The sequence below is a fragment of the Rahnella ecdela genome (assembly GCF_019049625.1).
Lineage (GTDB): Bacteria > Pseudomonadota > Gammaproteobacteria > Enterobacterales > Enterobacteriaceae > Rahnella > Rahnella ecdela.
In genome coordinates this window covers 57672-115342 of record NZ_JAFMOY010000131.1, presented here as the reverse complement: position 1 = coordinate 115342, position 57671 = coordinate 57672, and the positions used below count along the sequence as shown (strand labels likewise).

Genomic DNA, 57671 nt, shown 5'->3' with positions numbered 1-57671 from the left:
GCGACCGCAGCCGGTTCAGCCGCGGCCGTCTCAGACTCTGTCACTAGAGAAACAGGGGCAGAAGGTGCCTGCGCCACAGGTTGATCATTCACAGAAGGTGCAGAGAACAGAACGTCATCGTCATCGGTTTCTGCAGCCAGTGCGGAAGCAGGTATCGCAGTTGTTGCCGCTGCACCCGCGACTGCCGGAGCCACTTTAGCCACCGGTTTCGCTTCTTCGTCTTCCAGTAACGGATCATCCTGCTCGTCGTACTCATAATCATCGTCACGGCGGGAACGGTTCGTCACGATATTAGTGACACCGAGCACCGCACCACCAATTTTCTCAGCAATCGTCAGCCATGACCAGCCGGTAAACAGCGTCAGTCCGGCGGCCCATACGCACAACAACACCAGCGTGGCGCCGACATTGTTGAAATACGGTGTCATTGCTGTACTTAACAAACTGCCGATCACACCACCGGATGCGAAGTAGTAAAGGTCATCGATGTTGACTGACGCCAGACCACAAGACGTGACGATGAGCGCCAGCGTCCCGATAAGGCGCAGCGAAAGAGCAAAGTAATCGACGAAATCCTGTTTATCCCGCTGACGGAAAGCCGCCCAGCAGAGACACAGAATAATAGGTGGAATAGCGTAACCAAATACGCCAAAAATGAAGAACAGCGTGTCCGCCATCCAGGCACCCACACCACCGCCCCAGTTGTGAATTGGCCCATGCCATGCGGTCTGAGACCAGCTTGGATCAGAGGGGTTAAAACTTACCAATGCCGCCATTAAATAAGCAGCAAAAATCGCTACCACTACCAGCAAAGCCTCCAGAAGACGGCGACCATTGCTCAGCTTTTTAAGGGTAACTTCTTTATCTTCTGTATATTCCTGGCTCAAGAAAGGCTCTCCAGGTTCCTGTGAACTGAGAAAAAGCAACAGCGCCGAGAGTCCCCGGCGCCATAGCTGTATAGATACACAGGAGTGTAGCTAAAATTACAAGGTTTTGCACCTGAACAATTACCGGGTTTTGATGACCAGGCGATTTGTTTGTTTTACTTCTTCCATGACCACATAGGTACGGGTGTCGTTAACACCTGGAAGACGAAGTAAAGTCTCACCTAACAGCTTACGGTAGGCGGACATATCAGGTACGCGGGTTTTCAACAAGTAGTCGAAGTCCCCTGAAACCAAGTGACACTCCTGAATATCTTCGAGTTTTTGTACTGCCGCGTTAAATTGCTCAAACACATCCGGCGCGCCACGGTTGAGGGTAATCTCAACAAACACCAGCAACGAGGCATCCAGATAATGCGGGTTAAGCAATGCGGTATAACCATTGATGAAGCCCTGACGTTCCAGACGACGAACGCGCTCCAGACATGGAGTTGGAGATAATCCCACACGTTTGGAAAGCTCGACGTTTGAAATCCGGCCATCCTTTTGCAATTCGTTGAGGATGTTACGGTCAATACGGTCGAGATCTTTTCCCGGACGTTTTTTGTTGTCTACCATTATTATTGTCTCTCTGCTGTCCTTCCCTGCACCTGCCATACCCCAGCCAACTTCAATGTCTAAGGGTTGTCCCAAGCGAAGACCCGATTATTAAGGTTTACGCATCCAAAAGCCGCGTTGATCCCCTGTCAAAAGGAACACGACCATAAAACGGATACTCAAAAGAAATAACCCTGTGAAATTAATAGATTGGATACAGCCAACCTGATCCACTAAATCCTGTCGCAACAAAAACGCAAAAAAGCAACACCAGAACGGGTCCGGTAGCAGCCAATTGCATAAATTCAAGTCGCTGACAGGCAGTTAATTTCTTCTTCCCCTGATGTTTTCGCAAATGCACAGCGGATTGTCAAAGTAAAAGAAGCAAAATCAGAAGAACGTGCCAACCTCAAAAGCTGATACCCCCTTTTTAGCTGTCTTTTCTCTTTGGACAATAACAACTCAGCGCGTGAAATATTTCAGCCAAAACTCCACAACCTGCCGTGAATTGTGACTAAAACACCGCACTCTGTTAAACAACCTTCACAGCGGATAACTTCCCAGCTGTTGTTTTTCAACCCTGCTTATAAAACAGTTAAGTGTCTGATAATCAGGGACGGAAACCTTTTTACCCGTCTTTCACTGTAAAAACTATCAGACAAATCGTTAACAACATCTGAGTTTGCTTTTTTTACTGCGCCGTTTTCCCTACAATCGGTTTATCGCTTGTCGCTACCGCGGAGATGAATTACGCATGAGTACGGTTAAACACAGTAAATTATTGATTTTAGGTTCTGGTCCGGCGGGTTATACCGCAGCAGTTTATGCAGCACGCGCCAACCTTAATCCGGTTTTGATAACCGGGGTGGAAAAAGGCGGTCAGCTGACCACAACCACCGAAGTCGAAAACTGGCCGGGCGATCCGGAAGGTCTGACCGGTCCGGCTCTGATGGAACGTATGCACGAACATGCGACCAAATTTAATACCGAGATTATTTTCGACCATATCAACAAAGTCGATTTGCAGAACCGTCCGTTCCGTCTCACCGGTGACAGCGGCGAATACACCTGTGACGCGCTGATCATCGCCACCGGCGCATCCGCACGTTATATCGGTCTGCCTTCTGAAGAAGCGTTTAAAGGTCGTGGCGTTTCAGCCTGCGCTACCTGTGACGGTTTCTTCTACCGTAATCAGAAAGTCGCGGTCGTTGGCGGCGGGAATACCGCAGTTGAAGAGGCGCTTTATCTCGCTAACATTGCCTCGGAAGTGCATCTGATACACCGTCGCGACAGTTTCCGTGCGGAAAAAATTCTGGTTGATCGTCTGAATGACAAAGTGGCCAGCGGCAATATTGTTCTGCATACCCACAAAACACTGAACGAAGTGGTTGGTGATCAGATGGGTGTCACCGGTGCCAGCCTGCTTGATGTCCGTACTGACGAGAAATCTCAGGTGGATGTGGCGGGTGTATTTATCGCTATCGGTCATAGCCCGAACACCGGCATTTTCGAAGGTCAGCTGGAACTGAAAGACGGCTACATCAAAGTGCAGTCCGGTTCCCACGGCAATGCGACACAAACCAGCATTCCGGGCGTCTTCGCTGCGGGCGACGTGATGGATCACATCTACCGTCAGGCGATCACCTCCGCCGGAACCGGTTGTATGGCCGCGCTGGATGCCGAACGCTATCTGGACGGTTTATCGCAAGCTCCGGATCTATAATTACTCTCACGGGTAACTTTCCGGACTAAGAGTCCATACAAAGAGTAACGAATAAGGCGGCTTAATTGCCGCCTTATTGTTTTCAGTGTTGTGCCAAGCATGTAACATGAGCGCCCTCCCATCCGGATTGCTGCACAGACTGAAGCCTGATGAATAAAACACGACAACAAGAACTTACCCGCTGGTTAAAACAACAAAGCTCCCGAGCTAAAGGCTGGATCCGTCTGTCTATGATGCTGGGTCTGCTTTCGGGTTTGCTGATCCTCGCTCAGGCCTGGCTGATGGCCGGATTACTGCACAGCCTGATCATCGAACACACCTCGCGTGATGCCCTGCTGCAAAGCTTCCTGTTAATGGCACTGACATTTGTGCTGCGTGCTGTTGTCACCTGGCTGCGTGAACAGGTAGGTTTTATCTGCGGGCGGGTTATCCGTCAGGAAATGCGTAAACTGGTGCTGGATCGTCTGGAAAAACTCGGGCCCGCGTGGATCCAGGGCAAACCGGCGGGCAGCTGGGCCAGTATCATTCTCGAGCAAATCGAGGATATGCAGGATTATTATTCCCGCTATCTGCCGCAAATCGCACTGGCAGGTATTATTCCCCTGCTGATTCTGGTCAGCGTCTTCCCAATTAACTGGGCGGCCGGAATGATTTTACTGGTCACAGCCCCGCTTATCCCGTTGTTCATGGCGCTGGTCGGCATGGGTGCGGCAGATGCTAACCGTCGTAACTTTGTAGCGCTGGCGCGTCTTAGCGGTAATTTCCTCGACAGTCTGCGTGGTCTGGATACGCTTCGTCTGTTTCATCGCGGCACGGCGGAAATCGATCAGATTAAGCGCTCAACGGAACATTTTCGCGCCCGCACGATGGACGTCCTGCGACTGGCCTTTTTATCTTCTGCAGTACTGGAATTCTTCGCCTCTATTTCCATCGCAGTTGTCGCGGTTTACTTTGGTTTTTCCTATCTGGGCGAACTCAATTTCGGCAGCTACGGCATGCCTGTGACACTGTTTGCCGGCTTTCTGGTGCTGATACTGGCTCCGGAGTTTTTCCAGCCTCTGCGTGATCTGGGCGCGTTTTATCACGCCAAAGCGCAGGCCGTCGGCGCAGCTGAAAGTCTGGTGACGTTCCTGAGCGCTGAAAGTACAGAGATGGGTGAAGGGGATCAGAACTTCCCGGCAGGCAAAGCTGTTGATCTTAACGCCCGCGACCTGATAATTCAGTCGCCACAAGGCAAAACGCTGGCCGGCCCGCTGACCTTCAGTATTCAGGCCGGACATCGTATCGCCATTGTCGGCCTGAGCGGTGCAGGTAAAAGCTCGTTACTGAACGTCCTGCTGGGTTTCCTGCCATATCAGGGCTCCGTTACCGTCAGCGGAACGGAACTGAAATCATTACGCAATGACCAATGGCGTCAGCACCTGAGCTGGGTCGGACAGAATCCACATTTACCGGAACAAACCCTTCGCGCCAATATCCTGCTTAATCAGCCGGATGTCAGCGATGAACAACTCCAGTCCGCCATCGACCGTGCATATGTGAATGAATTCCTGCCGCTGTTACCGTTAGGGCTTGAAACCGAACTCGGCGACAGCGCCGCGCGCTTATCCATCGGTCAGGCTCAACGCGTCGCCGTGGCCCGCGCCCTGCTTTCACCGTGCAGTTTATTACTGCTCGATGAACCGACCGCCAGCCTCGATGCGCACAGCGAAAAACGGGTGATGAGTGCACTGAACGACGCGTCTCAAGCGCAGACATCTCTGCTGGTGACGCACCAGCTGGAAGACACCCGGGACTACGACGAAATCTGGGTGATGGAGAAAGGCCTGATCGCCGAGCGCGGAACCTTCGCACAACTGGTGGCGCAGAATGGCCTGTTCGCCAGCCTGCTTTCTCAGCGGAATAAGGAGCTGTAATTATGAAAACTCTTCTACCTTTTCTCGCCCTGTACCGCCGTCACTGGTTCCGCCTGTCCCTCGGTGTCATTCTGGCTATCGTCACTTTACTGGCGAGCATCGGTCTGCTGACGCTTTCCGGCTGGTTCCTGGCGGCTTCTGCCGTAGCGGGTGTCGCCGGTTTATACAGTTTCAACTACATGCTTCCTGCCGCCGGTGTACGCGGAGCGGCGATATTTCGAACCGCAGGCCGTTATGCCGAGCGTCTGGTCAGCCACGACGCCACATTCCGTGTGCTGGCGCATCTGCGTGTATTCACTTTCACCAAAATCATGCCCCTCTCGCCGGGTGGTATTGCGCGTTTTCGTCAGGCCGATTTGCTAAACCGGCTGGTGGCCGATGTCGATACGCTGGACCATTTGTATCTGCGGGTGATTTCTCCGCTGGTAAGTGCACTGGTAGTGATCCTGCTGGTGACGTATGGCCTGAGTTTCCTTGATATGAAACTGGCGCTGACACTCGGTGCAATCATGCTGGTACTGATGTTGCTTCTGCCGGTGGTTTTCTACCGCGCGGGTAAACCGGCTGGCCGGGAACTGACGGCGCTGCGCAGTGATTACCGCATGCAGCTGACCTCCTGGTTACAAGGTCAGTCCGAGCTGGCGGTCTTTGGCGCTCAGCCGAGATTCCGCCAGCAACTAAACGATATCGAACGCCGCTGGTTGTTGCGTCAGCAGCAGCAGGCGAAACTGACCGGGTTGTCACAGGCGATGGTGATTGCCGCCGCCGGTCTGACCGTTACGCTCATGCTGTGGCTGGCCGCTGGCGGGATCGGTAACATCGCTCAGCCTGGCGCGCTGATTGCTTTATTCGTGTTTACTCCGCTGGCCGCCTTCGAAGCGCTGGGCCCGGTCGCTGCGGCATTCCAGCATCTGGGGCAGGTTATTGCGTCTGCTCAGCGCGTCAGCCAGATAATCGACCAGCCTGCCGACGTGACATTCCCGGTGCAGGGGCCGGTTGCCGCTGAACACATTAACCTGTCGCTGCAAAATGTGAATTTCACCTATCCGGGTCAGCCGTTGCCGGTGCTGAAAAACATCACACTGGATGTGCGCGCCGGTGAGCATATCGCCCTGCTCGGCCAGACCGGTTGTGGCAAATCCACCCTGCTGCAATTGCTGACCCGCGGCTGGGATATCAGCAGTGGCACGCTGGTAATCAACGGCCATGCGATTGGCGATTACGATGAAGCGACACTGCGCAAGATGATCACAGTCGTCAGTCAGCGTGCGCACGTCTTTAACACCACGCTGCGCGAAAATTTGCGCATAGCCTCACCGCAATGCACCGATGAACAAATCGCCGATGCACTGAGACAAGTGGATTTACATGTGTTGCTGGAAAACGAAGGCCTGAATGCCTGGCTCGGTGAAGGCGGACGTCAGCTTTCCGGTGGCGAACAGCGCCGTATCGGGCTGGCGCGTGCTTTGCTGCATGACGCGCCACTGTGGTTACTCGATGAACCGACGGAAGGACTGGATGCCGAAACGGAACAACATATTTTGGCACTGCTGCACAAGCATTGTCAGAATAAGACGCTACTCTTAGTGACGCACCGCCTGCACGGTCTGGAAACTTTCGACAGAATTTGCGTCATGGAAGAAGGTCAGATTGTGGAGCAAGGTGGTCATCCGTCGTTAATTGCTGCACAGGGCCGGTACGCGCGGTTTTTGTCACGAACCTGACGTCGTAGTTGCCAGTTTAGCGGCGGCCCTTAAGCCGCCGGATAAGGAGATCTATGCGGTTAGTAAAGCTTGAGGCCAATTCAGTCAATTTTCCTGATCCTGAAACTGCATTGCAGGATCCGAATGGCCTGCTGGCTATCGGGGGGGACCTTACCGCTCCTCGCCTGCTTTCCGCGTATCAGTACGGCGTTTTTCCCTGGTTTGAACCGGGGGAGATAATCCTCTGGTGGTCGCCAGATCCCCGCGCCATTTTAGTTCCCGGTGAACGTCATGTCAGCCGGAGTCTGAAGCGTTTTATGCGCAAAATGCCTTTTCATTTCACGCTTAATCAACAGTTTGAAAAAGTCATACGTGCGTGTGCGATGCAGCGTGAAGACGGCACCTGGATCGGCCCGCTGGTACAGCGGGGTTATCAGGAATTGCACGAAGCCGGACGGGCGCATTCAGTTGAAGTCTGGGAAGGAAATGAACTGGTTGGCGGATTATACGGCGTTTCAGTTGGCGGGTTATTTTGCGGCGAGTCGATGTTCAGTCGTCGTGAAAACGCCTCAAAAGCCGCGCTGATGGTTTTTTGCCAACATTTTTCCCGCAATGGTGGAGAACTGATTGACTGTCAGGTGCTCAACCCTCACACTGCGTCGCTGGGTGCGAGAGAGATCCCCCGCCGCCAATTTTTGCAGCAGTTATCCGAACTTTCGCATCGCGCGTTAGCGCCGGATTGCTGGTTGCCACAAGACTTATCCCCACATGATGAAGACCTGCCGGTGTTCCCGAAGGATAGGGAATAGGTGCGGTCATGGACCATACTTCTTTACATAATGTGGGTTTTTCGGCATTATCTTGCCGGTTAAAAACTATGGTAGTTAGACCTAGAGGATTCGATGGCCAAAGAAGACAACATTGAAATGCAAGGCACCGTACTTGATACGCTGCCAAACACTATGTTCCGCGTAGAATTAGAAAACGGACACGTAGTTACCGCTCACATCTCCGGTAAAATGCGTAAGAACTACATCCGCATCCTGACGGGCGACAAAGTCACTGTAGAGCTGACCCCGTACGACCTGAGCAAAGGCCGCATTGTCTTCCGTAGCCGTTAATAAGCGGCTCACTCATCGCTGAGTTTCTGGCGATACCTGAGGATACCCTCTTCGCCCTTCCTGCTGTTGCAAGGGCGTTTTGTGGTATCCGCAATCCGGCATTTTGTTCTATTATCCTTTCTGAAAGCCCTCACTAATTACTGCAATTAAATAAAGAATTTCAGAAAGAAAAAAGGCGATGTTTTCACATCGCCTTTTGTTTTTTCATCACTGATGAAAATTAATGCACCGCACCTTCCGGTTTTTTCTTCTGTGCACTCATGAAGTGATAAGTAAGCTTGTCAGCGGCCTTATCCAGCGCTACAGAGACGGAACCGCCATCCACCAGTGAACCAAACAGCAGTTCGTTGGCGAGAGGTTTTTTCAGGTTTTCCTGAACGGTACGTGTCATCGGACGCGCACCCATCGCACGGTCGTAGCCTTTCACGGTCAGCCAGTCACGAGCTTCATCGCTGACTTCCAGTGAGACGCCTTTCGCATCCAGCTGCGCCTGCAGTTCAACGATAAACTTATCAACAACCTGCTGGATAACTTCCGTAGACAGATGGTTGAACCAGATAACGTTGTCCAGACGGTTACGGAATTCCGGCGTAAAGGTACGTTTGATCTCTTCCATCGCATCAGGGCTGTTATCCTGATGAACCAGACCAATCGATTTACGTTCCGTTTCACGCACACCGGCGTTGGTGGTCATCACCAAAATTACGTTGCGGAAATCTGCTTTGCGTCCGTTGTTATCAGTCAGCGTGCCGTTGTCCATTACCTGCAACAGCAGGTTGAAGACATCCGGATGCGCCTTCTCGATTTCATCGAGCAGCACCACGGCGTGAGGATGTTTGATTACCGCATCCGTCAGCAAGCCGCCCTGATCAAAGCCGACATATCCCGGAGGCGCACCGATCAGACGACTGACCGTATGACGCTCCATGTATTCCGACATATCAAAGCGCAGCAGTTCGATATCCAGCGCTTTCGCCAGCTGAACCGTGACTTCGGTTTTCCCCACACCGGTCGGACCGGCGAACAGGAATGAACCGACAGGCTTGTGATCCTGACCCAGACCGGCGCGGCTCATTTTGATCGCCTCGGTCAGTGCTTCAATCGCAGGATCCTGTCCGAAGACCAGCATTTTCAGACGATCGCCCAGATTTTTCAGCACATCGCGGTCAGTCGCAGACACGGTTTTTTCCGGAATGCGGGCAATACGCGCCACAACGCTTTCGATGTCGCTAACGTTAACGGTTTTCTTGCGTTTACTGACCGGCATTAACCGGCTGCGCGCGCCCGCTTCGTCGATGACGTCGATGGCTTTGTCCGGCAGATGACGGTCGTTGATATATTTGACCGACAGCTCAACCGCCGCACGTACCGCTTTCGCGGTGTAACGCACATCATGATGCGCTTCGTATTTGGTTTTCAGGCCATTGATGATTTGAACGGTTTCTTCCACGCTTGGCTCAGTAATATCAATTTTTTGGAAACGACGCGCCAGGGCACGATCCTTCTCAAAGATATTGCTGAATTCCTGATACGTGGTGGAGCCGATCACGCGGATTTTCCCGCTCGACAGCAGCGGTTTGATCAGGTTTGCCGCATCCACCTGACCACCCGATGCCGCACCGGCACCAATGATCGTGTGGATTTCATCAATAAACAGGATGCTGTTCTTATCCTGCTCCAGCTGTTTGAGCAGAGATTTGAAACGTTTTTCGAAATCGCCACGGTATTTAGTGCCCGCCAGCAACGAACCGATATCCAGAGAATACAGGGTGCAGTCGGCCATCACTTCCGGCACATCGCCCTGCTCGATTCGCCATGCCAGACCTTCGGCAATCGCAGTTTTACCTACGCCGGATTCGCCCACCAGCAGCGGGTTATTTTTACGACGACGGCAGAGCACCTGAATGGCGCGCTCCAGTTCTTTGTCACGGCCAATCAGCGGATCGATACCACCCACACGCGCTAACTGGTTAAGATTAGTGGTGAAGTTCTCCATACGATCTTCCCCCGCCGACTGCTCTTCGTTAACTGGGTTTTCCGCATTGTTTTGCGCCTGACTGCCCGATTCATCTTTACGGGTGCCGTGCGAAATAAAGTTCACCACATCAAGGCGGCTGACATCATGTTTGCGCAGGAGATAGGCTGCCTGAGATTCCTGTTCGCTGAAAATCGCGACCAGAACGTTGGCGCCGGACACTTCGCTGCGGCCAGAAGATTGCACGTGGAATACCGCACGTTGCAGAACGCGCTGGAAACTCAGCGTAGGCTGGGTGTCACGCTCCTCTTCACTGGCAGGTAAGGTGGGTGTGGTTTGCTCGATGAAGGCTTCCAGCTCCTGGCGTAATGCCACCAGATCGACTGTACAGGCTTCAAGCGCTTCACGGGCAGCAGGGTTGCTGAGCAACGCCAGCAACAGGTGCTCCACGGTCATAAACTCATGCCGGTGCTCACGGGCTCTTGCGAAAGCCATGTTGAGACTGAGTTCAAGTTCTTGATTGAGCATAGGCACCTCCCAAATAGATTGCCTTAATCAGGCTTTTTCCAGCGTACACAGCAACGGATGCTCATTCTCCTTGGCGTACTCATTTACGTGTGCGACCTTGGTTTCCGCGACTTCGGCTGTATAAACACCGCATATCGCTTTGCCTCTGTAGTGCACCTGGAGCATCAGTTGCGTTGCACGTTCAATATCATAAGAAAAGAACTTTTGCAGAACGTCAATCACAAATTCCATTGGAGTGTAATCGTCGTTGTTTAATATAACTTTATACATAGATGGCGGTTTTACCTCATCCTTTTGCTTATCCGCCGCCAAATGTTCAAAATTTAGCCAGTCTTGATTATTGCCCATTGCCTGTTCATCACCTGTGAAGATCGTATCGGAAGCCAAATACATAAGCATGAAGACTTTCTGCAGAGCCTCACGCCGTTATTACCGTATTTTACCATCTCTGGCCTCACCTTGCCGCTGCACAAAATGTCTTACGTGCAACAGATAACGCGAGTGAAAATTTAACAAAATATGTCAATAGCGTTACCTGCTTCAAACTTTGGTTATCTGCTCCCTTAGGACAAATGCCGTTTCCTTGACGTCTAACTCTATTCCACTAGAGTGTAAATTCGTGAGCTGAACGGAATTTATACTGGCCTGAACAGGCGCTTACCCGCTGCGTTCCGGCCTTCGTGCTCACTCAACTGGCTTTATCTATTTACTACCAGACTAGTCATGAGAGGGATGTAGAAGCATGCAGACGGGTACTGTTAAATGGTTCAATAATGCTAAAGGCTTTGGCTTCATTTGCCCGCAAAATGGCGGTGAAGACATCTTCGCTCACTACTCCACAATACAGATGGAGGGTTACCGGACATTAAAAGCCGGCCAGCAGGTCAATTTCGACGTTCATGAAGGCCCAAAGGGGAATCATGCCAGCCTCATTATTCCAGTGGAAAGTGAAGCGGTCGCCTGACCGGTTCAGCATCACATATCAAATAACACATCTACTGCAAATGCCGGTCACTCACTGACTGGCATTTTTATTTATGGGGGAGAATGACTCAGGCTTCAAGCCCTCTTTACGAAAATAAAGTACATTTTTTAGACACCGATTGCTAAGACACGACATAAATAAAATCAAATCTAAACACAATCTCAACAAATCACGTTCAATTTCTCCCTATTTTTCCCCGTTGCACAGTCGTTTATCCATCTCCTGTTGAAATGTCGGTAACAAAACCCCGGCAGTCAATAACAGGTAAAGACCATGACGACTCTCCATTACCCTGGCGTAGAAAAAGCCCCGCTTTCAGGCTTACAGTTGATGAAGGCACTGCTCACCAACCGCATCACGCCGGGACCGTCGTGGAAATTACCGCGCTATCGCCTTAAATTCTTTTTCCGCACCCTGAGGCAACCGCGCAGAACGTTCGCGCTGCTCGATTATCTGGCGCAGCACCCGCAGCGTGATGAAATTTTGTATGCCATGCCCGCCCTGCCGGCTAAATTACACCGCACCTATCAGGCGGCAAATATCACGCAGGCCCAGGCCCTGAAACGGATAACAGATCATTACGATATGATTCAGGATTGCCTGCCAGACGCCATTAATCACGGCTATCTGAATAAAAAGCCGATGGCGATTGCCACCCTGACAGGTAAAGAAGAACAGCGTTACGCGATTACCCTGAACGCCGTCAGTCGTCTGGATAAAGAAGGCGAAGCGACACTGTCGTTCAACAACACGCAGGGTGAACCGATTGCTATCGTGACGTTCTCTTTTATTGAATATCAGGGAAAACCGACGCTGTTTATCGGGGCGTTGCAGGGGCCGCGCGCGCATGTTGATCATCAGGAAATTCAGACTGCCACCAAAGCCTGCCACGGCTTGTTCCCGAAACGTCTGGTGATTGAAGCGCTGACCACGCTGGCGGATGTGACCGGTATGACGCAACTGGTTGCCGTGGGTAATCACACCCATATTTATGAGGATCCGCGTTATAAAAAACGCAAAGGAATGGTGTTTGCCGATTACGACAGCTTCTGGGAAACGCTGGATGCAAAACAGGGTGAGGACGGTTACTTCCATCTGCCGCGCCAGATTGCTCACCGTCCGCTGGAAGAAATTGCCAGTAAACGCCGTTCCGAGTACCGTCGCCGCTATCTGCTGTTAGACGACCTGGAAAGCCAGATCCGCCAGACATTTACCAGCGGACATGGCAATCCTGTGACTATCACCCAGACTCAGGCCGCTTAATCGGCTCTCCCGCGTGCCAGCCAGGCCACGCGGGAAAACATCTGCCGCAGCAACGGTGGAATCGACGAGGTTCCCCGCAAAGATGCCGCCATTGCCACGTCAATCGCCAGATCGGGTTTCGAACTGCGGTGAATGGCTTTATCAATAATGCGCCTTGGCGACATCGGCACGTTTTCCGGTATCGCCGCATTCTTGCGATAAACATCTTCAAAACCATCACGATACAAGAAGTATTCAATGTCCTGCGCAGGTAGCGCGGTCAGCCGGTAACGCAGCGTATCGTCGTGGCTTTCCACATTGGCCATCACCGTCGCCGCATATTTGCGGCCTGCCTCATCGCCATCGACCAGTGCATGCCATTCAATGCCCATTTGCCGGGCAAAACGCAGCAACGGTTTTAGCCCGCATTGGGCAAATTCAATCACCTTGATGCCTTCAGATTCAAAATGATAACCACATTGTCGCGCCAGCTGATTCAGTAACCAGACTTCCGTTTCCCCTTCCACCAGCAACCAGCAACGGGCGAACAAAGATGAAGGCCGGTTGAAGCGGATATGAAACGCAATGCGGCGGCTGTCTTCCAGACTCAGCCCTTCCGGGCCAATGCCGTAAGCCGCTACGCGACCGGATTCACGCACCAGACGGCAAATTTGTTCGACCGGAACCAGAGAAAGCAGATCGCCGGAATTGGTGGTGGTGATCCGCTGTAACGGCAACTGATCGAGCAATCCCCACGCCACCGACAGCATAATCGGATGTAAGCGCGTTTCGGGGTCTTCAATAAGCAGCAGCGGTCGGGCATCGGGATGCAGCACCACGGAGCCTTTGGCCTGCAATAATGTCGAGAACATGCCAAGCAGCATCACCCGCATACTGCGGCTGTTCGGTTCGGCAATCATGCGATTGATGTTATCCAGAGAACGCCATGCGCGGCGGCTTTCTGCGCGCCCATGACGTTTCTGCTGCCACGGCGCGCTGTTCGAGGTGCCCTGCTCGGCAAAATAGTGTTCCAGCAATTGCTGCATGGCTGAAAGGCCGCTGCGCAGCTCACTGTTTTTCAACGTCTGCGGACTGTGAACCAGTTCCCGCGTCAGTTCATCGAGTTGCTTTGCCAGTTCTTCATTATTCGCCGCCAGCCGCGGTGCAAGCGTTTCACTGCGCAGGCGACGGATAAAACGCGCATCGCGTAAACGCAGGACCGGGCTGAGACGGATCAGCGCCTGCGCCAGCGGATCAATCGTCGTCAGATTTAAAGGCTGACCACTGGATGACAAGAAACTGCGCAGCGTCATCACGCTGCCATCGTCGTCGAGTTCGCCTTCCAGCCGGTAATAAATCCGGTTCAGCTTGTCAGCACATTTCACCCAAAGCGGTGAGAGCGAATTAAAGCGTGGCGACATATGATGTCCGGCCTGGTTCTCGCAAAACGTAAACACCACGTGCAGATACTGGGATTTGGATTCCTCTTCGCCGGCCGGGAAATAGAAATCCTCTTCTTTAAAGCAGTACAGTTTGGGTTCAGGTGAAAGCAGCAGAGTTAATGCGTCGAGCAGGCTGGATTTACCCCAGGCGTTCTCTCCGATGAGAACGGTGTTGGTCAGAACGGACTCCCCCTGCCCCTGACGGGAGGAACCGGTAATTGATGCGCCACGTTGTGCGGGCTGCGTCAGCGTCAAAGACAGGCGGTTAATCCCGCGAAAACCGACAATATCAACACGTTCCAGATACATCAGACGCCTCCTGTGCGCTCAAAACTTTCCTGAGCATGGCGTTAAAAAATGGTTCAGGTCAAGCGGTCAAAGATATCTCTGTGTGCCGAAGCTGCTTTACAGTCAGATAACTTTTCGTTAGCGTGGCGGGCGGCCTTTTCTGCGCCGCGTTCCACTCTTGGGATTTCACTTTTCAGGGACTTTTGCATCATGTATTCCGGGCTGTTAATTATTCTCCTGCCGCTGATTGCCGGCTACCTTATTCCGCTCAAAAACCGGCCCCTGTTGCATATTGTTAATCAGTTACTCAGCTGGATGGTTTACGTCATTCTTTTCATTATGGGCATCAGTCTGGCGTTTCTCGACAATCTGAGCGCAAATTTACTGCTGATTTTCAAATATGCTTCCGTCTGTTTCCTGTGCATTTTTGTGATGAACTACACCGCGCTGTGGCTGCTTGAACGCCGCCGTCCGTGGAAATCAGAACATAAGCAGGAAAAACTGCCCTCGCGTATTCACATGGCGCTGGAGTCATTAAAATTATGCGGCGTGGTCATCGGCGGTTTCGCACTCGGTCTGACCCAATGGCACTGGCTGACCTTCGCCTCACAGGCCAGCGAGATCGCATTGTTATTCCTGCTGGCACTGGTCGGTATACAGCTTCGCAACAGCAGCATGACGCTGCGCCAGATAATCCTAAACCGCCGCGGAATGATGGTCGGAATGGTGGTCGCAGTCAGCGCATTAGCCGGTGGCGCCATCGCCGCGTTATTGCTCGGTCTGCCGCTGAAAACCGGTCTGGCGCTCGCCTCCGGATACGGCTGGTATTCGCTTTCGGGCATTGTTCTCACCGATTCATTCGGGCCGGTGATTGGCAGCGCAGCGTTCTTTAACGATCTGGCACGCGAACTGTGCGCCATCATGCTGATCCCGACGCTGGTGCGCACCAGCCGTTCGACAGCACTTGGTCTGTGTGGTGCAACATCGATGGACTTCACCCTGCCGGTTTTACAGCGCAGTGGCGGCCTGGATATGGTTCCTCCCGCCGTGGTTCACGGGTTCGTGTTAAGCCTGATAGCGCCTGTGCTGATGGCCTTCTTCTCCGCCTGATAACTTTTTACCCGCTGCTTTCCGGCAGCGGGCACTTCCCTGCAAAACTTGCGATAAATCAACTCCGCATCACTTATCTCAAAAAGCCCTTCATTTCTTTCCCTGCCAGTTTTAGGCTTGCTTTAAAACAAGCATTTCAAATGCAACTTTAAAAAGGACCTCATTATGTTTTGTGTGCAATGTGAACAAACAGTCCGTACCCCGGCGGGCAATGGCTGCGCTTACGCGCAGGGAATGTGTGGTAAAACGGCAGAAACCTCCGATTTACAAGACTTACTGGTCGCTGTGCTGGAAGGCTTATCAGCCTGGGCACTGACCGCACGCGGCTACGGCATTATTGATGAAGATATCGACAGCTTCGCACCCCGCGCCTTTTTCTCCACGCTGACCAATGTGAACTTCGATTCAGACCGCATCGTCGGCTATGCCCGTGAAGCCATTATCCACCGTGAATCTTTGGCCGTGCGCTGCCGACTGATGGACTCGCAAATCACCGTCAGCCATCCGCTGGCCGCGCTGGAACTGGTCAGCGATAACCTCGGTGAGCTACAGCAGCAGGCACAGCAGTTTGCACTTAACGGGGATAAAGCGCAGATCGGTGATGACATTCACGGCCTTCGTATGCTGTGTTTGTATGGCCTGAAAGGGGCGGCGGCGTATATGGAACACGCGCATGTTCTGGGTCAGTCGGATACTGCTATTTACGCCGAATATCATCGTCTGATGGCGTGGCTCGGCACGCAGCCTGCCGACATGGGCGAGCTACTCGAAAACGCAATGGCGATTGGCAAAATGAACTTTGGCGTGATGGCGATCCTCGATAAAGGCGAAACCGATGCCTATGGACATCCGCAGCCGACTAACGTCAATGTCCGCCCACTGGCGGGTAAAGCGATTCTGATTTCCGGTCACGACCTGAAAGATTTGCAGATGTTGCTCGAGCAAACTGCCGGTACCGGCATCAACATTTATACCCACGGCGAAATGCTGCCTGCACACGGTTATCCGCAGCTGAAGAAATTCACGCATCTGGCCGGTAACTACGGCAGCGGCTGGCAGAATCAGCAGGTCGAATTCGCCAAATTCCCGGGACCGGTAGTAATGACGTCCAACTGCATCATTGACCCGAATGTCGGCAACTACGGCGACCGCATCTGGACGCGCAGCATCGTCGGCTGGCCGGGCGTGCAGCATCTGGAAGGCGAAGATTTTGCGCCGGTCATTGCGCAGGCGATGCAGCTTGCGGGCTTTCCATACAGCGAAATTGAACAAGAAATTACGGTCGGATTTGGTCGCCAGACGTTGCTCGGCGCGGCGGACACCGTGATTGATCTCGTCGCCGCTAAAAAACTGCGCCACATCTTCCTGATCGGCGGCTGTGACGGCAGTCGCGGCGAGCGCAGCTACTTCACCGATCTGGCGCGCAGCGTGCCGCAGGATTGCCTGATCCTGACACTGGCCTGTGGTAAATACCGCTTCAATAAACTGGATTTCGGTACGATCGAAGGCCTGCCGCGCCTGCTCGACGTCGGTCAGTGTAACGACGCCTATTCCGCCATTATCCTTGCAGTCAATCTTGCCGAGAAATTAGGCTGCGGAGTGAATGATTTGCCGCTGAGCCTGGTGCTTTCGTGGTTCGAACAGAAAGCCATTGTGATCCTGCTGACCCTGTTGTCGCTCGGTGTGAAAAACATTGCCACCGGCCCGACAGCACCGGCCTTCCTGACAGATAACCTGCTGGCCATCCTGAATGAAAAATTTGGCCTGCGTGCAATCACGTCGGTTGAGCAGGATCTGAAAACCATGCTGCCGGAGTAAGCTGAAATGAATTTTCCTTTATTTCCCGATCAGCCGACGGCGTTATGCCAGAACCGTATGCAGGTATATTCCGTCATTCAGGAAACACCTGATGTCCGCACGCTGTCACTGATTCATCACGACGTGTATCCGTATCGTCCCGGCCAGTTTGCGCTGCTCAATATCGGCCAGAGCGGCGAGGTGCAACGTGCGTATACGTTATCTTCCACGCCGGGACAAAGCCGTTTTATCCAGCTGACTGTGCGCCGCATCAACGGTGGTACGGGTTCAGAATGGCTGACGGAGCAGGTCAAACCCGGTGATTATCTCTGGCTGAGCGACGCGCAGGGCGAATTTACCTGCGAAACCGCACAGCCTTTGTTATTGCTGGCGGCAGGTTGTGGCGTGACGCCGGTGATGTCCATCACACGCGATAGTCTGGCGAATCATCCGGCGCAAAACGTGCAGGTGTTTTACAGCGTGCGCAGCCCGCAGGACATTATCTTTGCCAGCGAATGGCAGCAACTGGCGGCGCAATATCCGCAGCTAAATCTGACCCTTCTGGCTGAATATGATGCGCAGCCCGGGCAAATCACCGGTCGCCTGAGTCAGGATTTGCTGCAAAGCCGGGTGCCGGATATCCGCGAACGTCGGGTGATGATTTGCGGCCCTGCGCAGTATATGCAACTGGCGGCCGACTGGGCGAAAGAACTCGGTGTGGAGGCGGATAACATCGTCAAAGAGCAGTTTCAGGCGACTGAAAATGTGGTGTCAGCCGACCAGCAACTGACGCTGAGCCGCCTGACGCCCTTGCAGAATTACCGCGTGCCGGTGGGTTCGACCCTGCTTGCCGCGATGGAACAGCACAAGTTACCGGTCACCGCTGCCTGCCGTGCAGGCGTCTGTGGCAGTTGTAAAACCCGGATACTTTCCGGCGATTACCAGACCACCAGCCGTATGACACTGACCGATGAAGAAGTCGCGCAGGGCTATGTACTGGCCTGCAGCTGTCAGCTTCAGGGCGACGTCACACTCGCCTGATCCTCGCGTTAACTCCCTGCCCTCACATGACTTTTTACAGTCTGCGCGGGCAGATTTACAAATCTTCACCTCCCTCCTCCGCATAATTTTGTATGGTTTAAGGCTGAACATTCAAGGATGTAATCAGTGGACTATGCTTAACGCAGTTATTTTTTCAGCATCTACCGGAGGGATTCAATAATGAAACAAAGTGTAGCGTCATACCTGGCGAAAACCCTTGAAGCCGCAGGCGTTAAAAGGATCTGGGGCGTCACCGGCGACTCCCTGAACGGGCTGAGTGACAGCCTGAACCGCATGGGCACCATCGAATGGCTGGGCACGCGCCATGAAGAAGTGGCAGCCTTTGCCGCCGGAGCCGAAGCGCAAATCACAGGAGAACTGGCGGTGTGCGCCGGTTCCTGCGGGCCCGGCAACCTGCACCTGATTAACGGCCTTTTCGACTGCCACCGCAATCACGTTCCGGTTGTCGCGATTGCCGCGCATATTCCGTCGAGCGAAATCGGCAGCGGCTATTTTCAGGAAACCCATCCGACCGAATTATTCCGCGAATGCAGCCACTACTGCGAGATGATCAGTAATCCTGAACAACTTCCGCAAGTGCTCGCCATCGCCATGCGCAAAGCCATTCTCAACCGTGGCGTTTCTGTGATTGTTCTGCCAGGCGACGTGGCGCTCAAGCCTGCGCCGGAAGACGCCAAAGTTAGCTGGTATCCGCCGGTATTGCCTAAAGTAACGCCACAACCGACAGAACTGCAAAAGCTGGCGGAGCTGCTTAACGGTTCGACCAACATTACGATGATGTGTGGCAGCGGTTGTGCGGGTGCGCATGATGAAGTGATTAAACTGGCTGAAACCCTGAAAGCACCGGTGGTGCATGCGCTGCGCGGTAAAGAACATATCGAATGGGATAATCCGTACAGCGTCGGCATGACCGGGCTGATTGGTTTTTCTTCCGGTTATCACGCCATGCTTAATGCCGACACGCTAATCCTGCTCGGCACGCAATTCCCGTATCGCGCGTTTTATCCGACCGATGCCAAAATCATTCAGATTGATATCAATCCGGGCAGCATCGGTGCGCATTGTCATGTGGATATGGCGCTTGTCGGCGATATTAAATCGACCCTGACCGCCCTTCTGCCACAGTTGCAGGTGAAGAACGAACGCAAGTTCCTCGACAAAGCCCTGAAGCATTATGAAGAAGCGCGTAAAGATCTCGACGGGCTGGCGACCCCCAACGATAAACAGGCCATTCATCCGCAATATCTGGCGCAACAAATCAGCCGCTTTGCGGCCGCTGATGCTATTTTCACCTGTGACGTCGGCACGCCGACCGTGTGGGCGTGTCGTTATTTGCAAATGAACGGGCAGCGCCGTTTGCTCGGTTCCTTCAACCACGGCTCGATGGCGAACGCCATGCCACAGGCGATCGGTGCGCAGGCTATCGACCGTTCACGCCAGGTAGTGGCGCTGTGCGGCGACGGCGGTTTCGCCATGCTGATGGGCGATTTCCTGACGCTGGCACAGCAAAAGCTGCCGGTGAAAATCATCATTTTCAACAACAGCGTGCTGGGCTTTGTGGCGATGGAAATGAAGTCCGGCGGTTATCTGACCGACGGCACCGAGCTGAAAAACCCGGATTTCGCCGCCATTGCTGAAGCCGCAGGCATTAAAGGGATCCGCGTCGAGAAAGCGTCTGATATCGACACAGCCCTGCAGGATGCCTTTGCCTACGAGGGGCCGGTGCTGATTGATGTGATCACCGCCACCGAAGAACTGGCCATGCCGCCGCAGATCAAATTCGAGCAGGCCAAGGGCTTCAGCCTTTACATGCTTCGCGCGGTGATCAGCGGGCGCGGCGACGAAGTGGTCGATCTGGCAAAAACCAACTGGCTGCGATAACCCCGACAGGGCTATAGTGCATGATTAGACTGCTTATACTGTCTAATCATGCATTCACAACTACAACCCGAGAAGAGGAAGCCACGTTGATCGACTTACGCAGTGATACCGTAACCCGCCCCAGTGAAGCCATGCGTCAGGCTATGGCCAGCGCTGAAGTCGGCGATGATGTCTACGGCGATGACCCAACGGTAAATGCTTTACAGGACATGGCGGCAAAACTGTGCGGCAAAGAAGCGGCGTTGTTTTTACCGACCGGTACGCAGGCCAATCTGGTGGCGTTACTGACGCATTGCCAGCGTGGCGAAGAATATATTGTCGGCCAGAAAGCCCACAACTATATGTATGAAGCGGGCGGCGCAGCGGTTCTCGGCAGCATTCAGCCGCAGCCTCTGGACATGGACGCCGACGGTTCCATTCCACTGGATAAAGTGGCCGCAGCCATCAAACCCGATGATATCCATTTCGCCCGCACCCGCCTGCTGAGCCTGGAAAACACCCACAGCGGCAAAGTGCTTCCGCTGGATTATCTGCAAAAGGCCTACGCGTTCACCCGCGAAAAAGGGCTGGCATTGCATATCGACGGTGCGCGCATTATGAATGCGGCCGTGGCGCAGAACGTTGAGCTGCGTGAAATTACGCAGTATTGCGACACGCTGACGATTTGCCTGTCGAAAGGGCTGGGTGCGCCGATTGGCTCTCTGCTGGTCGGCAGTAAAGAGTATATCCACCGCGCTAACCGCTGGCGCAAAATGACCGGCGGCGGTATGCGTCAGTCGGGCATTCTGGCGGCAGCGGCAATTTATGCGCTGGAAAACAACGTCGCACGTCTGAAAGATGACCATGACAATGCGCAGTGGCTGGCAGAAGAACTGAGCAAAATCGGCGTGGAAATCGCAGAGCCCGGCGCACAGACCAATGTGCTCTACATCAAGCAGAGCGCGGAACTGGCAGCGAAAATGGGACCGTGGATGCGCGAACGTGGCGTGATCATCAGTGCCGGGCCAGTGACCCGCGTGCTGACACACATCAACATCAGCCGCGAAGATCTGCAAAAAGTTGTCGCGCTGTGGCAGGAATTCCTGCACCAGCACGCCTGATAGTCCGTTACGTCTGCGGCGCTAACCTGCGGGTTATCGCCGTACTTCCCGGATCCTCCCCCTACACTGACTGAGCAAATGGAAATGCCAATCTCGACACAAACTGGCCGGGTCGTCATTCTCGGTGCCAGCGGATATATCGGACAACATCTTACCGCCCATCTGAGCCGCAATGGTTTTCAGGTCACGGCTGCCGCGCGCCGGATAGAGTGGCTGCAACAGCAAAAATGGCCGCATGTGCGCTGCTGCTTTGCCGATGTCTATCAGAGCAAAACGCTGGCTGCCGCCTTTGAAGGCGCGGACGTGCTGGTGTATCTGGTGCACGCCATGACCGAAGACGATGATCTGCTGGAGAAAGAGCGGCAGGCCGCCCAGCACACCCTGCTGGCGCTGAAGGACTCACCGATAAAACACATCATTTATCTCGGATCGATGCAGCCGGAAGACAATCATTCCCCGCATTTACAGGCCAGAAAGCTGACCGGTGATTTGCTGCGCATGAGCAATATTCCGGTGACTGAACTGCGCACCGGTATTGTTATTGGCGCAGGATCAGCGGCTTTCGAAGTGATGCGGGACATGGTGTATAACCTGCCGGTGCTGACTCCACCGCGCTGGGTACGTTCGAAATCCTCGCCGGTTGCGCTGGAAAATCTGCTCAATTACTTACAGGGGCTGGTGACCTTACCGGCCACTGAGAACCGTATTCTGGAAGCTGCCGGACCGGAGTACATCAGTTATCAGACGCTGTTTGAGCGCTTTATCGCTATGAGCGGAAAACGCCGCTGGCTGATCCCTATACCCCTGCCGACGTCGTTTGTTTCGGTGTATTTTCTCAGCCTGATCACGTCGGTACCGACGTCGCTGGCCAAAGCCCTGATTCAGGGGCTGAATCATGACCTGCCCGCTGACAGTGCGGAACTGCAAAGATTAATTCCGCAGAACCTGATTTCGATTGATGACGCGATCCGCACCACGCTGGCGCAGGAACAACAACAGGTGATGGATTCGCCGGACTGGGGATATGACCCGGATGCCCGTGCACGCTGGCGTCCCGGTTATGGTTATTACCCGAAGCAGGCAGGTTTCACGCTGGAAACGTCTGCATCAAAAGCCTCACTATGGAAAGTCGTGCAGCAACTTGGCGGTCAGGAAGGCTATTTTTATGCCAATGGATTATGGAAAACCCGGGCACGCATGGACGATTTACTCGGCGGTGGCGTGAAATACGGCCGTCCGGATCGGGACTTCCTGAAAATTGGCGATAAAATTGATGGCTGGAAGGTCATTGGCCTCAAACCTCAGCGTGAACTGGCGTTACTGTTCGGCATGAAAGCGCCAGGTTTAGGGCGTCTCACGTTCACCATCACCGATAACGGTGAGAGCCGCCGTCTGGATGTACGCGCCTGGTGGCACCCCGCCGGATTCAGTGGTTTGCTGTACTGGTTCAGTATGATGCCCGCTCATCAGTTTATTTTTCGTGGCATGGCAAAGCGTATCGCCAGCCTGGCACGTCAGAAAGACCGTTGCGGACGCTAAAGGGGGTTAATTAATCCGCTTTCGCACACAGCTTGCACCCTTTCTCATTGCAACCCGCACAATTTCACGAAAGAATGGCACCCTTATTGCTCAGGGGTGCCAGACCTGGGACGCTGAAAACATTTTTTCTCTATTTATGAAGGCATTGGCCTGTATATGAAGGTTTTGGTTACCGGCGCGAGCAGCGGTTTAGGTCGTAACGCCGTCGAGTTTCTGCGAAATAAAGGCATTAAAGTCAGGGCGACAGGTCGTAATGCCGCTATGGGCTCACTTTTGCAGAAAATGGGTGCAGAATTTATTCATGCCGATCTCACCACGCTTATCTCCTCGCAGGCAAAAGCGCTGCTGGCCGATATCGACACCGTCTGGCACTGCTCGGGACTGATGTCGCCGTGGGGCAGCGAGCAGGAATTCGAACTGGCAAATGTGCGCGCGACAAGGCGGCTGGGTGAATGGTCTGCTGCCTATGGCGTGGAAAACTTCGTCCATATTTCATCGCCAGCCATCTATTTCGATTTTCATCATCACCGCGATATACAGGAAGATTTCCGCCCGCACCGTTTCGCAAACTCTTTTGCGCGCAGCAAAGCCGCCGGTGAGCAGGTGATCCACACGCTGGCACTGTCCAATCCGCAAACCCATTTCACCATTTTGCGACCGCAGGGTATTTTCGGTCCTCACGATAACGTGCTGTTGCCGCGTCTGATGCAAATGCTGAAATACGGCGGAACGCTGATGCTGCCACGCGGCGGTGAAGCGCTGGTGGACATGACCTATGTCGAGAATGCTGTCCATGCGATGTGGCTGGCAACGCAGTCGCTGGCAACCGAATCTGGCCGCGCATTCAATATCACCAATCAGCAACCGCGCCCGCTGCGCACGCTGGTCAAGCAGCTGATGGAAAATCTGGATATCAAATACCGTATCCGTTCGGTGCCCTATCCGCTGCTGGATATGATGGCACGGGGCATGGAGCGCATCAGCAAAAGTTCGCATAAAGAACCGGTGCTGACGCATTACAGCGTAGCGAAACTGAATTTTGACCTGACGCTGGATACCCAACGCGCGCAGAAAGAACTCGGTTATGTGCCGGTGATTTCGCTCGATCAGGGGATTATCCGCACCGCCGACTGGCTGCGCGATCACGGTAAACTTCAGGGGTTGCACGGTATCGGTCCAAAACGCGACTGACCGGAAAGATCAGCCGCGTTGTCCAGCCGGTGCTATTAGCGGGTTGAATCCGGGAATTGCTGCAACAGCGCCCGGACAATCGCTTCAGTCTGGGCATCCGCATTGCCGCGATAATCACTCTGCCTGAAATGCATCTGGAACGCCGCAATCACCCGCTTTTGTTGTTGCGGTGTCATATTATCGTCCACCGAATATCCGTACGCTTTCAGCAACGTCAATAACCGCGCCTGATCAACCGGCTCCTGCGGATTGCGTCCCGCCAGATACTGTTTCACTACATTCACATCCGGCCACGCACCCACGCCGCGCTCCGCCATTTCCTGCCACGGGAATAACGGCCCCGGATCGTCCTTGCGCTGCGGCGCAATATCGCTGTGTCCCACCACATTACGCGGCTCAATCTGGTAACGCGCCACAATCTGTTTGCTCAGACTGGCCAGTAAATCAATTTGCGCAGGAGGGAATGGATAGAACTTTTTGCCGAGCAAATAATTGCTATAGCCTTTGTTTTCCAACTCGATGCCCACCGACGTATCATTGAGATTGGTGCGACCGCGCCAGCCGCTGGCGCCCGCGTGCCACGCCCGCATGTTTTCCGGCACCAGTTGCCACGCCACCGGTTTACCTTCTTCCAGCGGTGGTTTTGCCGGGATCAGGTAATGCGCGCTGACGTGTTCATCAGTTAACGTATTTAATGCATTGTGGAAATCTTCAGCGGTGTAGTGAATGACCAGAAAACGGATCCGCTGATCTGCCCCCTGCGCCTGACGCGTTGTTTCTAAGCGAAAAGCGGAATCTGCGGCCTGATGACTGACACCCTGACATCCCGCCAGCAGCAATAATGCAGCGGTTAACAGGACGCGTCTCACCGGCTGGCAGATCATTTGCGATGCACGATGACAGCCGTGCCGGACACGCTCACCATCAGCATGCTGCTGTCTTTGCCCACGGTTTCATAATCGATATCAATACCGACAACGGCGTTCGCACCGCGCTCTTTGGCCTGTTCTTCCAGTTCACGGAAGGCAATTTCGCGCGCCTTGCGCAGCTCTTTTTCATACGCGCCTGAGCGCCCGCCGACGATATCGCGCACACCGGCAAAGAAATCACGGAAAATATTCGCGCCTAAAATCGCTTCGCCTGTCACTACGCCACAATATTCAGCGATAGTGAAACCTTCGAGGGTCGGAGTGGTTGAAACTTGCATGAGTATTCCTTATCAGTTGTCGTCCAGAGCCTGGCAATCATTTCATTTACAGCATAAACCATGCGTGCGGGATCAAGGTATCAGCCGGTGACTGATTTTCTCTTCGCCATGCATTAAGCCAAATCGGTTTTATACTGTATGGTAAAGAAAGTCATGGTGAAAATGTTCAATCTTTCAGTAAGGAATACGATGAAAAAGAAAACTCTTATCGCCGCAATCCCGTTGGTATTCTTGTTAAATGCCTGCACCACGGTCGAACCTGCATACAAGGACATTGGCAGCCGTACCGCGCCCTGCGTTGACGGCGGCCCGGACAGCGTGGCTCAGCAATTCTATGATTTCCGCATCAAGCAAGGCGGCAGCGGTTTACCAAACTCGAGCCAGCTTGCCGCTTACCGGCCTTACCTGAGCACCGCTTTATATAATGCGTTACTCAAAGCGCAGTCTCAGCCTAAAGTCGACATCGCCGCCACGCCGAATGAAAAAACCGGAACAGGCGCAGGCGACGGCGACGGCGACATTTTCTCCAGCCTGTTTGATGGCCCGACGTCCGCTTCCGTGGACAGCGCCTCCTCCATTCCAAACACGGATGCCCGCAACATTCCTCTGCGCGTGACGTTCACGCATGAGAAAGACAAAGGCGCGTCCACCAGCTGGAAAGATGAAGTGTTAATGGTACGCGAAGGCAAATGCTGGACTGTCGATGACGTCCGCTACATGGCCAATCTCGATTTCGCTTCCAGCGGCACATTACGCCAGGTTTTAGAAAACCAGTAACCCGCTCAGCGTTCTAAAAAAACTTCGTAAAAATGTTGGTCAGTGATGAATAACGTCATTGACCAACACCCCCGTCACAGATAGTTAACAATATGTTGTGCTAAACTTTAGCCTTCCTGCGGCAACACATAATTTTTAAGCCGCGATCGTTGCATAACTATGCTGTGGAAGTTACCATCTGCGGCATCAATGGCTATTCACTATTTGCGCATGAGTATTCAACTTAATAGCATCAACTGCTTCTACGGCGTGCATCAGGCGCTTTTTGACATTCAGCTTAACTGCCCCGCCGGTGAGACTTTGGTTTTGCTCGGGCCAAGTGGTGCAGGTAAAAGCTCCCTGTTACGTGTTCTGAACCTGCTGGAAATGCCGCGTTCAGGCACGTTGCAAATCGCCGGTAATACCTTCGATTTCACCCGCAAACCGGACGAAAAAGCTGTTCGCGAACTGCGTCAGAACGTCGGAATGGTCTTCCAGCAATACAATCTGTGGCCGCACCGCACCGTGCTCGACAACTTACTGGAAGCCCCGATGCGTGTTCTGGGTCTGTCTAAAGATGTCGCGATGCAACGCGCGCAGAAATTGCTTACCCGTCTGCGTCTGACCGATTACGCGGATCGTTTTCCGCTGCATCTTTCCGGTGGCCAGCAACAGCGTGTGGCGATTGCCCGTGCGCTGATGATGGAGCCTCAGGTTCTGCTGTTTGATGAACCGACGGCCGCGCTTGATCCGGAAATCACCGCTCAGATCGTCAGCATTATTCGCGAACTGGCCGGTACTGGCATCACACAGGTTATCGTGACCCATGAGGTTGAAGTGGCGCGTAAAACCGCCAGCCGCGTGGTGTACATGGAAAACGGCCGCATCGTCGAACAAGGTGATGCCTCCATTTTCACCCAGCCGCAAACCAAAGAGTTTGCGAGCTATCTTTCCCATTAACTGTATTTTCACCAATACATTGATTGATGTTTCTACGGAGTTTGCGATGAAAAAATTAGTAATTGCCGCGGTTCTGGCTACCGTCAGTTTGTCAGCCAGCGCTGCTGATACCATCCGTTTTGCGATGGAAGCGTCTTATCCTCCGTTTGAGTTTGTAGACTCCAGCAATCAGATTCAGGGCTTCGACGTCGATCTGGCGAATGCAATGTGTAAAGAGATGCAGGCGACCTGTACCTTTACTAACCAGGCTTTCGACAGTCTGATCCCAAGCCTGAAATTCCGTCGTTTTGACGCGGTCATTTCCGGCATGGACATCACGCCTGAGCGTGAAAAACAAGTTTCCTTTACCAACGCTTACTACGACAACTCTGCTCTCTTCATCGCGCATTCTGGTCAGTTCGCTGACGTTGCGGCGCTGAAAGGCAAACGTGTTGGTATGCAAAACGGCACCACCCATCAGAAATACCTGATGGATAAGCATCCTGAAATTACTGCCGTGCCTTACGACAGCTATCAGAATGCCGTGCTGGACCTGAAAAATGGTCGTCTTGACGCCGTATTCGGTGACACCGCTGTAGTAAACGAATGGCTGAAGCAGAACAAAAACCTGGCTGCTGTCGGTGACAAAATCACCGACCCGACTTACTTCGGTACCGGTCTGGGTGTTGCGGTTCGTCAGAACAATACTGAATTGCTGACTAAACTGAATGATGCTCTGGCAAAAGTGAAAGCAGACGGCACTTACAAAACGCTGTATTCAAAATGGTTCCAGCAATAAGTTTGCCTATCAATGACTGAATTCCAACCTTTAGTAAGCGCCGCCGGGATGACCGTCGGCCTTGCCGTTTGCGCGCTGATCCTCGGCCTGGTGCTGGCGATGATTTTCGCTGTCTGGGAATCCGCGCCGTGGAAGCCGCTTAGCTGGCTGGGCACCGCGTGGGTTACTGTGCTGCGCGGTCTGCCGGAAATTCTGGTGGTGCTGTTCATCTATTTCGGTTCCTCACAGCTGCTGATGGTGCTGGCAGATGGCTTTAGCATCAATCTCGGCCTGTTCGCGATCCCGATCAAGCTACCGATTGAGAATTTCGAAGTCAGTCCGTTCGTGTGTGGCGTAATCGCCCTTTCCCTGCTGTATTCGGCTTACGCTTCACAGACATTGCGTGGCGCACTGAAAGCCGTACCGCAAGGTCAGTGGGAATCCGGTCAGGTACTGGGCATGAAAAAATCGGCGATTTTCTTTCGTCTGATCATGCCGCAAATGTGGCGTCACGCATTGCCGGGACTGAGCAATCAGTGGCTGGTGCTGCTAAAAGATACTGCACTTGTCTCGCTTATCAGCGTGAACGACCTGATGCTGCAAACCAAAAGCATCGCGACCCGCACACAGGAGCCGTTTACCTGGTATGTGATTGCGGCGTGCATTTATCTGCTTGTCACCCTGTTCAGCCAGTTCGTGATTAAACGCATCGAACTGCGTACCACCCGCTTTGAACGGAGTGCTTCCTGATGTGGGAATATTTACCTGAAGTCCTCAAGGGATTGCACACCAGCCTGACGCTGACCGTGGCGGCGCTGATTGTGGCGCTGCTGCTGGCGATGATTTTCACCGTCATTCTGACGCTGAAAGTACCGGTCGCCAGCCAGGTCGTGAAAGGTTACATCACGCTGTTTACCGGTACGCCGCTACTGGTACAAATCTTCCTGATTTATTACGGCCCGGGTCAGTTTCCATCGATCCGTGAAATCCCGTGGTTATGGGAAGTGCTGTCGCAGCCGTGGCTTTGCGCGATGTTTGCCCTGGCACTGAACAGCGCGGCGTATACCACGCAACTGTTTACCGGTGCGGTGCGCGCCATTCCTTCCGGTCAGTGGCAATCTTGTGAAGCGCTGGGGATGTCCAAACCGCAAACCCTGCGCATCCTGCTGCCGTACGCATTTAAGCGCGCGCTGTCGTCGTATTCCAACGAAGTGGTGCTGGTCTTTAAAAGTACCTCGCTGGCTTACACCATTACGCTGATGGACGTCATGGGCCACAGCCAGCTGATGTATGGCCGCACGTATGACGTGATGGTCTTCGGCGCAGCCGGTCTGGTGTATCTGTGCGTAAACGGATTACTGACCCTGATGATGCGCCTGATTGAACGCCGTGCGCTGGCATTCGAACGCCGCAACTGATTGAACAGAAAAAGCTGAAGGGACGAGAAATCGTCCCTTTTTTTATGCCTGATAAAATACAAACACTTCCTCATTTAATTTTTTAATCAAATTTATTGCATATAAATTCAATTAATGGCACTTTAATTACCGGTCTCACTTCCTGCCAGTTATCCGATTACATTAATAAAATCAGTAAACTGTACCGTGAAGGGAATGTCATTTTTTGAACAGGAATGTATTGCATGAAAAAGCTGATCCTCGCTGCCCTCTTGTCTGCCACTGCTTTTGCTGCCACCGCTGCGGATACTATTCGTTTCGGCACATCCGCCACTTATCCGCCGTTTGAATCTATCGGCGCTGATAACCAGATTATTGGTTTTGATATCGATCTGGCGAATGCGCTGTGCAAACAAATGCAGGAAACCTGCACCTTCACCAATCAGCCATTCGATGGTCTGATCCCGGCACTTAAATTCCGTCGTTTCGATGTGATTATTTCCGGTATGGACATCACCGAAGAGCGCAGCAAGCAGGTCACTTTTACCCAGCCTTACTACGCGAATACCGCGATGATCATCGGGCCGAAAGGCAAGTTCGCTTCAATTGCGGATCTGAAAGGCAAACGTGTTGGTCTGGAAAATGGCACCACCCACCAGAAATACCTGATGGAAAAACACCCTGAAATCACCACTGTCGGTTATGACAGCTATCAGAATGCGATTCTGGATCTGAAAAGTGGTCGTCTGGACGGGTTGTTAGGGGATACCGCCGTACTGAACGGCTGGCTGAAATCCAATCCTAATCTTGGTGAAGTCGGCGAACTGATTAAAGATCCGCAATACTTTGGGACCGGCGTCGGCATGGCGGTGCGTCCTGATAATAAGGAACTGCTGGCGAAACTGAACACGGCGCTTGAAGGCATCAAAGCCAACGGCGAATTCCAGAAGATTAATGACAAGTGGTTCCCGGCGCACTGATTCCCCTTTATCCTTCAACAGCCGTCTTTTCAGACGGCTGTTCTGCGTAACATCTCTCAAAAATGTAATCCATCAGAACTTATTACATCGAAAAAGTGACATTCGTCACACTACATTCATGGAATGACTTTTAAACTGTTCAACCGTAATCACTGTCGAGATCGAATGTTTATGCACGCACGTTTTCATACCGCCTTTGCGGCACTCCCTGAAAATTTATCCTCCGCGCTTGAGCCATTTCTGCGACATGACGACTTTCCGGCAATGTTCTCTGCGGCGGATGTTGCAGAGATAAAACAAGCGACAGGATTGAATGACGATGCGCTGGCCTTTGCTCTGCTGCCGCTGGCCGCCGCCTGTTCCGTCACGCCAATTTCTCATTTCCACGTCGGTGCTATTGCCCGCGGTATTTCCGGCAATCTGTATTTCGGTGCCAACATGGAATTCGCCGGTGCGCCGATGCAACAAACGGTTCACGCCGAGCAATCCGCAGTCACTCACGCCTGGCTTCGTGGTGAAACGCGTCTGGCTTCCATCACCGTGAATTACACACCTTGCGGTCACTGTCGTCAGTTTATGAACGAACTGACCAGCGGCACAGCGCTGAATATTCATCTGCCGGACCGTGACGTTGCGACGCTCGGTGATTATCTGCCGCATTCTTTCGGGCCGAAGGATCTGGATATCACCACGCTGCTGATGGATAAAGTGGATCACGGTTTTAAAGCGGATACCCAAGATGCGCTGACACTCCTCGCACTGGATGCCTGCAACCAAAGCCATGCGCCTTACAGCAAATCTCACAGCGGTGTGGCGCTGGAAACGCACAACGGTAAACAGTTTGCGGGCCGCTACGCAGAAAACGCTGCGTTTAACCCAAGCCTTCCTCCGTTGCAGGCCGCGCTAATCTTGCTGAATATGTCAGGGGAGGATTGCCTGAAAGTGCATCGCGCTGTGCTGGTCGAGCAAAAAGATGCGCTGATCACCCAAAACGATGCCACACGCGCCACGTTAAACGCGCTGGGCTGTCAGGACGTCACCACGCAGACCTGCTGATAGTGTGAGCCGGTTAACACTAAAGACTCCATTTCCGGAGTCTTTAGTTACATAACATTGCCATTACACTTGTCATTTGAAATCCTCATTTCCTCTCTGTTACCCTCACCGCTCCGAAATATAAAAAACAACATTCTGCACACCGGAAGAGTAAAACGATGGAACTTGAATACGAAAGTAAACGTCCCCTGTACATCCCTCACGCTGGCCCGATCCTGTTAGAATTCCCGCTGCTCAATAAAGGCAGTGCGTTCACCGAAGAAGAACGCAGCAATTTTAACCTTCACGGGTTGCTCCCGGAAGCGGTTGAAACTATCGAGGAACAGGCTGACCGTGCCTACCGCCAGTTTCAGAATTTCAAAACCGACATTGATAAACACATCTATCTGAGAAACATTCAGGACACCAACGAAACGCTGTTCTACCGCCTTCTGGACGGTCATCTCAGCGAAATGATGCCGGTGATTTATACCCCGACCGTCGGCGAGGCCTGCGAACACTTTTCCGATATCTACCGCCGCGCCCGTGGCCTGTTTATCTCTTATCCTAACCGCGCCCACATCGATGACATGCTGCAAAATGCCACCAAACAACACGTAAAAGTGGTTGTGGTGACTGACGGCGAACGCATTCTCGGCCTGGGTGACCAGGGTATCGGCGGGATGGGGATCCCGATCGGTAAATTGTCTCTTTACACCGCCTGTGGCGGCATCAGCCCGGCGTACACTCTGCCCGTAGTGCTTGACGCGGGAACAAACAATCCGCAACTTCTCAATGACCCGCTGTACATGGGCTGGCGTCATCCGCGCATTACCGGCGAAGAGTACGAAGCCTTTGTTGATCAGTTCATTCAGGCAGTAAAAATCCGCTGGCCGAACGTGCTGTTACAGTTTGAAGATTTCGCGCAGAAGAACGCCATGCCGATCCTCGAACGTTACCGTGATGAACTGTGCTGCTTTAACGATGACATTCAGGGCACCGCTTCTGTTGCGCTCGGCAGCCTGATTGCCGCCAGTAAAGCCGCCGGTGGCAAACTGAGTGACCAGACCGTCGCGTTCCTGGGTGCAGGTTCCGCCGGTTGTGGTATCGCCGAGCAAATCGTCGCGCAGATGAAATCTGAAGGTCTGAGCGAAGAAGAAGCCCGCGCGAAAGTCTTCATGGTGGATCGCTTCGGTTTGCTGACTGACAAACTGCCTAACTTGCTGGATTTCCAGAGCAAACTGGTACAGAAAAGCAGCGCACTGACAAGCTGGGGCATGGTGAACGACAGCATTTCTTTACTGGATGTGGTGCGTAATGCTAAACCAACCGTGCTTATCGGCGTATCCGGCCAGCCGGGTCTGTTCACTGAAGAAATCATCCGCGAAATGCATAAACACTGTGCGCGTCCGGTTGTGATGCCGCTGAGCAACCCGACATCACGCGTTGAAGCCACGCCTGCCGATATCCTCAACTGGACCGACGGCGCCGCGCTGGTTGCCACCGGCAGCCCGTTTGCACCGGTGAGCTACAAAGGTCAGATCTACCCCATTGCCCAGTGCAACAACTCCTTTATCTTCCCGGGCATCGGTCTGGGTGTGATTGCCTCCGGCGCGACACGCGTGACCGACGGTATGCTGATGGCTGCAAGCCGCACGCTGGCCGAATGTTCTCCGCTGGCGACCGAGGGCAAAGGTTCGCTGCTGCCTGATGTGGATGATATTCAGGGCGTATCCAAATGTATCGCGCTGGAAGTCGGCAAAGCCGCACAGCTGCAGGGAGTGGCGATGGTGACGTCAGAAGATACGTTATCGAAGGCGATTGAACACAATTTCTGGGCACCGCAATATCGCAGCTATAAACGTACCTCATTCTGATAGCATTTATATCAAAATCGGGCTGACCATGATCCAGACCAATGCCTTGTGCATTGGTCTTTTTTTTCGACTAAATTGCAGCGGATTACGCAGATCAGAAAGTAATTACCTGAAAAGTGCTGAAAAAACCGGCGAAGCGGATGGATGCAGAGTTCAACGTATTGCGAACCCCGGAGAGGTAAAGTAGCCTTGGATCCGATTTCCATCTGGTCATAACAGGGATACCTATGATTAAGCGACTTATAGCTGGCGTTTTCGGCATCATTATTCTGATGCTGGCGGTTGCTATTGGGCTTGATCAGTGGATAAGCCTGCGCACCCAACCCTACATTTATGACGAAGTGCAGACGCTGCCCCATCGCCAGGTCGGCGTGGTACTCGGAACGGCAAAGTATTACCGCACCGGCGTGATCAACCAGTACTACCTGTACCGTATTCAGGGGGCGATTAATGCCTACAACAGCGGCAAAGTAAAATACCTGCTGCTCAGTGGCGATAATGCGCAGCAAAGTTACAACGAGCCGAGCACCATGCGACGTGATCTGATCGCCGCAGGTATTCCTGCCAGCGATATCGTGCTCGACTACGCAGGATTCCGCACGCTCGACTCCATCGTGCGCACCCGCAAAGTCTTCGACACCAACGATTTCATCATCATCACCCAGCGTTTCCACTGCGAGCGTGCACTGTTTATCGCGCTGCACATGGGCATTCAGGCACAATGTTTTGCCGTCCCTTCGCCGAAAAATATGCTCAGTGTACGCAGCCGAGAAATCTTCGCCCGCCTGGGCGCACTGACGGATTTGTATCTGCTCAAACGCGAACCCCGCTTCCTCGGGCCGCTGATCCCCATTCCTGCGGTACATAATATTCCCGACGATGCGCAGGGCTATCCGGCTGTGACACCGGAACAATTACTGACCCTGCAACAGCAACTGGAAGCCGAGAAAAAAGCGGCTATCGCCAAGGCTGCGGCCGATAAGGCAGCAGCAGACGAAGCGGCTGCGGACAAGGCTGCTGCTGAAGAAGCCGCAAAGCTGAAAGCCGAGCAGGAAGCCAATGAAGCCGCTCAGGCCGAAACCGAAGATGCCGCACCTGAACCCGCGAAACCGGTGGGAAGAAATCCTTTCCGGCAATAACGCACTGCAACAAAATACTTCCGCCGATCGTCACCCCGCTCCTCCACATTCAATGCGGCAGGGCCTTTGCATTGCAAAACGCCCATTCATCCCTTGAGATCCACTTTATTAAAATAGCCTGTTAGCAAATTAAATAATTCTTAAATGACATTCAATATTAAAAAGTCAAAAAACCTTCATAAAAAAAGGCATCACACAGGAGAATGTGATGCCAAATCGGATAATGGATCCTACGCGCCAATGGATGGCTGTATTTATCAATATTACAGGCGCATTATCGCTGAATATTTTTCAGAAAACATCTGAATAATTTTGAAATGCCAATTGAAATAAACTAAAAGTCATCATCCCAATACCGGAGAGGTGTAAATGAGATAAAGGCATGCAAGCAGTAAAAAAGGTGACATAATTGAAATTGACGCTCCTATCATCAATATTTTTAATTTCACATTTCAAATATATTGAAAACCCTACTCAAACAATTAATTACAGTAGGTTAATTGCAAAGTGATTTGCAGCAATAAATATTACCGCTTCAATTGTTTAGCTTTGAGGGTGATAATGCCCACGATATTATACATTTTTAAAGGTTACCAAATTTCAGGAAAATGATGCCACAAACCTTCTTATTAAGGCAACTTATAGATATACACACTGGTACTGACACACCATAGGAAAATACACATAAAATGAAAAATAACATAAAATTGCTGCTCTTTATTTTATCCTCATTCTATAGTGTGGATACGATAGCAGCAGATGGAGTATGTTCACCCATTAATGGACCGGCTACATTAACCTATGATATAGGAAATATGACGATAACCGAGCCTGGTAATAACACAGCGGGAAAAGTGTTGCCAGAGCAAACACTGTCTGCGCCCAGCAAAACAACAACGATTAAGTGTTCCTGCTCAGGAGGCCCCTAAACTTATGTATGGATATGGGGTGACACGAACCTTCCTAACCCACAGACTATCGGTGATTATACTTACTTTGATATACCCGGAAATGAATACGCTCAGGTGGGTATAAAAGTTAAGACTATTAACGGATATGTGTCCGTGCCATTCGGGCCGATACATAATAAAGTAAACTCCTCGAGCACCAACTACTCCTGTAATGAAGATATCCCTTTAAATTCTGGTGGTAAAAATACCGGCGGGCAAATTGAAGTATCCGTAAGATTAAAGAGGTCAGTGGTTGGTCAGTCAGTCATTAATAATGTCCTGATTGCATCCACTTACTGGACAGTCGGCGATACAGGAGGCTCTTCGCATGGGACTATGGCGACAACCAATACTTATCTCAATGGGACAATTACCGTTCCTCAAAACTGTGTTATTAATGCCGGAACACAGGTCGTTGTTGAATTAGGAAATATTTACTCCAGTGACTTTAAAGTAGCCGGAGAAAAACCTGCTAACTATACACCGAAGACATTCAGTATTCCTGTTGAGTGTAACGATATGAGCGCCACGGCAAACCTGACGTTGCGACTTCAGGGTACTCCTTCGGAACAGATCCCTGATGCCTTACAATCAGACAACAAAGATGTCGGAGTCGTTGTTACTGATGAAAGCGATAATCCATTGATCCCGAATAATGCGACCAGTGTCATCCCCTTTAACTTAGACGACAGCTTTCGCTCTAATATCATTTTGCATGCCTTTCCTGTAGGAACTACTGGCACCCCTCCACAGGAAGGTGTGTTTACTACTCTGGCTTACTTGCGAGTCGATTTTTCCTGAACCTGAAATTCAGCTAGTGATGGGCCAATAGCAATATTGAGCCCTTTCATAAAAATATAAAGCGGCAGTGAGAATATAAACTGCCGAAAAATCTATAGCCAAATAAAAGTAATCTCAACATTACATAGACTGATGTGCTCAAATTATTACTCAGCTTGAATAAATATTTTCCACAAGCTGGTAACATTTCGTACATTTGTTTTTTTATAAATATTCCGCCTATGTAAACTGACAGACTTTTCATTTATAGATAAATATTCAGAAATTTCATTATTTCTGAACCCTTTCAGGATGTATTTCAAGACAAGATTTTCATTTGTTGTAAGCCATTCTATTTCATTGTTTGAAACGAATTCCTCTTTCTCGCAACCCGACTTATTTCTCCACAACACGCTCATCAACCGGTGTTTAATAACTTCCACTTCCATCTTTTTAAAATTATTGCCATCTGATTTTGCGCTTCGATATAAATGATGAAAGTCACATTCAAGGCCATTTTTCATTGACAGCAACCGTACGTTAGGATTAACGCTACGTATGAATAAAAACTTTCTGATCGTCATCCACAAGCCGTCTTCATCATCGTAGACAAGATAATCGACATTTTTAATTTCAGAGATCAGCCTTCTGTAGGAGTGACATAGGGTGACATTCGAACTTTCTGAGTTTTTTATCTGACAGCAAAGTGCCTTTAGTGCATTTGCGAGAAATAAGTTTCGACTATAAATAAGTATATTTGCCATGGTCAATGCTCCTGTCAAAATACCCAATAAAAAGTTATCCGGGTATATATAACGAAATAAATTAAGTTATAATATTATCCAGGTGAGTATCAAAAATATCATACAGGCCCAGAGAATTGATTTTCTTTTCAAGCGCACGATGATAATGAAGATAACACTTGAATTTCATTTCAAAGGATGGCGGTGGTGAAAATGATTTAAGTGGAAGCATAGAAATAAGTGATTTGGTAAAAACCTCAGGAACCATCATGATATGATCGCTCCCCGAACATAAATAAGCCAGTGTCAGTAAATTGGGACTTTCCCAGGCAATGTCACGCTCACTAAAATACCGCTCCGAAGCGCCAACTCCGTCAACCATATTGCTAATGCTGCCCCGGTCACGCTGCCAGCGAAGATGCTGATTCTGATGCCAGTCTTCAAGCGTGAACTTATTTTTAATCGAAGGATGATTTTCCCTGACAAGAATGCACATATCAGAATAAAGGTACCGCTCTGATATGATGGAAACATCTACAGGTAACCGGCCGCCAATATCAATATCGACTTCCCGGTGTTTCAGTTTGCGCAAACGCTCATTTTCACAAGAATCCATTGGCACAAAATGAAGTGTTTTCCCGCTGATAAAGTCATGAATGTAATCTGCTAAAAGAAATTCAACCAAAGAATAGGTTGTGATAATAAAGGTTTTTCGGGTTGTACTCAGACCCATCACTTCATTGTATTGGTCCTGAAGTGAATAAGCCTCGACATTTGGTTTCAATCCCTCTTTCTCTCTTCGAAAAAGAGGGACGCCAAGCTGATCCTGTAACTTTTTTAAAGTATAACTTATTGATGATGGGGAAATATTTAACATCTTCGCGGCATTCGTTGCACTGCCATTTTCAATCAATGCATTAACCACTTGTAGTTTTTTAATACTAATGTTATTCATTTTATCACCAAAAAAGAACTTGCGAATCTACCTTATGGCACAACGAAAACTAAAAGGAATGGCTATATGCTTTCAAACCTTCCACTATGTCATTCAGATAGAGAGCTGCTTTATTATCATCTATAAGCCTTGTATTGAAATGCATGTGACAGTCGTAGTTAATATCCAGTTCATCAGGCAGAGAAAGTCTTTTCACCGGGAATCTTTTTATCAGCATCGGGATAAATATATCAGGGATTAGCATCACACATTGAGTACTTGCACAAAACGCGACCATATTAACTATGCTGCCAGAAATAATAGCCACATCCCGATCCTGTAAATATTCATTATTTTTAACTGAACTAAAGATATTATCTGAATAATAATCCATCATAACAGACCAGATAGCATGTTGTGTTTTTTGTAAATCATCAACGGTCAGTAAATCAGGTAATGATGTATTATTCACTCCCGCCAACAGTGAAACTTTTGAGGTGAAAAGTTTTATCCGGCCGATCTGCCTGTCCGGGGGTAAACTACCACCTATATCGATATCGACCGTTCTGTTTATGAGATGATTCATACGATCATTGATATCAGGTGCATAAGTCAGGAAAACGAAACGATACAGTGGCTCAATGTTCTTTAAGCAAAATACAGAATCAGCTAATAACATTTCAACCAATGAAAATGTCATGAACCTGAGTTCACTTCTTGTTTCCATATTCCACTTACTATCGTTGACCACATTTCCTGCAGCGAATATCTCATACCGCTGGCTTAATTCAAGCGCCGTGGTATCAGGTTTCATGCCATGACGCGTTCTGATAAAAAGATGCTCACCTGTCATGCCTCTTAATATCTTCAGTGAATAGCTGATCGCGCCAGGAGTAAGATTGAGTAGCTGCGCTGTTTTCGTGACACTTCCTGTCATCACAAGGATATTTATTATTTTTAAAAACTTAAATTCGATTTTGTTTTTCATGCATTACCCCAGAGAGGATTTATATAAACTTTGCTTAGCCTGGAGACTGCACATACAAAATATTATCAAGTAAGCTCATAATGTAATGTTTAAAAAAACTTATACTGTGAATATAAGGCCACCCGCTGATTTGTACAATACATATAACGACCAGCATTGAAATTCGAGACCATTTATAGTGATTTTAAATATTAAACACACTACATATCATGTAGTTATACTCACTTTCAGAAAAACTCAAATGCAAATTTAAAATAATTGAATATACATAATTTTAATCAAAAATATAAAAAATCTGAAGCACAGGCTGTACTGAATTACTTTCAATCTGCAAAATAAATGTTGCTTAGCTTTATTGACTCGGTAATGAGGTAGTGACAGACGAGTACCGGGGCGCCATCTCGGGAAGAACATCCCTATCGAAACCTTTGAATGTCATAGGGCAGCTATTCATTTAATTTCAAAAGGACATTTGATTTTATAGAAATAACACCCCCCGTACGGCACCTTTTCTTTTCACTCACTTCGAATGAAAATATAAAAAATCAACATTAATCATGGAACTAACCCTCGCAAACCCCGCTGATAAGGGATTAAAACAATCACTACTTTGCGTCAAAGGAACCTGTGTGCAAACTCACTTTTCAGACACATTGGCCGCATTCTAATCCACTAAATTCACAATATAAAAACATTAAAATTCAATTTTTTTATCACCATTATCAACCTGTTACCAGCCCTCATAATCTTCTGCTTTCAGTCACGTATTTCATCTATCTTGTTTTATTCAAACCGGCAAATTAACATTCACCTCAGAAATAAAAACCAAATGAACCTTACCTTTTTAATTAAAGGTTTTCACTTCAAAAAACACGTTTTACCTTCACAAACCCAACATAGTAAAAATAATACTTACAACTCAAGGAGCATTGATGAAACTGGAAAAAAAACATTGGCATTGGCTATTTCACTGGTACTTGTCAGCGGTTCAGGTTTTGCCGAAACCACCTCGGTATCGGGCGGTACTATTAACTTTGAAGGCAAAGTTATTAATGCCGCATGTTCTGTTGCCGCAGACTCCATAAATCAAACCATCACGCTTGACGACGTTAAGGTTTCAAAGCTCGCGACAACCGGAGAAGCGGCCGGTCAGCCAGTTTCTTTTGAAATCCTTATTTCCGATTGTGACACCAGCGTTATGCAAAACGTGTCCGTGACGTTCAATGGTCAGTCAGATTCAACCTCGTCGGATGCGCTGGCCAACACCGCAGGCGCAGGCGCAGCAACCAATGTAGGTCTGCAGTTATACGGCCCGGACGGAAAAGCACTGCCGGTTGGCATTGAATCCGCCTCTATCCCTCTCAATGGCATTCAAAGCACCCTGCCATTCAGCGTTGATTATATCGCGACAGGCGCGGCTGCAACGGCTGCAACGGCTGGTACCGTTGCAGCAACAGCCACTTTCAGCATGAACTATTCCTGATTGAAAATATGTTCCTCTGCATCTCGCGAGGAACATTCACTTGCATTAAAGGCAGAGCAATAATGAACGCCAGTAATAAAAAAATTAAGTCATATGATTTCCGGCCAGAATATAAAAGTAACGCTATATGCCGGTTTGCTGGCAGGCATGTTGATGGTCCCCGCCCATGCCGGAGGGATTTCCCTGGGCGCAACGCGTGTCATTTACATGCAAGGTGCCCGTGAGACGACGTTATCTCTTGCTAATACCTCACAAAGTAATCTTTATTTAATTCAATCGTGGATAACAGATGCAGAGGGGAAAAAATCGTCTTATTTTGTGCTAACGCCTCCGCTGTTCACAATAAAACCTATGAAAGAGAACAGCCTGCGAATTATGTACACCGGCCCCAAATTGCCTACAGACAGAGAGACTGTTTTTTATCTGAACAGCAAAGCCATTCCTTCCGTTAATAAGAAAGATTTACAAGGGAATACGCTGCAAATTGCCACACAAAGTGTCATTAAGTTATTTATTCGCCCGCAAAACTTACCCTCTACATCACGGGATGCCCCTAAAAACCTGAGCTGCGAGGTGGGTTCGGGAAAAGTCACAGTTAAAAATCCTTCGCCTTACTACGTCACTCTGGTGAGTTTTTCTGTCGGCGGGCAAAAATTGCCAAATACCATGATTTCCCCACTCAGCTCGCGCGTGATCAATATTCCCGGTCATCAGACGGGAGCAGTCAGTTTCCAGACGGTAAATGATTACGGGTCAAATACCCCCCGGCAGAAATGCGATTGACCCTATTTTAGGACGCGATTTTCGCAATATCTCTCCCGGCAGAATATTGTGATGAGTTTTACAAGAAAGGAATGAATAGCCAGTGCTGACAATACATTATCGAATATCTGCACTGGCAGCTTTTATCGCAATTTTTTCCGTGAGCAGCTTTGCAGATGAATATTTTAATCCCGCTTTTTTATCGGGTAACCCCTCTGCAATAGCCGATCTCTCTCGCTTTGAAGGGGGTGCTCAGGCTCCCGGAATATATCGGGTCGACGTCTATCTGAATGACAGATTTCAATCCCGCAAAGACATCCGCTTTTTAACTTCGGATACCCCTGCTGATGACACCGGCCTGACCCCGTGTCTGACTCCCGGAATGCTCACCAAAATGCGGGTGAACCTAGAGAACCTGCCTGCACTAAAAGCACAAAAACCTGATGCCTGTCTGAACCTGCCCTCTGTGATTGAAGGAGCGACAACACAGTTTGATTTTGAAGGTTTACGTCTGGATATTACGATTCCTCAGGCGATGATGATGAACTCAGCGCGTGGCTATATTCCGCCTTCCCAATGGGATGAAGGGATTAATGCCCTGTTGCTGGATTATAATTTCACAGGTTCGAACAGCGAGGATGGCACGGGCTCTGAGTCTGATGACTTCTTTCTCGGTCTAAACAGCGGTATCAATGTTGGCCCATGGCGCCTTCGTGATTATTCAACATGGAGCTACAACAACAAACGCAATAATAAAAGCGAACTACAGCATATTAATACCTGGCTGGAGCGCGCCATTATTCCCTTACGTAGTGAGCTGGTTGTTGGCGACAGCAGCACCCAGTCCGATATCTTTGACAGTATCGGTTTTCGCGGCGTGCAACTGGCCTCTGACGACAATATGTTACCCGACAGCCTTCGGGGTTTTGCTCCTACCATTCACGGTATTGCCCGCAGCCACGCGAGAGTCACTGTCCGCCAGAAAGGGTATGTCATATACCAAAGTTATGTGCCTCCCGGCGCTTTTGCTATTACTGATTTATTTCCCACCTCATCGAGCGGGGATCTGATCGTGGAAGTGAAAGAATCCGATGGCAGTCTTGATATCTATACCGTCCCTTACTCTTCCGTGCCCGTTTTACAGCGCGAGGGGCATATAAAATACACCCTCACAGCCGGTAAATACCGGAGCAATTCGGACCAGCAAGATGAGGTCAGTTTTGTGCAGTCGACAATGATTTGGGGATTGCCCGCGGGATTTACTGCCTATGGCGGCTTCCAGACAACGCAGGATTATCAGTCGGTGGCTCTTGGCACAGGCGCGAACATTGGCGATTTCGGTGCACTATCATTTGACGTTACGCAGGCGAACAGCGTGTTGGCCGATGAGAGCAAACACAGCGGAACCTCATTGCGTTTTTTATACAGCAAGTCACTGCAAAATATGGGAACCAGCCTCCAGCTCGTCGGCTATCGTTACTCGACAGAGGGTTTCTACACGCTTGAAGAATCCACCCGGAACCAGATGACGGGGTATGTCGATAATTCCGGGGATGAAGTCTCTGCAATCCCTGCTTCCGTTTCAGACTATTACAACCTGCATAATAACAAGCGCGAAAAAATACAGATCAATGTATCGCAGCAACTTGGCGACAGCGGCTCGCTTTACATCAGTGGCAGCCGCCAAAACTACTGGCGGTCGGACGAACATAACACCCTTTTACAAGCCGGTTACAGTGGGAATATCTCTGGCGTCTCCTGGACGCTCAATGTCAGCTACAACAAAATACCCGGCCTCAGAGAGGCGGACCAACGAGTGGCGCTGGGTGTTTCTCTGCCGCTCAGTCAATGGCTGTTCCCGGCCAGCGATATTACCCATCAAAGTCACAATACCTACGCGACCTCGAGTGTCAGCTCAGATATGCATGGCCGGACAACCCAGAGTGCCGGACTCAGCGGTACGTTGCTCGAAGACAATAATCTCAGTTATAGCGTGCAGCAGGGCTATCAGAACAGAGGCGGAGGCACCAATGGCGCTGTCAGTGCAAATTATGACGGAGCCTGGGGAAGTGCCAACGCCGCCTATAACTACAGTGGCAATCACTACCAGCAGGTGAACTACGGACTTAGCGGCGCGATCGTCGCGCACCGAAACGGGGTAACCTTTTCTCAACCGCTGGGCGACACCAATGTTCTGGTGGCAGCACCCGGTGCGGAAGACGTAAAAGTAGAAGACAACGCCGGTATCCAGACCGACTGGCGGGGCTACGCTATCGTACCTTACGCCACTACCTATCGTCTGAACCGGATGGCGCTGGATACCACTACCCTCCCTGATAATGTCGATCTCGACGAAACCGTGGTCAGCGTCGTGCCAACGCGCGGGGCACTGGTTCGTGCGCAATTCAGAACGCATATCGGTGCCAGAGTCTTGCTGACGCTGACTCATGCAGGCAAAAAAGTTCCTTTCGGCGCACTGGTCTCAACCGCTGACGGCAACAGCAGTATTGTCGGGGATGACGGTCAGGTTTATTTGTCCGGTCTGGCTTCCCATGGGCTACTGACAGTGAGTTGGGGTAAATCGGCATCACAGCAATGTGTAACGGAATATGTTCTGCCAAAAGATGCGGCCAATAACACGATTAATAAATTAACGAGAGCTTGTCAGTGATGAGAATGCTCCGGGATAAGACATCGCTCTTTTGCACATTTCACTTTCTCCTAACCCGACGGGTCAGGGCTTGCATCATGAATAGCCTTGACCAAACGGCTCTGCAAATTAAGCCCCAACTCAAAAGATTTAAAAAAATGAAAAAGTTATGGCTAAGAAAAATGGCGTTTATAGCCCTGATATCTCCTGTATCAGGTGTGGTTTTCGCTGATACCTATAACCTGCAAATGACCGGCACCATACTGTCCCGTAGCTGTGAAGTTGAAAGCAGCAGTCAGAAACAGACTGTCGACATAGGTCAGTTTGCGGTAACCGATTTTACTTCAACGGGGAGTGCAAGCCCGGCGAAATCACTTGAAATCAAACTGAAAGGCTGTGGAACTGCTGCCACCGGAACATCACTGAGTTTTTCTGGTACCCGCGATGCCGCAAATCCCGCCTTACTGGCATTAACAGATACCGGCGATGCAGGAGGAATGGCCAGCGGAATTGGTGTGGAAATATTGAACGCCAATCAGCAGCCCTTAGAGCTTAACAGCCCGACACCTGCAACGTACCCCCTTGAACCGGGAGACAACGTTCTCTCTTTCTATCTGCGCTATAAATCCACGCAGCCGGTTGTCACGGCGGGCAATGCCACGGCCGTGATGTATTTCGACCTGCAATATCAATAAGGAGTAAGCGATGAACTCTACATTACGAGTACGTTTAGCTGCGCTCAGCCTGCTCACAGTCTGGTCAGGTGCAATTTCGGCTCATGATGGTGAGATCAATATCACCGGAAGGATTGTGGACAAAACATGCTCCGTGTCAGCTGATTCGTTAAACTCGCTGGTCACGATGGGGAGCGTGAGCAGCAAACAGTTTGCCCGCGCAGGCGATGGATCCCGCTATGAACCTTTTACTCTGACGCTTGAAAAATGTGGCGATGCGGCCAGTAATGTCAGCGTGACATTCAGCGGAAGCACGGACACTCACAATTCTGACTTACTCGCCATAGAGCAAACTGAGGGCAGTGCGGCCGGTATCGGTATCGCTCTCTATGACCATGACAAAAAATTGATCCCCCTGAATCAGGCAAGCGCAGGTACAGCGTTATTGCCTCATCAGGCTCAGGTCATCCTGGCGTTTTATGCCCGTTACCTTGCCAATGGCGATGAGGTTTCTGTCGGAACTGCAAATACTTCAGCAACGTTTGTGCTGAACTATGCGTAATATTTTTCTGGCCGGACTGATAATACTGCTCGCCAGCCCTGTGGTTAACGCCGGGGTAGTGATTGGCGGAACGCGTGTTATTTATGGTGGAAGGCAAAGGAGCGTGGCACTCTCCTTGCGTAACAACAGTGATTCCCCCTGGCTGGTTAAAAGCCGCATTACGCCAGGCGGGAGCTGGTCAGGTGCATCAGTACGACCAGCACTTAACCCATTTATCATCACACCGCCTTTATTTGTTATCAAAGCCGGCAGGGAAAGTGAGATCCGGGTCATTAAGTCAGCGGAAAAGCTGCCTGATGACCGTGAGAGTTTGTTCACACTGAGCGTGGCGACCATCCCCTCAGGAAAGACTGACAATAATAATGTTCAGATAGCTATTCGCTCTAAGCTGAAACTTCTCTATCGTCCGGCCAGACTGAAAGGGGTGGCAGCGGAAGCCTATAAGGAACTGCATTGGTACAGGTCGGGGAACCGGCTGAAGGTTGATAATCCAACGCCCTACTTTGTGACCCTTTTTGATTTACAAATTAACGGGCGCAAGATAAAAAATGCGGGAGTTGTGCCGCCCTACAGCATCCGGGAGACATCCTGGTGTCACCGGCAAGCTCCTCAATGCCATATCACATGGAAAAGTATTAATGATTACGGCGGATTAACGCCTACCGCGACAGCTCACATCGAAAATTGATGACCTTTAGCACGTGGATTAATCCTCAGGACTCATTTGATTCTGAGTCACTTTCTGGATCTCAGATAACAGCTGATGGAAGTTTTCATTTTTGGCAAAAGAGTGATGATAGTGTACATAACATTCAAAACTCATCTTCATCTCAGCAGGCAAAGGCAAAGCTTTAACCGGGAAAAGCGATTCTACTTTTTTTCCGATCAGCAAAGGCAAAAGAATGACCAGATCACTGTAAGCACACAACGCAGTCACATTCAGCGAACTGCTTGCCACGAAAGCAATTTCCTGCTGATCGAACAAAGCCCGAAAACTGTGGGTCAGCTCCATATTATCGCTGATAAATTGCATCCCACGGGACCAGATAATGTGCCGGTTCTGGTGCCAGTCTTCCATAGTGAACGTCTCTTTTATGGTGGGATGATTTTTACTGACCAGCGCACCTAAATCCGATGAAAAGAGTTTTAGCTGAACAATGGAACTGTCTACGGCAAGCCGGGAACCAATATCGACATCGACCTCTTTATTCCGCAGTTTCATCAGGCGTTCTGCATCATCATGAGACGACCTGCTGAAGGTCAATTTCGTCGTATTCAGCAAAGTGATAGACAGTAATAATTCGAACAATGAGTAAGTGCTCAGGACAATCGTTCTTTCATTTAAGGACTTTTGCATATTCCCTTCAGAAAATTGTTCTGTCACTCCCAGATAGCGCTGACTCAATTCCAGAGCCAGAGTATTGGGTTTCATGCCGTCGCGCGTCCGGAAAAACAATGCAGATCCTGTTGATTTTCTTGCTTTATTAATCAAATAACTCACTGCACCGGGAGTCACTTGTAAAATTTCAGCAGTTTTTGTCACGCTGCCGGAAGTGCTGAGTAAATGTATCGCCCGCAGAACTTTCATATCCATCTCTATACTCATTTCCAGAATGCTCCTTCAGTTTCCAAAGACTCTATTTCTGTCTTATTCGCGCCTGATAAATTATAGATTGAGTTGTGAAAGCCATAGTTACGCAAAAAGGGCGCCGAAGCGCCCTTTTGTTTTACTGCGGAAGAGATTATTTCTTCTTGGCGTATTTCAAAGAGTCCAGCGCCACCGCGAAGATGATGATGCTGCCTTTGATGATGTACTGCCAGTAAGGGTTGACGCCGATATAGGTCAGCCCGTAGTTGATGACGGTGAAAATCAATACACCGGTCACCACCCCTGCCACAGAACCCACACCACCGGCGAAGGATACACCGCCTACCACGCAGGCTGCGATGGCATCAAGTTCATACATAAAGCCGAGGTTGTTGGTCGCACTACCGATACGCCCTGCTTCCAGCAAACCACCGAAGGCATAGAATACACCTGACAGCGCATAAATCATGATCAGGTTTAACGGTACGTTTACGCCTGAAACTTTCGCTGCTTCCGGGTTACCGCCGATTGCGAAGATGTTTTTACCGAAGCGTGTTTTGTTCCACAGTACCCAGACGAACGCGATAGCAATGACCGCATAGAAGGTGATGTAGGAAAGTTTCAGTCCGCCCAGGTGGATAAAGCCCTGTGCGAACTTGGAGAAGCCCGGGTCAAAACCGGCAATCGGGGAGGAACCGACATAGTCGTAATACAGGGAGTTAATCCCGTAAACGATAATCATGGTACCCAACGTGGTGATAAAAGGCGTCACGTTCAGGTAAGCGATGATAACCCCGTTGAGCAGACCAATCAGCGCACCGACGATACATACAGTCAGGATAACCAGTGGGATCGGCACCACTTCCAGATTCGGGAAGACCTTGTTGACGTTATCCATTGCCTGCAACATGGTGGCCGCGACAACCGCCGCTAAACCAACCTGACGACCGGCTGACAGGTCTGTACCTTGTGTGACAATCAGACCTGCTACACCGAGCGCAATAATCACGCGCACGGAAGATTGAGTAAGAATGTTACTTAAGTTTACCAGACTGAGGAAGCTCGGATCCTGAATGATAATAATGGCCAGTAAGACCAGCAGGACCACATAAATCCCGCCCTCTTTTAAATAAGTGAGCACACTTTTCTTATTTAATGCTTTCATAATAAGAACCCTTAAAAATTAGAGATGCAAGGAAGCCAGGCGTAATATTTCATTCTGCGAAGTCGTTTTTGTTTCAACAATACCCGCAACCTGTCCATTACTCATAACCAATATTCTGTCAGTAATACCCAGCAACTCAGGCATTTCAGAGGAGATAATAATGATCCCCTTCTCTTTTTTAGCCAACTCGGTGATTAACTGGTAAATTTCAAATTTAGCGCCAACGTCAATCCCACGCGTCGGTTCATCCAGCATTAATATTTCAGGATTAGTTAATAACCAGCGCCCAATAATGACTTTTTGCTGGTTCCCGCCAGACAACGAGCCAATACTGGTTTTATGCCCTGGTGTTTTCACACGCATAGAATCAATAACCCATTGGGTATCGCTTTTCATACGGGTGGTATCGAGCAATCCGGCTTTATTTTTATATTGACGGATGTTCGAAATCAGCGAGTTAAAACCGATATCCAGATACGCATAAATACCGGTGGAACGACGCTCTTCAGTCACCAGCGCAAACCCGTGATTAATGGCTTCATTGGCGCTGTGATTATTAATTTTTTTGCCGTGCAGTTTAATGGTTCCGGAAACTTTCTCACGGATCCCAAATAATGTTTCGACAATATCTGTACGCTTCGCACCGACCAGACCGGCAATCCCGAGAATCTCCCCTTTATGTAAATCAAAGGAAATATCACGGATAGAAGGCTGACGCAGTGAAGTCAGATTACGGACTTCAAGGATCACTTCACCCGGCACGTTCTGGCGATCCGGGAAGCGCTGACTCAGTGAACGGCCAACCATCATGGAAATGATTTTATCCATGTCGAGGCCTTCCAGCGGCTGAGTGATAATCCACTGACCGTCACGCAGGATGGTGATTTCATCACACAGCTGGAAAATTTCTTCCATCTTATGAGAGATATACACAATGCCGCAGCCGCGATCTTTCAGCTTACGGATAATCGTGAACAGGTGGTTCACTTCCTTCTCCGTCAGGGAAGATGTCGGTTCGTCCATAATGACGATTTTGGCATTGTAGGAAAACGCCTTGGCGATTTCGATCATCTGCATCTGAGAAACAGACAATTTACCGACCTTATCGCGCGGGTCGATATCGATATCCAGCTCATCAAAAATCGCTTTGGTGTCTTTGTACATTTTGTCCTGATCGACAAAAATGCCTTTGGTCGGATAACGTCCCAGCCACATGTTGTCCATGACGGTACGTTGTAACACCAGGTTTAATTCCTGATGCACCATCGACACACCTTGCTCAAGCGCCTCTTTGGAGCTTTTAAAATTAACTTCCTGTCCCTGAAAAAGAATCGTACCGGCATCTTTGCTGTAAATTCCGAACAGGCATTTTAATAATGTGGATTTACCCGCGCCATTTTCACCCATTAAGGCATGGATAGAATGCGGACGCACTTTTAAATTCACATTATCTAACGCCTTAACGCCTGGGAATGATTTATTAATGCCGCTCATTTCCAGCAGGAATTCACCTGGCTTTTCTGTTTTTGTGTCAGATAACGAAATATCGGCCATAGTTGTACCTGGCTAAAGATAAAAAATAAACGGATGTATTAATACCTGATGTCAGTAATGCAGCCGGTAAGCAAACTTACCGACTGCATTATGGCATGACGTCCTGTCAGACAAGCATTAACGTCTTATAACACTTACTGTTTTTTACGGCTTAACCGCAATATTAATTGCCACTGCTTAGCTTTGTTTTTGTATTGCTGTCTGTCAGTCTTTCGGGTCTTAATTTATGAAACTAAAGCGTCGGTCTTATTTGGTGAAAGTAGACAGGTTATCTTTATCTACAGCCACGTAAGGAATACGAACGACTTTATTTTCAACTTTCCAGTTGGTGCCATCTGCTGCGGATTTACCTTCAGCCAGATTTTTAGCCAGCTCGAAGGTTGCTTTAGCCTGGTTGCTTGCATCGTTGAGCACGGTACCGGCCATTGCGCCAGATTTAACCAGTGCCAGCGCTTCTGGCAACGCATCTACACCGAAGACCGGAATGCTGGATTTGTTATGAGATTTCAGTGCTTCTACAGCGCCCATTGCCATTGCATCGTTGTTGGCGATAACCACTTCGATTTTGTTAGCGTTAGGACCGGACAACCATGCGTCCATTTTGTCTTTCGCCTGAGCGGTATCCCACATGGCGGTGTCGAGTTGCAGCTGATCAGTTTTCAGGCCTTCTTTGCCATTCAGGGTGCTGATCACATATTTGGTACGTGCTTCAGCGTCCGGGTGACCTGGTTCGCCTTTGATCAGTACGTACTGGATGGTGCCGTCTTTGTTCAGATCCCAGGCCGGGTTTGCTTTCCAGTGTTTAGCGATCAACTCACCCTGGATAACGCCGGATTCTTTAGAGTCAGTCCCGACGTAATACGCTTTGTCGTAGCTGTCTAAATCTTTACGGGAAGGTTCTTTGTTATAGAAAACGACAGGAATGCCAGCACCGCGGGCTTTCTCGATAATTACCGGGGCAGCAGCCGGGTCAACCAGGTTGATGGCCAATGCTTTAACACCCTTCGCCAGCATAACGTCTACCTGGTCGTTCTGGGTGGACTGGCTGTTTTGCGAGTCATTCATCAGCAGTTGCACATCTGGAGAAGCTTTTGCGTCTTTCTCAATGGCTTTGCGAACTTCCGACATGAAGTTGTCATCATATTTATAGATGGTGACGCCGATCTTAGTATCAGCAGCATGCGCGGCAAAACCAAACATCATGCTTGCAGCCAGAGTCGCCAGGGTGAAGACCTTCTTATTCATTTGTATCTCCGGTTATGTAGGGTGTTACAGAATGTGGCACCGGAAATCCATGCGGGAGCAGTACAGTTCCACGCTATGTTTGCGGGTGCCTGCCATCCTTGACTTATAACGTCCTGACTCGCTGTGAAACAAGTCCGCTAAGCGGACCCAAATTGAATCATGTTGAAAACGAATGAATCATAATGTGCGCGATGTTAATAAACTGTGAAAGTTCTCACAGATTGAAAACGGTTACATCGCGTTATTTGATCAATAAGTGACGGGCGCCACATTTTGCCATGGTGACACAGAATGGCGTCTGACCAGCGTCGGCATAAAACAATGCGAAACGCCCGTAGATAACTGTTCTGCGGCACCTTTTAGCGCCAGTTCGGTAGCCAGCGTCGCCATAGATACGATCGGATAACGCACCGTCGTCATCTTCGGACTGGTATAACGGGCGATCGGAATATCATCAAAACCAATCAAAGAGAAATCGTCAGGAATGTTAATTCCGTTTTCTTTCAACACCGCCATCGCGCCCGCCGCCATCGAATCGTTATACGCAAAGACCGCGCTCAGATGTAAATTGCGACCGAGCAGTTCCACCATAGCCGCTTCTCCGCCCTGCAAATCGGGCGAGCTTTGTGCCCGCCATGCGGCAGGTGGCGCGTCTCCTGTCTGATGTGAGTGCGTCATAGCCTGCGAATAACCCTGATAGCGCTGCAAATCGTCTTCGATCCCGTGGCTGGAACCAATGTAACCAATGCGCTGATGCCCCTGCGAAAGCAGTAAGCGGGTGGCCATTTCTGCGCCACTGACATTATCAAGCCAGACGCAGCGGTGTTCGTAACCCGGAATCACCCGGTTAATCAGCACCATGCCGGAAACCTGATCCATAAAGCGGGAAAGTTCGTCATCGCCCAGCGCTTTGGAGTGCACAATCAGTGCGTTACATCGCTGACGAATCAAAACCTCAATGGCATGCCTTTCTTTTTCGGCAATATGATAGCTGTTACCTATCAGAACATATTTCTGGTGCTGCTGTGCGACGGTATCCACCGCTTTAACCAGTGCGCCAAAAAAGGGATCGGACACGTCCATTACCACCACGCCGATGGTGTCGCTGCTTTGTGTTGCGAGCGCCTGCGCGTTGGCATTTGGCCGGTATCCCAGTGTAGCGACTGCCTGTAAAACCTGTTCGCGGGCTTCTTTGCTGGCAATGGCCGGATTGTTCAGAACACGTGAAACGGTGGCGACAGACACGCCCGCCAGCCGGGCAACATCACGAATGGTGACCATGCGTCGCTCCGTGATCTGCCAGAGAATGGTAAGGAGGAATACGGAAATTTTTGACCCAGGAAGTAAAAAATGCAGACAAAGAGAAGCGAGGTGAAGTGCTCATGGCGTTTCCTTTATTAGTGTAGTGGTCGTCGGACTGGCACGACCGCTATCCTAATCATTTTGTGAAAACGCCTGCGTGAATCTCGTCACAGGAAAGAAAACGTTTACATACAATTATGCAACCTTCATCCCAAATCTATCATTTAGGATGATGTATCGACCTCAGGGTCAGACAGTTTTCAGTTCTTCACCGGCAGCTTTCGCTGTCAGAAGACGCCATAACCATTCCACCGGCCCCTGCCGGAAATAACGCAGCCAAAGCAGTGTCACCAGCAGATTACACGCCCAGACCAGCGGCACCAGCGCGACCAGTTGCAGACGGTCAAAGTGCTGGTAGAAGCCGAATACGTTGAAGAATGTCGTGCAGATGATTGTCTGTAACAGGTAGTTGGTCAGCGCCATGCGGCCGACCATTGATACCCAGCGCGTCACGCACCAGCGGGAGATCTGCGACCAGAAGCCGTAACACAGCGCCAGATAGCTGACCGCCTGCATCAGCGAGCCAATTTCACGCGGCACCTGCAACAAAAAACCGCTCCAGCGGTAGTCCCAGCCGGTGCGGTATTGCAGGTAAATCGCCGGAATTTGTATCAGCAATGAAAGCGGTAACAGCACTGCGGCGACTTTGCGATAATGCACGGGGCGAAATTCCCCTTTTAGCCAGCCGCTGCGCATCAGACCGGAGCCGATAAGCATAGCGCCCGCCAGTTCCCAGCCATATTGCGCGCCAATCGCCAGCAAACTGGACGACAGCAAATCGAGCCGGTTCTGTATCGCCTCCCAGCCACCTTTCAGCCGCCAGTATTGTTCATACTGGATTTCCGCCGGTCCTGGAAGCCAGAAAGTACCGGGCTTTGGCGAGGTAATAAAACCCAGCATCGCCAGCACAGCTACGCCGATCAGATACAAAATAATGCCCGTTGAAATCAGCGACTGACTGCTGCGCCCTTCCCGTACCATCCGCCAGCACACCAGACCGATCAGTCCGTAAGACAGTAAAATGTCGCCGTCCCACAGCAATGTCGCATGCAGAAATCCGCATAAAAGCAGAATTGAAAGACGCGCCTGGATCCAGTGTTTGCCTCGCGGCAACAGCAAATACAGGCCGCCGCCAAAAAGCATGGCAAACATCATCAGAAATTTGCCCTGAGCGAGCGCGTCGAGCACCGCCCATGTCCAGGTATCAGAAGCAGAAGGCGCACCGGCAAATGCCGGATTAAGGTACGCGGCTTTCGGTAAACCGAAGGCGCTGATATTGAGCAGAAGAATGCCAAAAATGGCGAGACCACGGGCAAAGTCGAGCGTGGCAATACGTGAGCGCATACCTGGCGTTCCTGTTAACGGTAAGGAGCTGAAAATTTTGCGGGTTCCAGACAGACTAACGGCACCCTGAAGGTGCCGCAATATGAAAGTGTCTGACCGGTTAAAACGCCGCCGTTAGCTGGAGTGTCTTACCGTTCTTAAGAATTCTTGTCGCGTATTCTGGCTCGACTTGAATAATCCACCCAGAGAAGTCGTGGTCGTTGCGCTGGTCGCGTCACGCACACCGCGTGCTTTCACGCAGTAATGCACCGCATCAATAGAAACGGCCACGTTGGTGGTGCCAAGCAGCGTTTGCAATGCCACCAGAATTTGCTGAGTCAGACGTTCCTGAACCTGCGGACGCTGCGAGAAGAACTGCACAATGCGGTTGATTTTAGACAGGCCAATCACGGTATCTTTCGGGATATACGCCACGGTCGCTTTGCCGTCGATGGTAACGAAATGGTGTTCGCAGGTGCTGGTCAGGGTGATATCACGCACGGTAACCATTTCATCCACTTTCATCTTATTTTCGATGACGGTGATTTTCGGGAAGTTGGCGTAATCCAGCCCGGAGAAGATTTCATCCACATACATCTTGGCAATACGGTGCGGCGTTTCCGCCAGACTGTCATCGGAGAGATCCAGATTAAGAAGCTGCATAATACCGGTCATATGTTCCTGGATCCGCTGCTTGCGCGTTTCATTGTCGATAGGCAAAGCTTCACGCAGAGGGGTTTCCAGACCACGGGCTAACAGGGCCTCGTGAACCAAAATGGCTTCTTTACTCAGGGTTGGCATTCTTTCTTTCTCCGGCAGATGTAATCACTTTGACGCAGATCACGCTAAAGTGAGGTGGCTTACTGTAGTGGAGAGCGGATTCATAATCCAGTGATAGTGTTTCATGATGGCTGAAATAGCTGCAACTTATGAATCACGCCTGAAGACTAAACCACCGGCAATGATAAATCCGGCCAGCGCGACATACAGCGCAGGCTCCAGCTGATGCGTCAGCGCGGTCGAAATTGCTGACAGAACCGGTCCGAATAACTGACCGACGGCATAACCGGTGGTCAGTAATCCGGCCATATAGCGGCTGTGATTCGGTGCCAGTTCACGACTGCATTGCAAGGCCAGCTGCACCACGCTCAAGAAACCGCCGCCGGTCAGCAATGCTCCGAGCACCAGACCGGTCACGCCCGGCACCACTTCCGCACATAAAATCCCCAGTCCCTGCGCCCATAACGTCAGCGCCAGACGTTTATGCGTGGTCAGGCGGTGCCTGGTCAGAATACCGATAACGATGCCGATAACCGCTGCGCCGCCAAACACCGGCCAGACGAACTGAGCAAACAGGCTGTCAGGAAAACGCGCACTCGCCATCTGTGATAAAAACGTCGCCGGAAGAATGTAACCAAAGCCCGCCAGACTGTAGCTCCAGACCAGCCGTTTGAGTGCTGGCGTCATCACCAGCGGTTCTGTCGCCACATGGGAGCGGTGCAGATCGCCTTTACGCGGCAGATTTGGCGTAATGATCGCCACGAAAATCAGCGCCAGCACGCCGTACACGCACCAGGCCTGCGCCGAGGTTAGCTGTAAACTGTGAATGCCCACCGCTAACATGCCGCTGAGGAAAATCCCCGCGCCCGGCCCGGCGAACACCGCAGCACTCAGCGCCGGACGGCCATAATGTGCCAGCCGTTCGTTACACCATGCGGACACCATCACCATCGCCCAGCCGCTGGTCCACCCAATCAGGAATCGCAAAATGCTGTGCAGTACTTCGCCGGAAATCACAGCAGACAATAGGGTCAGCACCACTCCGCCCCACACGCCCAGCCACAGACGGCGTTCGAGATGTTTGCTGGCACGCATACCATCAAATGCACCGCACAGATAGCCGAGATAATTGAACGCAGCGACCAACCCCGCGCCGGTCAGGCTGAACTGATGTTCAGCTATCATTAAAGGAACCTGCGGCGTGAAAGCGAAGCGCCCGATACCCATCGCGACCACAAAAGCCAGAAAACCACTTAGCGCAATACGAAAAGCCATAACTGCTCCGTCTGAAGAAACCGCGATGCAACATCTTAGAAACAATGAGTAAACATACTCAAAGCCCGAGCCTGAAAACAGCAGATTTCTTAAAAGAAAGTTAATTGGAAGTTGTCGCTATGATGCCTTATGGATACAATCACGAAAACTGAATAATACAAACCAACTTGTTTACGACAAGAGAACACAGGAACCCTTATGGATCTGACTCAGTTACGAATGTTTTGCTGCGTAGCGGAAACCGGTTCGCTGGCGCGCGCGGCAGAGCAGTTACACCGCGTGCCGTCGAACCTGACCACCCGCCTGCGCCAGCTTGAACTCGAACTGGGCACTGATTTGTTCATCCGTGAAAAACAGCGCATCCGCCTTTCCGCAATGGGTCATAACTTCCTTAATTACGCCCAACGAATTCTGGCGCTGAGCGACGAAGCCATGAGCATCACGCATGCCGGAGAACCCGCCGGGAATTTCGCACTGGGATCGATGGAAAGCACGGCGGCAACACGTCTGCCTTCTTTACTGGCGGCCTATCATCAGAAATTTCCGCAGGTGGCGTTGTCACTGGTGACTGCCACTTCCGGGGAAACCATCGACAGCGTACGTGCCGGACGTCTCGCCGCCGCGCTGGTGGATGGGCCGATAGATTTTGAGGATATCAACGGCTGTATCTCGTTTCGCGAACGTATGGTGGTGATCAGCCCGCTGGGCGAATCGCCGCTCGACGTGCCCGCCGGTCGCAGCGGCCATACCGTATTTGCCTTCCGCCCGAGCTGTTCCTATCGCCAGCGTTTGCAGGGCTGGATTAAGCATATGAATGTGCCAGTCGCCAATACAATGGAGATTCAGTCCTATCATTCGATGATGGCCTGCGTCGCCAGCGGTGCGGGTATCGCGATGATCCCGCGTTCGGTGCTGGAACAATTGCCCGGCCACGAACGGGTAGAAATTCACGAAATCCCGGATGAATTTGCCGATACCGCCACCTGGCTCATCTGGCGGCGGGATGCGTTCAGCCCGAATGTCCGGGCGCTGAAAGAACTGATTATCGAACAGAATGACGGTGTAATCCCGTTACTGAAACACCCGCTGGCCGGCGAACATGACCCGGCTTTGCATCCGACTTATTAACCTGAAATCTGATTAAGCTAAAAACACCTGACTGGAGCTACATAATGGAAATGATTAAAACGCGTGCGGCCGTCGCCTGGGGCCCGAATCAACCTCTGTCCATCGAAGAAGTCGATTTGATGCCACCACAAAAAGGCGAAGTGCTGGTGCGGATCGTCGCCACCGGTGTTTGTCATACTGATGCCTACACACTGTCCGGCAAAGATCCGGAAGGTGTTTTCCCGGCAATCCTCGGCCATGAAGGCGGTGGTGTTGTAGAAGCTGTTGGCGAAGGCGTTACCAGCGTCGCGGTTGGCGACCATGTGATCCCGCTTTACACGCCAGAATGTGGCGAGTGTAAGTTCTGTAAATCCGGCAAAACTAACCTGTGCCAGGCGATCCGCACCACACAAGGTAAAGGCCTGATGCCTGACGGCACCACCCGTTTCTTCAAAGACGGCAAGCCGATTTTCCATTACATGGGCACTTCGACTTTCTCTGAATACACCGTCGTTCCTGAGATTTCGCTGGCGAAAATCAACAAAGAAGCGCCACTGGAAGAAGTGTGTCTGCTCGGTTGCGGCGTGACCACCGGTATGGGTGCAGTCATTAACACCGCCAAAGTGAAGAAAGGCGATACCGTGGCAATCTTCGGTCTCGGCGGCATTGGTCTTTCCGCGATTATCGGCGCAGTGATGGCTGGTGCAGGCCGCATCATCGGTGTTGATCTCAATACCAGCAAATTCGATCTGGCTCGTAAACTAGGTGCAACCGATCTGATCAATCCGAAAGATTACGACAAGCCAATTCAGGACGTGATCGTTGAAATGACCGACGGCGGCGTGGACTTCTCCTTCGAATGTATCGGTAACGTAAACGTGATGCGTTCCGCGCTGGAATGCTGCCACAAAGGCTGGGGCGAATCCGTCATCATCGGCGTGGCCGGTGCGGGTGAAGAAATCTCTACCCGTCCGTTCCAGCTGGTGACAGGCCGCGTATGGCGTGGTTCTGCATTTGGTGGCGTGAAAGGCCGCAGCCAGCTGCCGGGCATTGTGCAACGTTATCTGGACGGCGAATTCGCCCTGAACGATTTCATCACCCATACCCTGCCGCTGGAAGAAATCAACGAAGCCTTTGACCTGATGCACGAAGGGAAATCTATCCGAACGGTTATTCATTTTAATAAGTAAGGAATGTGTTGATGAGCAGCTCGATTGAACTACTCGAAGAACACCGGATGTTTGGCGGCTGGCAGCAGCGCTACCGCCATACGTCCGCAAGCCTGAATTGCAGCATGACGTTCAGTATTTATCTGCCTCCGGCGAAAGACGATGCGCCACCGCCGGTGCTGTACTGGCTGTCGGGTCTGACCTGTAACGATGAAAACTTCACCCTCAAAGCCGGGGCGCAGCGCGTTGCGGCTGAACTTGGGCTGATTCTGGTGATGCCAGACACCAGCCCGAGGGGTGAAGGCGTCGCCAACGACGAAGGTTACGACCTCGGTCAGGGCGCAGGTTTTTACCTGAACGCCACGCAGTCACCGTGGGCAGCGCA

At 50.9% G+C, this 57671-nt stretch carries 51 protein-coding genes (2 of these 51 cut by a window edge); 33 read left to right on the top strand and 18 right to left on the bottom strand.

Annotated elements, in window-relative coordinates; all coding sequences use genetic code 11:
• Positions 1-887, bottom strand: partial view of a DNA translocase FtsK 4TM domain-containing protein gene (locus tag J1784_RS19150; protein ID WP_217150513.1) — the start only. Its footprint begins 2632 nt before the window's first position; 887 of the gene's 3519 nt are visible here — the first part of the coding sequence; it begins with the start codon at positions 885-887; its stop codon lies off the left edge, out of view.
• Positions 888-1007: 120 nt separating this feature from the next.
• Entirely contained in the window at positions 1008-1502 is a 495-nt protein-coding gene (lrp, locus tag J1784_RS19145; protein ID WP_013574775.1) for a leucine-responsive transcriptional regulator Lrp, read from the bottom strand.
• A gap of 733 nt (positions 1503-2235) precedes the next feature.
• Here lrp and trxB point away from each other — a divergent pair.
• From trxB to infA, 5 genes are all read left to right on the top strand, one after another.
• Positions 2236-3204: a thioredoxin-disulfide reductase gene (gene trxB, locus J1784_RS19140; RefSeq protein ID WP_217150512.1), complete on the top strand. Its 969-nt coding sequence runs from the start codon at positions 2236-2238 to the stop codon at positions 3202-3204.
• Between the two features lie 149 nt (positions 3205-3353).
• The gene (gene cydD, locus J1784_RS19135) at positions 3354-5120 is read left to right on the top strand and encodes a heme ABC transporter permease/ATP-binding protein CydD (protein WP_217150511.1); all 1767 of its coding nucleotides are present in this window, start codon (positions 3354-3356) and stop codon (positions 5118-5120) included.
• A 2-nt stretch (positions 5121-5122) separates the two neighbouring features.
• Positions 5123-6844, top strand: a complete 1722-nt coding sequence (gene cydC, locus J1784_RS19130) for a heme ABC transporter ATP-binding protein/permease CydC (protein ID WP_217150510.1) — start codon at positions 5123-5125, stop codon at positions 6842-6844.
• A gap of 53 nt (positions 6845-6897) precedes the next feature.
• On the top strand, positions 6898-7632 hold the full coding sequence (aat, locus tag J1784_RS19125; protein WP_217150509.1) for a leucyl/phenylalanyl-tRNA--protein transferase: 735 nt from the start codon (positions 6898-6900) through the stop codon (positions 7630-7632).
• A gap of 93 nt (positions 7633-7725) precedes the next feature.
• Positions 7726-7944 carry a translation initiation factor IF-1 gene (infA, locus tag J1784_RS19120; protein WP_002211347.1) on the top strand — a complete coding sequence of 73 codons (219 nt, stop codon included), beginning with the start codon at positions 7726-7728 and terminating at the stop codon, positions 7942-7944.
• Positions 7945-8164: 220 nt separating this feature from the next.
• Here infA and clpA read toward each other — a convergent pair whose 3' ends face one another.
• Positions 8165-10447, bottom strand: a complete 2283-nt coding sequence (gene clpA / locus J1784_RS19115) for an ATP-dependent Clp protease ATP-binding subunit ClpA (protein WP_120506948.1) — start codon at positions 10445-10447, stop codon at positions 8165-8167.
• A gap of 27 nt (positions 10448-10474) precedes the next feature.
• On the bottom strand, positions 10475-10795 hold the full coding sequence (gene clpS, locus J1784_RS19110; RefSeq protein WP_013574769.1) for an ATP-dependent Clp protease adapter ClpS: 321 nt from the start codon (positions 10793-10795) through the stop codon (positions 10475-10477).
• A 394-nt stretch (positions 10796-11189) separates the two neighbouring features.
• On the opposite strand from clpS, the gene cspD reads away from it, so the two are divergent.
• Together cspD and J1784_RS19100 are read left to right on the top strand one after the other, a co-directional pair.
• Positions 11190-11411 carry a cold shock-like protein CspD gene (cspD, locus tag J1784_RS19105; protein WP_015696601.1) on the top strand — a complete coding sequence of 74 codons (222 nt, stop codon included), beginning with the start codon at positions 11190-11192 and terminating at the stop codon, positions 11409-11411.
• A gap of 294 nt (positions 11412-11705) precedes the next feature.
• Positions 11706-12695: a VirK/YbjX family protein gene (locus J1784_RS19100; protein ID WP_217150508.1), complete on the top strand. Its 990-nt coding sequence runs from the start codon at positions 11706-11708 to the stop codon at positions 12693-12695.
• Here the strand turns inward: J1784_RS19100 and J1784_RS19095 are convergent.
• Positions 12692-14425 carry an ATP-dependent nuclease gene (locus tag J1784_RS19095; RefSeq protein WP_217150507.1) on the bottom strand — a complete coding sequence of 578 codons (1734 nt, stop codon included), beginning with the start codon at positions 14423-14425 and terminating at the stop codon, positions 12692-12694. The genes J1784_RS19100 and J1784_RS19095 overlap by 4 nt on opposite strands.
• 189 nt (positions 14426-14614) lie before the next feature.
• Here J1784_RS19095 and J1784_RS19090 point away from each other — a divergent pair, with 189 nt between their 5' ends.
• The 7 genes from J1784_RS19090 (at position 14615) to J1784_RS19060 (ending at position 24084) form a co-directional block, all read left to right on the top strand.
• On the top strand, positions 14615-15514 hold the full coding sequence (locus J1784_RS19090; protein WP_217150506.1) for a LysO family transporter: 900 nt from the start codon (positions 14615-14617) through the stop codon (positions 15512-15514).
• A 165-nt stretch (positions 15515-15679) separates the two neighbouring features.
• The gene (gene hcp / locus J1784_RS19085) at positions 15680-17332 is read left to right on the top strand and encodes a hydroxylamine reductase (protein ID WP_217150505.1); all 1653 of its coding nucleotides are present in this window, start codon (positions 15680-15682) and stop codon (positions 17330-17332) included.
• A gap of 6 nt (positions 17333-17338) precedes the next feature.
• The gene (gene hcr, locus J1784_RS19080) at positions 17339-18352 is read left to right on the top strand and encodes an NADH oxidoreductase (RefSeq protein WP_217150504.1); all 1014 of its coding nucleotides are present in this window, start codon (positions 17339-17341) and stop codon (positions 18350-18352) included.
• A 180-nt stretch (positions 18353-18532) separates the two neighbouring features.
• Positions 18533-20254 (top strand): ubiquinone-dependent pyruvate dehydrogenase, encoded by a 1722-nt coding sequence (gene poxB, locus J1784_RS19075; protein ID WP_217150503.1) that lies wholly within the window; start codon positions 18533-18535, stop codon positions 20252-20254.
• Between the two features lie 86 nt (positions 20255-20340).
• Entirely contained in the window at positions 20341-21354 is a 1014-nt protein-coding gene (gene ltaE / locus J1784_RS19070) for a low-specificity L-threonine aldolase (protein ID WP_217150502.1), read from the top strand.
• An 84-nt stretch (positions 21355-21438) separates the two neighbouring features.
• Positions 21439-22893 (top strand): DUF2867 domain-containing protein, encoded by a 1455-nt coding sequence (locus J1784_RS19065; RefSeq protein WP_217150501.1) that lies wholly within the window; start codon positions 21439-21441, stop codon positions 22891-22893.
• A 156-nt stretch (positions 22894-23049) separates the two neighbouring features.
• A complete protein-coding gene (locus tag J1784_RS19060; RefSeq protein WP_217150500.1) occupies positions 23050-24084 on the top strand; it encodes an NAD-dependent epimerase/dehydratase family protein in 1035 nt (344 codons plus the stop codon).
• Between the two features lie 35 nt (positions 24085-24119).
• Here the strand turns inward: J1784_RS19060 and J1784_RS19055 are convergent, their stop codons facing one another.
• Together J1784_RS19055 and J1784_RS19050 are read right to left on the bottom strand one after the other, a co-directional pair.
• A complete protein-coding gene (locus J1784_RS19055) occupies positions 24120-24968 on the bottom strand; it encodes an N-acetylmuramoyl-L-alanine amidase (RefSeq protein WP_238485613.1) in 849 nt (282 codons plus the stop codon).
• A complete protein-coding gene (locus tag J1784_RS19050) occupies positions 24965-25291 on the bottom strand; it encodes a heavy metal-binding domain-containing protein (RefSeq protein WP_112287284.1) in 327 nt (108 codons plus the stop codon). The genes J1784_RS19055 and J1784_RS19050 overlap by 4 nt, the downstream gene beginning before the upstream one ends.
• A gap of 189 nt (positions 25292-25480) precedes the next feature.
• Here J1784_RS19050 and J1784_RS19045 point away from each other — a divergent pair, with 189 nt between their 5' ends.
• The 10 genes from J1784_RS19045 to J1784_RS26740 all read left to right on the top strand — a co-directional run bounded on the left by J1784_RS19045 (position 25481) and on the right by J1784_RS26740 (position 35943).
• Entirely contained in the window at positions 25481-26068 is a 588-nt protein-coding gene (locus J1784_RS19045; RefSeq protein WP_217150498.1) for a lipoprotein, read from the top strand.
• Positions 26069-26278: 210 nt separating this feature from the next.
• Positions 26279-27007 carry an arginine ABC transporter ATP-binding protein ArtP gene (gene artP / locus J1784_RS19040; protein ID WP_217150751.1) on the top strand — a complete coding sequence of 243 codons (729 nt, stop codon included), beginning with the start codon at positions 26279-26281 and terminating at the stop codon, positions 27005-27007.
• Between the two features lie 46 nt (positions 27008-27053).
• Positions 27054-27785: an arginine ABC transporter substrate-binding protein gene (gene artJ / locus J1784_RS19035; RefSeq protein WP_120131417.1), complete on the top strand. Its 732-nt coding sequence runs from the start codon at positions 27054-27056 to the stop codon at positions 27783-27785.
• 12 nt (positions 27786-27797) lie between these two features.
• Complete coding sequence (gene artQ / locus J1784_RS19030) at positions 27798-28514, top strand: arginine ABC transporter permease ArtQ (RefSeq protein ID WP_217150497.1); 717 nt, start codon at positions 27798-27800, stop codon at positions 28512-28514.
• Entirely contained in the window at positions 28514-29182 is a 669-nt protein-coding gene (artM, locus tag J1784_RS19025) for an arginine ABC transporter permease ArtM (RefSeq protein WP_217150496.1), read from the top strand. The genes artQ and artM overlap by 1 nt, the downstream gene beginning before the upstream one ends.
• Before the next feature lie 224 nt (positions 29183-29406).
• Positions 29407-30141 (top strand): arginine ABC transporter substrate-binding protein, encoded by a 735-nt coding sequence (locus J1784_RS19020; RefSeq protein WP_183847652.1) that lies wholly within the window; start codon positions 29407-29409, stop codon positions 30139-30141.
• Between the two features lie 171 nt (positions 30142-30312).
• Positions 30313-31197, top strand: coding sequence for a cytidine deaminase (gene cdd, locus J1784_RS19015; RefSeq protein ID WP_217150495.1), 885 nt, complete (start codon positions 30313-30315; stop codon positions 31195-31197).
• A gap of 158 nt (positions 31198-31355) precedes the next feature.
• A complete protein-coding gene (locus J1784_RS19010; RefSeq protein ID WP_217150494.1) occupies positions 31356-33053 on the top strand; it encodes an NAD-dependent malic enzyme in 1698 nt (565 codons plus the stop codon).
• A 227-nt stretch (positions 33054-33280) separates the two neighbouring features.
• Entirely contained in the window at positions 33281-34192 is a 912-nt protein-coding gene (sanA, locus tag J1784_RS19005) for an outer membrane permeability protein SanA (protein ID WP_217150493.1), read from the top strand.
• 1025 nt (positions 34193-35217) lie between these two features.
• Entirely contained in the window at positions 35218-35943 is a 726-nt protein-coding gene (locus tag J1784_RS26740) for a fimbrial protein (RefSeq protein WP_217150492.1), read from the top strand.
• A gap of 146 nt (positions 35944-36089) precedes the next feature.
• Here J1784_RS26740 and J1784_RS18995 read toward each other — a convergent pair whose 3' ends face one another.
• From J1784_RS18995 to J1784_RS18985, 3 genes are all read right to left on the bottom strand, one after another.
• Positions 36090-36686: a helix-turn-helix transcriptional regulator gene (locus J1784_RS18995; protein WP_217150491.1), complete on the bottom strand. Its 597-nt coding sequence runs from the start codon at positions 36684-36686 to the stop codon at positions 36090-36092.
• A gap of 61 nt (positions 36687-36747) precedes the next feature.
• Entirely contained in the window at positions 36748-37620 is an 873-nt protein-coding gene (locus tag J1784_RS18990) for a LysR family transcriptional regulator (RefSeq protein WP_217150490.1), read from the bottom strand.
• A gap of 49 nt (positions 37621-37669) precedes the next feature.
• The gene (locus J1784_RS18985) at positions 37670-38587 is read right to left on the bottom strand and encodes a LysR family transcriptional regulator (protein WP_217150489.1); all 918 of its coding nucleotides are present in this window, start codon (positions 38585-38587) and stop codon (positions 37670-37672) included.
• A gap of 829 nt (positions 38588-39416) precedes the next feature.
• On the opposite strand from J1784_RS18985, the gene J1784_RS18980 reads away from it, so the two are divergent.
• The 6 genes from J1784_RS18980 to J1784_RS18955 all read left to right on the top strand — a co-directional run bounded on the left by J1784_RS18980 (position 39417) and on the right by J1784_RS18955 (position 45406).
• Positions 39417-40070: a fimbrial protein gene (locus J1784_RS18980; RefSeq protein ID WP_217150488.1), complete on the top strand. Its 654-nt coding sequence runs from the start codon at positions 39417-39419 to the stop codon at positions 40068-40070.
• A gap of 93 nt (positions 40071-40163) precedes the next feature.
• Positions 40164-40853 carry a fimbria/pilus periplasmic chaperone gene (locus tag J1784_RS18975; RefSeq protein WP_217150487.1) on the top strand — a complete coding sequence of 230 codons (690 nt, stop codon included), beginning with the start codon at positions 40164-40166 and terminating at the stop codon, positions 40851-40853.
• Positions 40854-40944: 91 nt separating this feature from the next.
• Complete coding sequence (locus tag J1784_RS18970; protein WP_420803983.1) at positions 40945-43503, top strand: fimbrial biogenesis usher protein; 2559 nt, start codon at positions 40945-40947, stop codon at positions 43501-43503.
• 77 nt (positions 43504-43580) lie between these two features.
• Positions 43581-44177 carry a fimbrial protein gene (locus J1784_RS18965; RefSeq protein ID WP_238485612.1) on the top strand — a complete coding sequence of 199 codons (597 nt, stop codon included), beginning with the start codon at positions 43581-43583 and terminating at the stop codon, positions 44175-44177.
• A gap of 10 nt (positions 44178-44187) precedes the next feature.
• A complete protein-coding gene (locus J1784_RS18960; RefSeq protein ID WP_217150485.1) occupies positions 44188-44718 on the top strand; it encodes a fimbrial protein in 531 nt (176 codons plus the stop codon).
• Positions 44711-45406: a fimbrial biogenesis chaperone gene (locus J1784_RS18955; protein WP_217150484.1), complete on the top strand. Its 696-nt coding sequence runs from the start codon at positions 44711-44713 to the stop codon at positions 45404-45406. Before J1784_RS18960 ends, J1784_RS18955 begins: the two co-directional genes overlap by 8 nt.
• Positions 45407-45424: 18 nt before the next feature.
• Here the strand turns inward: J1784_RS18955 and J1784_RS18950 are convergent, their stop codons facing one another.
• The 8 genes from J1784_RS18950 to J1784_RS18915 all read right to left on the bottom strand — a co-directional run bounded on the left by J1784_RS18950 (position 45425) and on the right by J1784_RS18915 (position 55010).
• Positions 45425-46324, bottom strand: a complete 900-nt coding sequence (locus J1784_RS18950; RefSeq protein WP_217150483.1) for a LysR family transcriptional regulator — start codon at positions 46322-46324, stop codon at positions 45425-45427.
• A 136-nt stretch (positions 46325-46460) separates the two neighbouring features.
• A complete protein-coding gene (mglC, locus tag J1784_RS18945) occupies positions 46461-47471 on the bottom strand; it encodes a galactose/methyl galactoside ABC transporter permease MglC (RefSeq protein WP_120506974.1) in 1011 nt (336 codons plus the stop codon).
• Between the two features lie 18 nt (positions 47472-47489).
• Positions 47490-49025: a galactose/methyl galactoside ABC transporter ATP-binding protein MglA gene (mglA, locus tag J1784_RS18940; RefSeq protein WP_217150482.1), complete on the bottom strand. Its 1536-nt coding sequence runs from the start codon at positions 49023-49025 to the stop codon at positions 47490-47492.
• Positions 49026-49271: 246 nt separating this feature from the next.
• Entirely contained in the window at positions 49272-50270 is a 999-nt protein-coding gene (mglB, locus tag J1784_RS18935) for a galactose/glucose ABC transporter substrate-binding protein MglB (RefSeq protein ID WP_120506976.1), read from the bottom strand.
• A 249-nt stretch (positions 50271-50519) separates the two neighbouring features.
• Positions 50520-51551 carry an HTH-type transcriptional regulator GalS gene (gene galS, locus J1784_RS18930; RefSeq protein ID WP_120506977.1) on the bottom strand — a complete coding sequence of 344 codons (1032 nt, stop codon included), beginning with the start codon at positions 51549-51551 and terminating at the stop codon, positions 50520-50522.
• A 270-nt stretch (positions 51552-51821) separates the two neighbouring features.
• A complete protein-coding gene (gene yeiB / locus J1784_RS18925) occupies positions 51822-52976 on the bottom strand; it encodes a DUF418 domain-containing protein YeiB (RefSeq protein WP_217150481.1) in 1155 nt (384 codons plus the stop codon).
• Positions 52977-53090: 114 nt separating this feature from the next.
• A complete protein-coding gene (folE, locus tag J1784_RS18920) occupies positions 53091-53756 on the bottom strand; it encodes a GTP cyclohydrolase I FolE (RefSeq protein WP_217150480.1) in 666 nt (221 codons plus the stop codon).
• 126 nt (positions 53757-53882) lie between these two features.
• On the bottom strand, positions 53883-55010 hold the full coding sequence (locus J1784_RS18915; protein ID WP_217150479.1) for a YbfB/YjiJ family MFS transporter: 1128 nt from the start codon (positions 55008-55010) through the stop codon (positions 53883-53885).
• 198 nt (positions 55011-55208) lie between these two features.
• On the opposite strand from J1784_RS18915, the gene ptrR reads away from it, so the two are divergent.
• The 3 genes in view from ptrR to fghA are tightly spaced (at most 44 nt apart) and all read left to right on the top strand, a layout consistent with a single transcriptional unit that may run on beyond the window.
• The gene (gene ptrR, locus J1784_RS18910) at positions 55209-56138 is read left to right on the top strand and encodes a putrescine utilization regulator PtrR (RefSeq protein ID WP_217150478.1); all 930 of its coding nucleotides are present in this window, start codon (positions 55209-55211) and stop codon (positions 56136-56138) included.
• 44 nt (positions 56139-56182) lie between these two features.
• Positions 56183-57307, top strand: coding sequence for an S-(hydroxymethyl)glutathione dehydrogenase/class III alcohol dehydrogenase (locus J1784_RS18905; protein WP_217150477.1), 1125 nt, complete (start codon positions 56183-56185; stop codon positions 57305-57307).
• A gap of 11 nt (positions 57308-57318) precedes the next feature.
• On the top strand, positions 57319-57671 hold the start of the coding sequence (gene fghA, locus J1784_RS18900) for an S-formylglutathione hydrolase (RefSeq protein WP_217150476.1). Its footprint extends 505 nt past the window's final position; only the first 353 of its 858 coding nucleotides appear in the window; it begins with the start codon at positions 57319-57321; the stop codon falls past the right edge of the window.

What these genes read in the sequence shown, in the direction of transcription:
- hcp (WP_217150505.1), top strand. Translation starts at nt 15,680, where the DNA reads ATGTTTTGTGTGCAATGTGAACAAACAGTCCGTACCCCGGCGGGCAAT.
- poxB (WP_217150503.1), top strand. Translation starts at nt 18,533, where the DNA reads ATGAAACAAAGTGTAGCGTCATACCTGGCGAAAACCCTTGAAGCCGCA.
- cdd (WP_217150495.1), top strand. Translation starts at nt 30,313, where the DNA reads ATGCACGCACGTTTTCATACCGCCTTTGCGGCACTCCCTGAAAATTTA.
- cydD (WP_217150511.1), top strand. Translation starts at nt 3,354, where the DNA reads ATGAATAAAACACGACAACAAGAACTTACCCGCTGGTTAAAACAACAA.
- aat (WP_217150509.1), top strand. Translation starts at nt 6,898, where the DNA reads ATGCGGTTAGTAAAGCTTGAGGCCAATTCAGTCAATTTTCCTGATCCT.
- clpA (WP_120506948.1), bottom strand. Translation starts at nt 10,447, where the DNA reads ATGCTCAATCAAGAACTTGAACTCAGTCTCAACATGGCTTTCGCAAGA.
- J1784_RS19060 (WP_217150500.1), top strand. Translation starts at nt 23,050, where the DNA reads ATGAAGGTTTTGGTTACCGGCGCGAGCAGCGGTTTAGGTCGTAACGCC.
- artP (WP_217150751.1), top strand. Translation starts at nt 26,279, where the DNA reads ATGAGTATTCAACTTAATAGCATCAACTGCTTCTACGGCGTGCATCAG.
- J1784_RS19050 (WP_112287284.1), bottom strand. Translation starts at nt 25,291, where the DNA reads ATGCAAGTTTCAACCACTCCGACCCTCGAAGGTTTCACTATCGCTGAA.
- infA (WP_002211347.1), top strand. Translation starts at nt 7,726, where the DNA reads ATGGCCAAAGAAGACAACATTGAAATGCAAGGCACCGTACTTGATACG.
- J1784_RS19010 (WP_217150494.1), top strand. Translation starts at nt 31,356, where the DNA reads ATGGAACTTGAATACGAAAGTAAACGTCCCCTGTACATCCCTCACGCT.
- mglC (WP_120506974.1), bottom strand. Translation starts at nt 47,471, where the DNA reads ATGAAAGCATTAAATAAGAAAAGTGTGCTCACTTATTTAAAAGAGGGC.
- J1784_RS19020 (WP_183847652.1), top strand. Translation starts at nt 29,407, where the DNA reads ATGAAAAAGCTGATCCTCGCTGCCCTCTTGTCTGCCACTGCTTTTGCT.
- J1784_RS19100 (WP_217150508.1), top strand. Translation starts at nt 11,706, where the DNA reads ATGACGACTCTCCATTACCCTGGCGTAGAAAAAGCCCCGCTTTCAGGC.
- J1784_RS18950 (WP_217150483.1), bottom strand. Translation starts at nt 46,324, where the DNA reads ATGAGTATAGAGATGGATATGAAAGTTCTGCGGGCGATACATTTACTC.
- J1784_RS18965 (WP_238485612.1), top strand. Translation starts at nt 43,581, where the DNA reads ATGAATAGCCTTGACCAAACGGCTCTGCAAATTAAGCCCCAACTCAAA.
- J1784_RS18985 (WP_217150489.1), bottom strand. Translation starts at nt 38,587, where the DNA reads ATGAAAAACAAAATCGAATTTAAGTTTTTAAAAATAATAAATATCCTT.
- J1784_RS18955 (WP_217150484.1), top strand. Translation starts at nt 44,711, where the DNA reads ATGCGTAATATTTTTCTGGCCGGACTGATAATACTGCTCGCCAGCCCT.
- J1784_RS19065 (WP_217150501.1), top strand. Translation starts at nt 21,439, where the DNA reads ATGCCAATCTCGACACAAACTGGCCGGGTCGTCATTCTCGGTGCCAGC.
- mglB (WP_120506976.1), bottom strand. Translation starts at nt 50,270, where the DNA reads ATGAATAAGAAGGTCTTCACCCTGGCGACTCTGGCTGCAAGCATGATG.
- artM (WP_217150496.1), top strand. Translation starts at nt 28,514, where the DNA reads ATGTGGGAATATTTACCTGAAGTCCTCAAGGGATTGCACACCAGCCTG.
- J1784_RS18960 (WP_217150485.1), top strand. Translation starts at nt 44,188, where the DNA reads ATGAACTCTACATTACGAGTACGTTTAGCTGCGCTCAGCCTGCTCACA.
- J1784_RS18905 (WP_217150477.1), top strand. Translation starts at nt 56,183, where the DNA reads ATGGAAATGATTAAAACGCGTGCGGCCGTCGCCTGGGGCCCGAATCAA.
- artJ (WP_120131417.1), top strand. Translation starts at nt 27,054, where the DNA reads ATGAAAAAATTAGTAATTGCCGCGGTTCTGGCTACCGTCAGTTTGTCA.
- lrp (WP_013574775.1), bottom strand. Translation starts at nt 1,502, where the DNA reads ATGGTAGACAACAAAAAACGTCCGGGAAAAGATCTCGACCGTATTGAC.
- sanA (WP_217150493.1), top strand. Translation starts at nt 33,281, where the DNA reads ATGATTAAGCGACTTATAGCTGGCGTTTTCGGCATCATTATTCTGATG.
- J1784_RS18980 (WP_217150488.1), top strand. Translation starts at nt 39,417, where the DNA reads ATGAACCTTACCTTTTTAATTAAAGGTTTTCACTTCAAAAAACACGTT.
- J1784_RS18915 (WP_217150479.1), bottom strand. Translation starts at nt 55,010, where the DNA reads ATGGCTTTTCGTATTGCGCTAAGTGGTTTTCTGGCTTTTGTGGTCGCG.
- J1784_RS19045 (WP_217150498.1), top strand. Translation starts at nt 25,481, where the DNA reads ATGAAAAAGAAAACTCTTATCGCCGCAATCCCGTTGGTATTCTTGTTA.
- folE (WP_217150480.1), bottom strand. Translation starts at nt 53,756, where the DNA reads ATGCCAACCCTGAGTAAAGAAGCCATTTTGGTTCACGAGGCCCTGTTA.
- J1784_RS18975 (WP_217150487.1), top strand. Translation starts at nt 40,164, where the DNA reads ATGATTTCCGGCCAGAATATAAAAGTAACGCTATATGCCGGTTTGCTG.
- artQ (WP_217150497.1), top strand. Translation starts at nt 27,798, where the DNA reads ATGACTGAATTCCAACCTTTAGTAAGCGCCGCCGGGATGACCGTCGGC.
- cspD (WP_015696601.1), top strand. Translation starts at nt 11,190, where the DNA reads ATGCAGACGGGTACTGTTAAATGGTTCAATAATGCTAAAGGCTTTGGC.
- ptrR (WP_217150478.1), top strand. Translation starts at nt 55,209, where the DNA reads ATGGATCTGACTCAGTTACGAATGTTTTGCTGCGTAGCGGAAACCGGT.
- galS (WP_120506977.1), bottom strand. Translation starts at nt 51,551, where the DNA reads ATGGTCACCATTCGTGATGTTGCCCGGCTGGCGGGCGTGTCTGTCGCC.
- clpS (WP_013574769.1), bottom strand. Translation starts at nt 10,795, where the DNA reads ATGGGCAATAATCAAGACTGGCTAAATTTTGAACATTTGGCGGCGGAT.
- trxB (WP_217150512.1), top strand. Translation starts at nt 2,236, where the DNA reads ATGAGTACGGTTAAACACAGTAAATTATTGATTTTAGGTTCTGGTCCG.
- J1784_RS18995 (WP_217150491.1), bottom strand. Translation starts at nt 36,686, where the DNA reads ATGGCAAATATACTTATTTATAGTCGAAACTTATTTCTCGCAAATGCA.
- J1784_RS19090 (WP_217150506.1), top strand. Translation starts at nt 14,615, where the DNA reads ATGTATTCCGGGCTGTTAATTATTCTCCTGCCGCTGATTGCCGGCTAC.
- mglA (WP_217150482.1), bottom strand. Translation starts at nt 49,025, where the DNA reads ATGGCCGATATTTCGTTATCTGACACAAAAACAGAAAAGCCAGGTGAA.
- J1784_RS19055 (WP_238485613.1), bottom strand. Translation starts at nt 24,968, where the DNA reads ATGATCTGCCAGCCGGTGAGACGCGTCCTGTTAACCGCTGCATTATTG.
- cydC (WP_217150510.1), top strand. Translation starts at nt 5,123, where the DNA reads ATGAAAACTCTTCTACCTTTTCTCGCCCTGTACCGCCGTCACTGGTTC.
- J1784_RS19095 (WP_217150507.1), bottom strand. Translation starts at nt 14,425, where the DNA reads ATGTATCTGGAACGTGTTGATATTGTCGGTTTTCGCGGGATTAACCGC.
- hcr (WP_217150504.1), top strand. Translation starts at nt 17,339, where the DNA reads ATGAATTTTCCTTTATTTCCCGATCAGCCGACGGCGTTATGCCAGAAC.
- yeiB (WP_217150481.1), bottom strand. Translation starts at nt 52,976, where the DNA reads ATGCGCTCACGTATTGCCACGCTCGACTTTGCCCGTGGTCTCGCCATT.
- J1784_RS18990 (WP_217150490.1), bottom strand. Translation starts at nt 37,620, where the DNA reads ATGAATAACATTAGTATTAAAAAACTACAAGTGGTTAATGCATTGATT.